The sequence below is a fragment of the Pleomorphomonas sp. T1.2MG-36 genome (assembly GCF_950100655.1).
In the GTDB taxonomy this organism is placed as follows: domain Bacteria; phylum Pseudomonadota; class Alphaproteobacteria; order Rhizobiales; family Pleomorphomonadaceae; genus Pleomorphomonas.
In genome coordinates this window covers 226484-284154 of record NZ_CATNLY010000045.1, presented here as the reverse complement: position 1 = coordinate 284154, position 57671 = coordinate 226484, and the positions used below count along the sequence as shown (strand labels likewise).

Below are 57671 nucleotides of genomic sequence, written 5' to 3'. Positions count from 1 at the left end.
CATTTTCGGAAAGCCGCCGGTTGCCATGGCCGCGCCGCTGCCGCACACCCTTGGTCGATGTTGGAGAGACGGAACATGGCTGATTCGTTACCTCAGAGAGACGCCGGAGGCGACCGTTCGCGGCGCCTGCCGCTGATCGACGCCCTACGCGGCGTTCTGCTCCTCGCCATGGCCTCCTATCATTTTTCCTGGGATCTCGCCAACGTCCGGCTGGTCAGCTGGGGCGTCGCCAGCGATCCGCTGTGGCGCGGCTACGCCGCCGCGATCGCCGGCAGTTTCTTGCTGCTGTCCGGCATTTCCTTTCGCCTTTCCGAGCGACGCGGATTCGATCCGGTCCGCTACGGCACCCGTCTCCTCCGCCTCCTGCTCGCCGCCGCGATCGTATCGATCGGGACCTACATCGTTTTTCCCGATGCCTGGGTCTTCTTCGGCATCCTGCACATGATGCTGCTGGCCAGCCTCCTCGCGCCGCTGCTCGTTCGCCTGCCCAATGGACTGTTGGTCCTTCTTGCGGTGGCGGCGCTCATCCTGCCCCAAGTCTGGCGATCGCCCGCCTTCGACGGCATTGGCTGGGGGGTTCTCGGCCTCGCAGAAACGCCGCCGGTCGCCAACGATCTTGTACCTCTGTTCCCGTGGATCGCTCCCTACATCGTTGGCCTCGTTGTCGGCGGTCCGCTGGCGCGCATCGACAAGGAACAGGCATGGCCGCTGCCGCGCCGGGCGTACTGGCTTGCCTCACTCGGTCGGCATTCCCTCCTTTTCTATCTTCTGCACCAGCCGTTGCTCTACGGTTTGGCCGTAGGCCTCGCCTCCGTCATCCCCGTCGATCCGGCGGTCCAGCGGGCCGGCTTCGTCGCCGACTGTCGCATGGAATACGAGCGCCATGGAGCAACCGGAGAGATGTCGGAGCGCTTCTGCGGATGCGTCGCGACCTCGGTCGACGACACCGGCATCTGGCAGAGTCGCGATGGCGACCCCACATTCGAGCCCCTGCTCGCCACTGCCGTCCAGGCCTGTCAGTCGCCGCCACCCGGCGACCTTCCCGGCCCGGCGGCATCCGACGAAAACGACTGACGGTATCTCACCAATGGAAAAGCCGGCGGGCATGGCTCGCCGGCTTACATTCGTCCCGAAGGATCCGACGCTCAGCCCGTGGGGCCTTCGGCGGACTCGCGACGATCCTGTTCCTTCAGTTCGTCAATGCGCGGCATCGACATGATCGAATAGCCGGAGTCGACGAAGTGGACCTCTCCGGTCACGCCCGACGACAGATCCGACAACAGGTACAAGGCCGAGCGGCCGACCTCGTCGATCGTAACGGTGCGCTTCAGCGGCGCGTTCTTCTTCTGGAAATTGAACATCAGCCGGGCGTCGGTGACGCCCGAGCCGGCCAGCGTGCGCACCGGTCCGGCCGAGATGGCGTTGACGCGGATGCCTTCGCTGCCGAAATCGGCCGCAAGATACCGCACCGAACTCTCAAGCGCCGCCTTGGCGACGCCCATGACATTATAGTTCGGCATGACGCGCGTCGAGCCGCCGTAGGTCAGCGTGAGCAAGGCGCCGCCCGCCGTCATCATCGCGGCCGCCTTGCGGGCGACTTCGGTGAAGGAAAACACCGAGATGACCATGGTCCGCGAGAAGTTGGCGCGCGTGGTGTCGGCGTAACGACCCTTGAGCTCGTTCTTGTCGGAAAAGCCGATGGCGTGCACCAGGAAGTCGATCTGTCCCCACTCGGCTTTCAGTGCGTCGAATACGGCATCGACCGACGCCTCGTCCTCGACGTCGCACGGCAGCAACAGCTTCGCCCCCACCTCCTCGGCCAGAGGCCTGACGCGCCGCCCGAAGGCCTCGCCCTGATAGGTGAAGGCCAGTTCGGCGCCGGCGGCGGAGAGGGCCTTGGCGATACCCCAGGCGATGGAATGGTCGTTGGCGACGCCCATAACGAGGCCGCGCTTGCCGGCCATGAGTCCATTCATAATCTGACGTCCTGAGAAGAAGAAAACGCCCGGCAAAGCCGGGCGGATGGGTCAGGCGGCGTAACGCTGGAAGACCAGCGTGGCGTTTGTGCCGCCGAAGCCGAAGCTGTTGGAGAGCACGGTGTCGATCTTGGCATCGTCGATACGGTCGCGCACGATCGGCATGTCGGCGAAAGCCGGATCGATCTCCTCGATATGCGCGCTCTTGACGATGAAACGGTTGTTGATCATCAGGAGCGAATAGATCGCCTCCTGCACGCCGGTGGCGCCAAGCGAGTGGCCAGTCAGAGACTTGGTCGCCGAGATCGGCGGACAGTTGTCGGCGCCGCCGAACACGGTGCGGATCGCCTCGATTTCCGGCGCGTCGCCGGCCGGCGTCGAGGTGGCGTGCGGGTTGATGTAGTCGATCTTCCCTTTCACCGTGGACAGCGCCTGGCGCATGCAGCGCACCGCGCCCTCGCCCGACGGCGCGACCATGTCATAGCCGTCGGAAGTGGCGCCGTAGCCGACGATCTCACCGTAAATCTTGGCGCCACGCGCCTTGGCATGCTCCAGCTCCTCGAGAACCAGCACACCGGCGCCGCCGGCGATGACGAAGCCGTCGCGGTTCTTGTCGTAGGCACGGGAGGCGGTGGCCGGCGTGTCGTTATACTTGGAGGCCATGGCGCCCATGGCGTCGAACAGCACGGACAGCGTCCAGTCGAGCTCTTCGCAGCCACCGGCGAACATCACGTCCTGCTTGCCATACTGGATCATCTCGTAGGCGTTGCCGATGCAGTGGTTCGACGTGGCGCAGGCCGAGGAGATCGAATAGTTGACGCCCTTGATCTTGAACCAGGTGGCAAGCGTCGCCGAGGCGGTGGAACTCATCGCCTTGGGGACCGCGAAGGGACCGACCTTCTTGGACGAACCGCTTTCGATGGTCTTCAGCGCCGATTCGACGATGGCGCGCGTCGAGGCGCCACCCGAACCCATGATGATGCCAGTGCGTTCGCTGGAGACGTCGGCAGCCTCAAGACCAGAATCGAGAATAGCCTGGTCCATGGCCACGTGATTCCAGGCGGTGCCGCCGCCGTGGAATCTCATCGCCCGGCGGTCGACGATCGTCGCGGGATCGAGGGACGGTGCGCCGTAGACCTGGCAACGGAAACCGTGCTCGGCGAAGGTGGGGGCAAAGGTAATGCCCGACCGGGCGTCATGGAGGGACGCCAGCACCTCCTGAGTATTGTTGCCGATCGAGGACACGATGCCCATGCCGGTGACGACGACGCGTCTCATGGCTGTCTTTCCTTGTTTCTGATGCGGGCGGGCTCAGGCGGTCTGGAACAGGCCGACGCGGAGATCCGTCGCCTTGTAGATGGTCTCGCCGTCGGCCTTCAGCCAGCCGTCGCCAATGCCGAGCACCAGCTTGCCGCGCATGACGCGCTTGAGGTCGACGCCGTACTCCACCAACTTGACGGCAGGGGTGACCATGCCGCTGAACTTCACCTCGCCGACCGACAGAGCGCGCCCCTTGCCGGGCGAACCCGACCAGCCGAGGAAGAAGCCGAGCATCTGCCAGAGGGCATCAAGGCCAAGGCAACCGGGCATGACCGGGTCGCCCTTGAAGTGGCAGGGGAAGAACCAGAGGTCGGGGCGGATCGCAAGAGTGGCACGGATGAGACCCTTGCCAAACTCGCCGCCCACCTCGGCAATCTCAGAGATGCGATCGAACATCAGCATCGGCGGCATCGGCAGTTGGGCATTACCCGGTCCGAACAACTCCCCGCGTCCGCAGGAAAGGAGATCCTCATACTCGTAGCTGTTCTTGCGAAGACTCATGCTGCTGTCCGTACCTTGTCCCTTCAGGCGCGCTCAAGGCAGCGCCAATCGCCGTCCATCAGGACGGTGTTCACGTGGTAGGTCGATCTCTAACACAGGCAAGGCGTCCTCGAAAGCCTTGGTACAAACGCGGCAATGGCCTTTTTGGCGCGTTCTTGCAGTCTCCACCCACTTTGCTAATATGTCGCAATCGAAAAAGACGTCCGGCTCCGCCGATCACCCAGGATAACGCCATCATGGACCGCCCGCTCTCCTCCAGCCCGTCGATCGCCACGACGGACATGGCACGCCGAACTGCCCCTGGCGCTCAATCGGCACCCGGCGCCTCCATGATCGCCAAGATTCCAGTGCGGACCCGCCTGCGCGACGTCGGCCTCAGGCCCACCCGCCAGCGCGTAGCTCTCGCCGAGATCCTGTTTTCGCACGGTCATCGGCATCTGTCGGCCGAGGACCTGCACGCCGAGGCTCTGACGGCCAAGGTGCCGGTATCGCTCGCCACCGTCTACAACACGCTGAACCAGTTCACCGAGGCCGGCTTGCTGCGCGAGGTGGCCGTCGAGGGCACACGCACCTATTTCGACACCAATACCGACGATCATCACCATTTCTACGTCGAGGACGAAAACCGGGTGTTCGACATTCCCGGCCCTCACGTGGAGATCGGCGACCTGCCGCCGGCGCCCGCCGGCATGGAGATCGTCCGCGTCGACGTGGTCGTCCGCCTGCGCAACAAGCGTGAGACCATCTGACAACCGGAAGCCGGATGAACGGCTTCCGTCCTATTCCGCCGACAGGGCCGCCACCACTTCGTAACCGTCGCCCCGGCAGAAGGCGCGGCTGATTTCGACTGCGCGGCCGCCAGACGTGTAGCTGACGCGCTCCACCCGCATGGCTGGCGTTCCTTCGGGCAGCTCCAGAAGGCCAGCCTCCACCGCGCCGAGCGCCACCGCCCGGAAACGTTCGACGCCGCGCATTGCCGGCAGTCCCGCGTCAGCCAGTGCGGCTGCCGGCGATGCCGTGGCGGTCTCCATGTCCACGACCATGGCCGGCAGGGTCGTCAGCTCGAGAATGCGCGGATGCCCGTCCACGCAGTGGAGGCGATAGAGCCGAAGGACGCGCTCGCCGGGACCGAGGCCCAGCGTCATGGCCTCGGGGGCCGATGGCGGCCCGGTCAGGCGGTCGACGAGGCGCGTCTCCACCGCCTCACCCTTTTCCATCAGCTCGTCGGCATGAGACCGCAGTACCGTCTGACGCCTGGGGGCGGACTCCGAAGGTCGCCCGTCTTCCTTGGGTGCCGTTCCCGCGCCGGCAACGGTGGAACCGCCTCCCGGTCGCGTGGTCACGAGCCCCTCGGCGACGAGCGGCGCCATAGCCTGCCGCACCGTGATGCGCGAGATGGAAAGGCCGGCCGCTATCGCCCGTTCGGACGGCAGCGGCACACCGGCCACAAGACGTCCGCTGGAAATGGCAATCCTGAGGGCCGCTTCCAGTCGGCGGCAGAGCGGCGCGTCGCCGCCGCGCGCACGCCAGTCCTGGCCGACCACCCGGGTAAAGGGCTCCATCATCGGCCGGCATCCCTTCTCGCAAGACCGAGCGCGCCGTCGAGGGCGTCGCCGACGGGGTCGACAAGCAGACTGGCGGAGCGCGACGACAATCGCCGCCGATAGCTCGGTGAGAGTCCGCCCATCAGCGCGATCCTGCCAACGCCTTCAACGGCGAGACGCCCGATCAGCGCCTCGATATCCGCCACGGCGGCGGCAACGATGGAGACGGCCACGGGATCGCCGAGGTCGGCATGATCGAAGACCATCGGCGCCAGCGCCGCCCAATCGGACGGGCGCGCCGTCTTGCCAAAAGCCGACAGAGCCATCGCCGATCCTCCGAGACGGTCGAGGATCGCCGCCGTCATGGCAGAGGAAGCCGCAAGTCCTTCATGGGCTTCGAGGGCCCGGCGCGCTGCCATCCGGCCGATCACAACACCCGAACCGCCGTCGGAGAGAGCCGCGCCCCAACCGCCAAACCGGATGCGCCGATCACCCAACCGGCCATAGGCCTGGCTGCCGGTGCCGACGATCAGGATGCCGCCGTCGGCACCGGCAAAGGCACCCTCAAGGGCGATTTCAGCGTCGGTGACCACGCGAAGGCGATGGAAACCGAACGGTGCGCCGGCAAGCCGCGCGGCGACGCCAGGATTCGCCGCGCCGGCGGCACCGATCACCGCCACGATCTCGGCCCGATCGCTTCCGGAAAGCCCTGCGGCGCCAAGCGCCGCCGCCGTCGCGGCCTCGAGCGCCGCCAAGGCGCCCTCTGGATCGTTGCCGACGTTGGCCGGACCGCCACGGCCCTCGCCCAGCCGGCGGCCGGCATCGTCGACAAGGCGGGCACGCGCGTTGCTGCCACCCCCGTCCATGCCGAGAAAAAGCCGCCCCATGATGCTTGCCGCCGCCTTTCCGAGACGCTCCCTAGTCCCCAGGCCAAGCAAAGCCCGTCTCCGATCCGCTGGCAATCGGCCTCATCGCGGTATCAACGACTATCTCGGTGGGCAGCCCTAATAGACCACATCGGATCGGCACATTTCCAACCGTTTGATGCGATCCGGACCGAGGAATTGAGTCCAGATTTTGAGTCCGGATCGGAGTCCGGTTGGGAGTCCAGTGGAGAGTCCGACTTGGTCGTCGGGCTCAGGTAGCGAGTCCGGCCAGCACAACGGCCGGGGCTCGTTCAGCGATCAAGTCCGGCGATTAGGAGATATTTTTTCTCAACATATTCGTCGATGCCGTGGTGCGAGCCTTCCCGGCCGTTCCCACTTTCCTTGACCCCGCCGAACGGCACCAGCTCGGAGGATATGGCGCCCGAGTTGATGCCGACCATGCCGGCCTGCAGACCCTCGGCAACGCGGAAGATGCGGCCGACGTCGCGCGCATAGAAATAGGAGGCGAGGCCAAACTCCGTGTCGTTGGCGAGCCGGATCGCTTCCTCCTCGGTGTCGAAACGGAAGACCGGTGCAAGCGGGCCGAAGGTCTCCTCGCGCGCAACGGCCATGGCGGCGGTGACGCCGGTGAGCACGGTCGGCTCGAAAAAGCTGCCACCGAGCGGCGACCGGGCACCGCCGGTCACCACGCTAGCGCCTTTGGCAAGCGCGTCCGCGACATGCGCCTCGACCTTCTCTACGGCCTTCGCGTTGACAAGCGGCCCTTGCGTCACGCCGGGAACGCGGCCGTCGCCAAGCTTCAGTGCCTTCACAGCCACCGTGAGCTTCTCGACGAAGGCGTCATGGATGCCGGCCTGGGCATAGATGCGGTTGGCGCAGACGCAGGTCTGACCCATGTTGCGGAACTTCGAGGCCATGACGCCTTCGACGGCGGCGTCGAGATCGGCATCGTCAAAGACGATGAAAGGCGCGTTGCCGCCGAGTTCGGTATAGAGCTTCTTCACCGTTCCCGCGCACTGGACGATGAGCTTCTTGCCCACCTCCGTCGAGCCCGTGAAGGAGACGACGCGCACCGCGGGATGGGTGGTCAACACATCGCCGACCACCGAGGACTTGCCGGTGACGACGTTGAGAACGCCCTTCGGCAGGCCGGCGCGAGACGCGAGGCGAGCGAGCGCCAAGGCCGTCAACGGCGTTTCGGAGGCTGGCTTCACCACCGCCGTGCAGCCCGCCGCCAGCGCCGGCGCCACCTTGCGGGTGATCATCGCCGCCGGGAAGTTCCACGGCGTGATGGCGGCGACGACGCCGGCCGCCTCGCGGATCACCAGCACCCGCGCGCCGTCCTTCGGCGAGGGCAACGTTTCGCCAGCGATGCGCTTGGTCTCCTCGGCGTAGAACTCGACATAGCCGGCGGCATAGTCGATTTCGCCCAGGGCCTCGGCCAGCGGCTTACCCTGCTCAGCGGTCATGATGAGAGCGAGATCTTCGCGGTGCTCGATCATCAGATCGTACCAGCGACGCAGGAGGCGCGAGCGCTCCTTGGCGAGCAGCCGCTTCCAGGCCGGCAAGGCGCGATCAGCCGCCTCCACGGCCCGCGTCGTGCCATCGGCGTCGGTCAGCGGCACCCGTCCCACGACGGCGCCGGTCGACGGGTCGGTCACGTCGAGAGCCGGCGTGCCGACGAATTCACCGTCGATTAGGCAGGCTTCCACGAGAAGCGAGGGGTCCTTGAGCTGTAGCGACATGGTAGCGGCCTTTCGTGCTGGATGCCGTGAACGGCTCGTCCTCCTCGGGGCAGCGTCAGACAGCGTCCCCGCCAACCGGGTCCGGCGCGGCGACGGCCGGCAGATGCGACAGCACGCCATCGTCGTCGACGGCGCCAAGGCGGCCGAGCAAACGTAACATATGGGCCGGCACCGGCGCCCGCGCCAGGATGGGCGGCTTCTTGCGATAGTACGGAAGCTCCAGCTCACGAGCGTGGAGATGCAGGTTGCGGTCGACGGCCCGTGCCGGGTCGCCGCCATAGACGCCGTCGCCGACGATGGGACAACCGAGATGGGCCATGTGGACGCGGAGTTGATGGGTCCGACCGGTGCGCGGCATCAGGTCGACCACCGTCAAGCGTTCGCCTCGCGCAATGACCCTGTAATCGGTGACCGACGCCTGACCGGCCGGATCGACCTTCATCCACCAGGAGCGCTTTTCGTGGCTGACCTTGGCAAGCGGAGCATCGATGCGCCCCTCGTCGTCCGGCAGGTGGCCCAGCACAACGGCGAGATAGGTCTTCTGCGCCTTCTGCCCCGCGAAGATCTCGCCGAGCTCGCGGAGCTCGCGGATAGCGCGCCGGTGCCGACCGAGGGCCAGACAGCCGGACGTATCCTTGTCGAGCCGATGGCCGAGCTGCGGCGGATTCGGCAGACCGAATTGCAGTGCCGGAAAATGCTGGTCAAGGGTTTCGCCGCCACCGAAGCCTGCATGCACGGGAAGCCCGGCCGGCTTGTCGACGATGAGCACAGAGCCGTCTCGATAGAGGATGCGGGCGATCAACTCGTCGTCGGTCATGAAAAATTCCGAAATCCCGACGGTCTAGTGCCGTCGGGGCTTCATAACGCGAAGGGCGTTCGAAACGAAGTCAATTCGCCTCGCCGAGCAGCGTTGCCGTGTTGCAGACGGCTCCCGCGGCGACCACGTCCATCTTGCCGGGCACGATGCCGAAGGTGGCAAAGACGCTGGACAAAACGGCATCGACGGGCTTGACGCTGCCGACAATCAGCCGAGCGATCTCGTCGCGGACACCGCCCTCCGACATGACGCCCCGGGCGCTGCCGTCCAGCGACACCAGCACCTGCGTTTCGGCGGCCAGCCGCTCGAGACGGTTGCTGAAGTCGATCGGCGCCCGAAGGCTGGCGACGGTATCGCCTGCACCGGGGCGGAAGACCAGATCGACCGGCGGGTCCTCGGCGAAAGAGGATCGTCCTTTGCCCCAGGCCGTCAGGCCACCGGTGGCGAGAAGCCGAACATAGTCCGATGCGCCAGCCGGCGAGGCCGTGTTCTCGGCGGCGAACGCCACGCTGGCCCGCACAGGGCGGCCGGTGACGGCAACTTCTGGGCCCGCGGGACCGCAGACGATCCGCCGGATGCGGGCATCGCCGGAACTCAGTCTGACCTCGAGCGGCAGCTCCAGGGTGTCGGCACCCGGAATGGCAAGCCCACTGATGATGAAACGCGAGGCGATGCGAATGCTGGGAATACCGACGAGGCCATCCTCGCCGCCGATCAGCACCGCCGCCGAGGCTTTCTCCGATTCCATCGTCAATGTTACGGCATCGATTCCGGTAATCGGCGACCTCAACTCGACATTGATGGCGCCTTGCGCCAGGCGGGCGCGCATGACCGCCTGAATGAACTCCAAGGGCCTGAGCGGCGCCGCAAGCGTCAGATCGGCATCTTCCCCGCCCAGACTGATCACGCCGGAAAACGGCAGGATTGTTTCGTCCGCCGCGCCGGAGCTCGCCAGGCGGCTTATGATATCCCGCACACGCGCGATCTCCGCCGAACCTCTGGCCCCATCGCGATAAAGGGCTGCAAGTGCCGACAAAAGCTCGACGGGCTTGAAGGAGGCCACGGCCACCGTCGCCACGCCTGCCGCATCGGTTCCTCCCTCACGGGTGGCAAGGATGCTTCCAAGCTCCGTCACCAGATCGGCGATGCGGAACGTCGTCCCACCGAGAACGGCCCGCTCGTCGACAGTCAACGCACCGGCTGCTCCGAACAGGCGCGACTCGATGGCCGCCGGTACGGTCGGGAGTTCCGGCACGGCGGACGTCCGTTCGGTCAGGGCGGCGACACCGGCGCGCGATGCCATCGCCGTCGCCACGACGGTCCGGCGTCCCAAACCGATCGGCGTGCCGAGCAGACTGCGTACGGTCGTCGATACGGTGACGCGCGCCACCTCACCCGGGCCGCCAATGAAAGCGAGGCCGGATGGCCCCGGCAGGGCCTTGCCCCGTTCGGCGGTCACGGCGATATCGGCGTCGCTTGCCAAGGCCCGGGCGGCCGCCATCGCAACGGGACCGGGGGTCTCGGTCGCTTTGGCGGCGGCGAGCGCGGCAACGTTGGCCGCCTTATCTGCGAAGCGCCGGGTCTCCGACAGCCTCAACCAGTCGGTGACAGCGAGCACAGATAGGGCGACAAGCACGACGCCACCGGCAACGGCGCCAGCGGCGACCGGCCCCGTCAACGAGCGGAAGGTAGAAAAAGGAGATCGGGACAACAAATCTGCACGAACCAATGTCTGGGTTTCGCGACTATTGCCCGAATTGTCTTCCGAGCGGTTAACTTGCCAGCGAAAGCGATGACAGATCGAAGTTTTTGCCGCACTGCACCCATGCGTACCTGACAAAGCTCAGCCGACGGCATATGGATGGACAGGACGCAGGAGGCGTCCAACCGACCAGTCCCAAGCATCGCCCGCGCTGCTATAGAAGGACCGACATTGCTTTGTTTTCGCACATCCTCCGGCCTGAAGGCTGACGGTCATGGGGAGTGCGTCAGGAGGAATCATGCTCAAGGCCATCGACCCGCTGCTCAACCCCGACCTTCTCTACGTGCTGGCCTCCATGGGCCATGGTGACACGATCGCCATCGTAGACAGCAATTTCCCCATCCACTCGGTGGCCCAGGAGACCGTCTACGGCCATCCGCTGCGCCTTGACGGCGTGTCGGCCCCGCGTGCGGCGCGGGCTGTCCTGTCGGTCCTGCCGCTCGATACCTTCATCCCCACCGCCGCCTTCCGCATGGAAGTCGTCGGAGAGCCGGAAAAGTGGACCGACGTTCAGAATGAGTTCCAGAAGGAGGTCTTCGATGCCGAGGGACCGACCTTCAAGCTGGGTGGCATCGAGCGCTTTGCCTTTTACGAGGCGGCCAAGAAGTCGTTCGCGGTGCTTCAGACCGGCGAGGGTCGTCTTTATGGCTGCTTCCTCCTCACCAAGGGCGTGATTCCGCCGAAGGCCTGACGCGGAAATCGCCCGACCGGCCGTCGGATCGCCTCGTGCCTCTTCATCGATCCGTCCCGGCCGGCAGGGGCGAAGCGCCCGTCGCCAAGGGCGCTGCCATCTTCGCAAGTCGACAAGAGACCAACGACATGACCGATACCAAGAAATCCGGCGTTGCCATCCTCGGCATCTTCGCCGTCGACGTTACCTTCCTTGCTCCCCGCCTGCCGGCCATCGGCGAAACCCTGGCTGGCTCGGGCTTCGTCATGGGCCCCGGCGGCAAGGGCTCCAACCAGGCGGTGGCGGCGGCGCGGGCTGGCGGCAAGGTCAGTTTCATCACCAAGATCGGCCAGGACGCCTTCGGCGACATCGGGCTCAAAACCTGGGCCGAGGCCGGAGCCACCGCCCGTGTGCAGCGCATCGACACGCACCCGACCGGCTCGGCCTTCATCTTCGTCAACGACGCCAATGGCCAGAATGCCATCATCGTCTATGCCGGCGCTTCGGGCACGCTCTCGCCAGCCGACCTCGACCTCGAACAGGAAACGATCGCCGCGGCGAAGGTGTTCGTGACGCAGCTCGAACAGCCGATCGACGCCGCCCTGCGCGGCCTCCAGATCGCCCGCGCCGCCGGCACGATCACCGTTTTCAATCCGGCGCCGGCCACGGCATTTCCGGACGAGATCTATCGGCTCTCCGACTATATCGCCCCCAACGAAACGGAAGCGGCCATGCTGACCGGCATCGCGCCGGGGACGGTGGATGATGCCCGCAAGGCAGGCGACGCGCTTCTCGCCAAGGGCGCCAAGAATGCGCTGATCACGCTCGGGAGCAACGGAGTGCTGCTGCACAGCACCACGCAGTCGGTACATCTGCCGGCGCGGGCCGCCGGCGAGGTGATCGACACCACCGGGGCCGGCGACGCCTTCCTCGGCGGCTTCTCGGCGGCGCTTTCCAAGGGGCTCGATCCGGTCGAGGCAGCGCGCTACGGCTCGGCGACAGCCGGCATCTCGGTGACGCGGCGCGGCGCGGCCGCCTCCATGCCGACGGCGGCCGAGATCGAAGCCTTCCTCAAGAGCTGACCATCACGTTGAGCCGCCCCGATCGGTAGACGCCCTCGGAAACAGCGGCTTCAGCGCGCGGTAAAGATCGCGATAGAGCGGCAGGCGGGCGGCAAGCGCCGCCTGCCGTTCGGCGTTGGGCAGGACGACGTCGCGCAATTCCGGCTTGACGCAGACCTCGGCAACGGACTCGCCGGTCACCGCCAGCCGGGCGAGGCGAGCGACACCGAATGCCGGGCCGCGCTCGCCTCCGGCATAACGGCGGATGGGCCGACCAAGGGCGCTCGCCACCACCTCCATGACGAAACGGCCGCGGCTGCCGCCACCGACGGCGGCCAGCGTCGCCGGCACGGGACCGGCCGTTTCCAGCGCCGCCACCGCGTCGACCAGCGTGAAGGCCATGCCCTCGACGGCCGCCTGCAGAAGATCGAGACCATCCGCACCGCCGTCCATGCCGAAGAACACGCCGCGCGCCGCCGGATCGTCGTGCGGAGTCCGTTCGCCTTGAAGGTATGGCAGGAAGGTCACCGGCGACACGACACGCCTGCGCTCGGCCAAGGCCTCGAGCGCGGCGCCGAGGTCGGGCATTCCCGTGACGCCGGCCGTCCAGGCCATGACCGAGGCTCCGTTGAGCATGGCCGCCATCTGAAACCATCGACCGGGCAGCGCGTGGGCGAAGGCATGCACCAGAGCGGCCGGATTGGGGCGATAATCGGCGGTCGTCAGAAACAACTGGCTCGATGTGCCGAGCGAAATGAAGGCGTCGCCGTCATCGACCGCGCCGATGCCGATGCCGGCGGCGGCCGCGTCGCCGGCCCCGGCCACGACCGGAATGCCTTCGGGAAGGCCGGTTGCAGCGGCGGCGGCGGCAGTGACCCGACCGGAGATTTCCGATCCTTCCAGGAGACGCGGCAACTGATCGAGACGAAGTCCGACGGCCTCGACGACGGTCGCCGCCCATTGCCGCCTCGCCTCGTCGAGCAGAAGACTGCCGGCGGCGTCGCACATGTCGGTGGCGAACTCGCCCGTCAGCTGCAGGCGAACCCAGTCCTTGGGCAACAGTATGTGGCTGGCTGCTGCGAGCGTATCGGGCTCGTGGCGACGCAGCCATGCGATCTTCGGGGCGAGAAAGCCGGCCATGGCCGGCACGCCGACGAGCATTCCGAGATCGGGCATCGCCGCGTTGAGCGCTGTGGCCTCGGCTGCCGCCCGCCCGTCGTTCCAGAGAATGGCAGGGCGGAGGGGCCTGTCGTCACCGCCCAGCAACACCGCGCCGTGCATCTGGCCGGAAAGACCCACGGCAACGACACGCTCCAGCAGCCCGGCCGTTGAGGCGGACATTTCGGCGAGTGCCTGTCGTACGGCCCGCCACCAGATATCCGGATGCTGTTCGGACCAACCCGGCGCCGGTCGACTGGTTGCGAGCGCCACTTCGGCGCCAGCCAGTGGACGCTCGCCGGCGTCGACGATGAGCGCCTTCACCGCCGACGTCCCGATGTCTATCCCCAGGAAACAAGCGTTATCGGCCACGGCCCCCTCCCGTTCCTTCCCGTGTCCGGTCTAGCCCGCTGGGCGGACCGTCGCCAGCCCCATGCTCTTGATCGTTGGTCGAGGTGGGTTTTTTTGCCGGTCCGGCGGCTCGCCGCCGTACTCGGAACATGTTATGAAAAGCTGATTGTATCGTTTCATATTGGGAGGTTTACGTGGCCGAACGGGATATCGAGGCGCTCCTCGATGCGATGACGCTGGAGGAGCAGGTGTCGCTGCTCGCCGGTGCCGACTTCTGGACGACGGTGGCGATACCGCGACTCGGCATTCCCGCCATCAAGGTATCCGACGGGCCAAACGGCGCCCGTGGTGGCGGCTCGCTCGTCGGTGGCGTCAAGGCGGCGAGCTTCCCCGTGGGCATAGCCCTTGGAGCCAGTTGGAATCCCTCGCTTGTCGAGAAAATCGGTGGAGCCCTGGCCGAGGAGGCAAGATCGAAGGGTGCCTCGGTGTTGCTTGCCCCCACGGTCAACATCCAGCGCTCCGCCGTCAACGGCCGCAACTTCGAGTGCTACTCCGAAGATCCCTGCGTCACCGCTACACTTGCAACCGCCTATATAGAAGGCCTGCGGAATGGCGGTGTCGGCGCCACGATCAAGCATTTCGTCGGCAACGAGTCGGAGATACAGCGCACCACCATGAGCTCGGACGTCGACGACCGGGCATTGCGCGAAATCTACCTGCCGCCCTTCGAAGCCGCCGTGAAGACCGCGGGCGTCTTCGCCGTCATGAGTTCCTACAACCGGCTGAACGGGACGTTCACCTCCGAGCACAAGGCGCTTCTCCGCGACCTTCTGAAGGACGAGTGGGGCTTTTCGGGCATCGTCATGTCGGACTGGTTCGGCTCCCATTCGACCGCGCCGACGGTCGAAGCGGGGCTCGACCTCGAAATGCCCGGGCCAACACGCGACCGTGGCGACAAGCTGGTCGCCGCAGTGCGGGCTGGAGAAGTCGCGGCCGATAGGGTGCGCGAGGCCGCCCGGCGCGTGCTGACGTTGATCGAGCGGGTTGGGGGCTTCGATACGCCCGACATTCCCGCCGAGCGGGCCATCGACAAGCCGGAGCATAGGGCGCTGATCCGCCGGGCCGGCGCGGAAGCGATCGTGCTCCTCAAGAACGACGGCATCCTGCCGCTCGATCTGGCGGGCCAGACGATCGCCGCCATCGGCCCCAACGCCGAGGCGGCGCAGATCATGGGCGGTGGCAGCGCCCAGCTCAATCCTCACTACGCGGTTTCGCCAGCCGACGGCCTCCGCGTCCTCACATCGGAAAACCAGCTCCGAACGGCGCCGGGCGTTACCGCCAACCGGCTGATGCCATTGATCTCGGGACCGTTCGAGGTGGACGTCTACGGCCGCCCCGATCTCACCGGCCCCGTGGTCGAACATCAGAGCCATCCGCTCGGCGAAGTGATGTGGTTCAACGAGGTGGCGCCCGGCGTGGCCGACGCCGAGTTCTCGCTGCGGGCCACCACCCGCTTCACACCATCGGAGACGGCCGAGCATGTGTTCGGACTGGTCAGCATCGGGCCGAGCCGCCTGATCGTCGACGGCCGGACGGTGGTCGACATTCGAAAGGATTGGGCACCGGGCGACAATTACTTCGAGTGCGGCAATCGCGAAGTGCGCGGGACGATCGCACTCGAAGCGGGGCGAACCGTCGACGTGGTCGTCGAGTATCGATTCGTGCAGGCCATCACTCTCAATCTCAAGGCCATTCGCGTCGGCGTCGCCGTGCCGCTCGGCGACAAGGCCTTCGCCGATGCCGTCGAGCTCGCCCGCGCCTCGGACATCGCCATCGTCTACGCCGGCCGGTCCGGCGAGTGGGACACCGAGGGCAACGACCTGCCGGGCATCGCCCTACCCGGCCGCCAGGACGAACTGATCGCCGCCATCGCGGCCGTCAACCCTCGTACGGTCGTCGTGCTGCAGACCGGCGGCCCCGTGGCCATGCCCTGGCTCGACAAGGTCGGCGCGGTTGTCGAGGCCTGGTATCCGGGACAGGAAGCGGGCAACGCCATTGCCGACGTGCTGACCGGCGTCGCCGAGCCGGGCGGTCGCCTCGCCCAGACCTTCCCGCGCTCAATCGACCACACCCCCGTCGAGACCGGCGACCCGTCGACCTATCCCGGTCGGGATGGCCACGTCGTCTATCGGGAGGGTGTGTTCGTCGGCTACCGTCACTATGATAAGGCCGGCATCGAGCCATTGTTCCCCTTCGGGCATGGCCTCAGCTACACCAGCTTCGACTGGCAGGCGCCGAGCGTGGATAAGCCGGTCTTCGACGGCGAGGGGACCATCACCGTTCGCGTCCGGGTGACCAACAACGGAGCGCGGTCCGGCTCCGAGGTGGTGCAGCTCTACGTGGCGCCTCCGACATCGCGCGTCGACCGGCCGGTCAAGGAGCTGAGGGCATTTGCCAAGCTTCTCCTCGCACCGGGCGAAACCGTGGAAGCAACGATGCTGCTTTCCCCACGCGCCTTCTCCTACTTCGATGTCGAGCGCAACGCCTTTGTCGCGGAGAAGGGCCGCTACAGGCTGATTGCGGCCGCCTCCGCCGCCGCGGCGAAAGGCAGCGTCGACATCGAGCTGACACGAGAGATCGTAGAGGTCGTGAGCGCTCGCCTCCGGCACTGAGATCGTCACCGAGGCAAAAGAAAACCCGGACGTGGCCTAGCCATGTCCGGGGTGGTAAGTCTGCAACTTGGCGGCTGCAGTGACCGAGAGGCGTGCTTTCGGAAAGTGAGCTGGGTTTCCGTCGGCTCGATGTTGACGTTATGCCCCGGTCATCACGGCCATGCCAGCGGCAAACGCTGCCCTGGCGCCAAGTCTTGCCAAGTCGTGAACGAGATCCGCTCACCCTTGTCATTTATGACGATGCCAGTTAGGAAGCCGAAAGCTTACTGCGGCCAATTTGCCTAAATTTCGGCCTCTTGGGGGGTATAGGCTAAATATTCCCTTTATAGTTTCTATCAAATGAGACAGAGCTAAGTTCACACACCGTTTCTCATGCTCATTTTCTGAAGCTTCACGTTTCCCGGATACGTTATCTTTCAGAAAATCCGCATGGAAACCGTCATGAAGCTCCTTCTGGTCGACGACAACCCAAGTAATCTTTTCATGCTCGGCAAGCTGGCGCAGAGCTCCGGCATCGCCGACGTGCAGTCGTTTCGCGACCCCTTGCAGGCGCTCGACGAGGCCCGCCGAACCCGCTTCGACCTGATCATCGTCGATTACATGATGCCGGGGATCGACGGGCTCACTCTCATCCGCGAGGTGCGCAGCCTTCCCGATTATGTCGACGTGCCCATCGTCATGGTCACCACTGTCGACCAGCGGGAGATCTGCTACGCAGCCCTCGAGGCCGGAGCGACCGACTTTCTCACCAAGCCGGTCGACATGGCCGAGGCCAAGGCGCGGCTTCGCAATCTCGCGATGCTGCGCGAGATGCAGAACAAGCTCAGGGACCGCGCCGACTGGCTGCAGACCGAGGTGCAGAAGGCCACCCACGATCGGTTGGGTCTCGAAGAGGAGATCATCCTGCGTCTCGCCCGCGCCGTGGAGCGCCGCGATCCCGCGATCGGCAGTCACCTGGTACGCGTCGCCCGCACGGCCCGCGAACTCGCAGAGGAGCTCGGCCAGGGCGAGACCTACTGCCAAGACCTCTACATCGCCTCGCTGATGCACGACATCGGCAAACTCGGCCTATCCGACGACCTTCTTCACAAGACCGGTCCCTACACGACCGAGGAGCGCCGCCGAATGCAGGCGCATACCCTGATCGGCGGCGAGATTCTCGAAGGCTCCCGGTCGCGCGTCATTCGCCTCGCCGCCGAGATCGCCGAGACGCACCACGAGTTCTGGAACGGGACCGGCTATCCGCGCGCCCTCAAGGAAACGGCGATACCGCTCGCCGGACGTATCGTCGCCGTCGCCGACGTGTTCGATGCGCTGACCTCCGAGCGCCCCTACAAGGCCGCGTGGACGGCGGAAGAGGCTGCCCGCTACATCGCCGACAACGCCGGCCAGCAGTTCGATCCAGAGGTCGCGAGGGCGTTTTCGTTGCGCTACTTCCGCATCCTGAAGATCCGGGAACAGGCTGGAACACCCTTCGGCTTCGCCGCCTGACCTTTCTTGCCGCTTTCTTGCCGGACCGATCATCGTGACGACCACCACTCCCCTTTCGAACGGACCTGGCATCGGAATGCGTGTCGGAAAGTCCACGGCACAAGATCATCCGCTCAGGGGCGCACTGCTCTATGTCGTCGTCGGCTTCCTGTTCCTGGTTTCCGCCGTCGCCGTCTTTACCATCCTGATCCGCCAACAGGCGGACGTGAGCGATCTTGAAGAGACGCGGACCCTTGCCACCGCCTATCGGCTCGACAGGGCAGCCGAAAAGCTGTTGCGCTCAGTAGAAACGGCCAGGCGGGATCCTACGGAAGCCAGCGCGCAGACGGTCACCGCGCGCTTTGTGCTGTTCGGTGCCGCCGCGCGCGATTTTGCGGTGACGGCGCCCGAAGGTACCGACGTCGGCGCGGTGACGAAAGCCGTGGCGGACGCGAGGACACTCATCGACCGTCTGGCCAGCACGCCGAAGATCGACGAAGAGACCCTCGACGCGCTCGGCAACCGCCTGAGCGATCTCCCGGCCATCACGTCCCGAGTGGCGACCTTCGCGGAGACGGCGGAAATCGTTGCCCGATCCGAGGAGCGGATGCTGCGCGAGAAGCTCTATCGCGTGCTTGTCGTCCTGGTCGGCGCGCTGACGCTTTCCATGTGCATCTTCATCTTCAGCCTGATCCGGCAGATCCGCGAGATCTGGAGTTCGAGACTGCGCCTTGAGGCCATGGCCGCCGAACTCAAGCAGGCCGTCGCCGCAGCCGAGGCGGCCAACCAGGCGAAGTCGGCCTTTCTCGCCACCATGAGCCACGAGATTCGCACCCCGATCAACGGCGTGCTGGGTATGGCGCATCTTCTCAAGGACACGCAGCTCGATGCCGAACAGCGCGGCTTTGCCACCAACATCGAAACCTGTGGCCGCAGCCTGATCGCCCTCGTCAACGACATCCTCGATTTTTCCAAGCTGGAGGCCGGCTCTTTCGACGTCGACCGCATCGTCTTCGATCCGGTGGGCACGGCCGAGGCGGCGATGTCCATGGTGGAGGCATCCGTTCGCGAGAAGGGCCTTGTCGCCGTTCTGGCGCCTGAGATCGCCATGAACGCCCGTTATTCAGGCGACCCGACGCGCGTTCGTCAGGTGCTGATCAACTTCCTGTCCAACGCGGTCAAGTTCACCGAGAGCGGCATGATCGCCGTACGAATCCGCGAAGTGAACGGCGGCGAGCGCCCGGTTCTCCGCTTTGAGGTGGAAGATACCGGCACCGGCATTTCCGAAGAGGGTCAGAAGCGCCTGTTCAAGGAGTTCTCGCAAGTCGATGCGTCGATTACCCGCCGGTTCGGCGGAACCGGTCTCGGGCTCGCCATCAGCCGGCGCATCGTCGAGGGACTGGGTGGCGCGATCGGCGTCAAGAGCCGCGAAGGGCGAGGCTCCACCTTCTTCTTCGAGCTACCGCTTGAACGAGCCGATGCGGCCGACGTCGATCCGGCTCCGCTCCACGGCGCCAGCGTTTGGGTGAAGGGGCGGACCTCCACCGAGACCGCCGCGATCGTCGCGACCTTCGCCTACTTCGGCGCCGGAGCCGCGGAGCGCGAGCAAGGTGCCGACATCGCGATCGTCGTCACGGCCCTGCCGCCGGACCATCAGCGCGCGCGCCTCGACATCGCCTTCTCGCAGACGGCCCCCCGTGTCGCCGGCAAACCCGGCCGCCCTGCCAATACCTTGACGCCGGCCATCGTCGCCGCTTCGATCGCCGGAAGTCTCGCGACGGAAGACAAGCGCCGTAGCCCGGGCGAAGAGGCCGCCGTGCCGAAGGGACTGAGGGTGCTGGTGGTCGAGGACAATCGCATCAACCAGCAAGTGGCGCTCCGCCTGCTCGCCCGCCTCGGCATCGAGGCCGCATTGGCCGAAAACGGCGCCGAAGCGCTGGCCATGGTCAACGCCCGCGAGTTCGATATCGTGTTCATGGACATGCAGATGCCGGTGATGGACGGCCTGGAGGCGACGCGCGCCATCCGCCGGTCGAGCGGGCATGGCCGTAACGTGCCGATCGTCGCCATGACCGCCAACGCCTTCGCCGCCGACCGCGAAGCGTGCCGCAAGGCCGGCATGAACGGCTTCCTGCCCAAGCCCGTCGAACGTGACGATCTGCTGTCGGTTCTCGCCGCACTATCCGAGGGCAAGGTACCGGCGACGCGGCGAACCGTCACACGCGAAGCGGCGCGTGCAGAAACGGTCAATCGCCGCCGGGTCGACGCGCTCCTGCGCGAGCTCGGTCCGGAGGATACCGCCTTCCTGCTCGACTCCTTCGCCACCGACGTCGCGGGTCTCCTCTCCGACCTTTCGGCGGCGCTCGAACGCGGCGACGCGGAACTCGCCAAGCGCAGCCTGCACACGCTGAAGGGCGCATCGGCCAACGTCGGCTTCGACGACCTGTCGCGGCAGGCGGCGGCGTTGATGGCCGAACTGCCGGACCCAGACGTCGGCGCCCTCGGCAAGCTCATGATGACCATCGCCGGCGCCGGCAGCGTCGTTGCCGGCCTCAAGGCGGAGTTCGCCAAGACATCCGCGGCCAGTGAGGCGGAAGCCGTTCAGTAGGCCTCGGTGAGTGCCCGCCCCTTGGCGACGGCGTCGAGCGCCTTGAGATCGGAAAGAAGCGGCGCGATCCAGGGCAGCGGCAGCATGTTCGGCCCGTCCGAAGGCGCCCGGTCCGGATCGTCGTGCGCCTCGATGAACACGGCCGAGCAACCGACCGCTACAGCCGCCCTGGCCAGTGCCGGAGCGAATACGCGCTTGCCGCCCGATGACGAGCCACGACCGCCGGGCTCCTGCACCGAATGGGTGGCATCGAAGACAATCGGATAACCGGTTTCGGCCATGGTCGGCAGCCCCCGGAAATCGGTGACCAGGGCGCCGTAGCCGAAGGACGTGCCGCGATCGGTGAGGAGAATGCGCTCGTTGCCCGTCGAGGCCACCTTGTCGGCGACGTTCTGCATGTCCCAGGGCGCCAGGAACTGCCCTTTTTTGACATTGACGACCTTGCCGGTCTCGCCAGCGGCGATCAGGAGGTCGGTCTGACGGCAAAGAAATGCCGGAATTTGCAGGACATCGACCACATCGCCCGCCCGACGGGTCTGCTCGATGTCATGGACGTCGGTGAGCACGGGGCAGCCCAGGCGATCGCGGATTTCGGCGAGAATAGACAAGCCGGCCTCGATGCCTACGCCACGTGTCCCCTTCAGCGAGGTCCGGTTGGCCTTGTCATAGGAGGCCTTGAATACGAAGGGCACGCCGGCCGCCTTGGCCGTGTCCGCCAGGAAGGTGGCGATCTTCAGCGCGTGTTCGCGGCTCTCGATCTGGCAGGGACCGGCGATGAGCACGAAGGGGGCGGTGTTGTCGAAGGTGACGGAGCCGACGGTGACGGCTTTTTGCGGCGTGGCGACGGCCATGGGCGGGGAACCTTTCCAAAGGGGTGACGCCCGGCCTTGGCGCGGCCGGGCGCGGCACTTCTCGTCAGCGCTGGATGTTGCGGCCGGCCAGCGATTTCTCCCACGCCAGGGCGTGGCCGACGATGGTATCGAGATCGTCGAGCTTGGGCTGCCAGCCGGTGATGGAACGCAGCCGGCTCGAATCGGCAACCAGCGACGGCGGATCGCCAGCGCGACGCGGCGCCATACGAACGGGGAAGTTCACGCCGGACACGCGCTTCACCGCATCGATCACCTCAAGCACGGAGAAGCCGTGACCATAGCCGGCATTGGCGACGAAGGTGTCGCCGCCGTTCATCAGGTGCTTCAGCGCCAGCACATGCGCCTCGATGAGGTCGCTGACGTGAATGTAGTCCCTGAGGCAGGTGCCGTCGGGGGTGGGATAGTCGGTGCCAAACACGTCCATGCCATCGCGCTGTCCGAGGGCGGCCTGAGCGGCGATTTTGATGAGATGGGTGGCGCGCTTGGTCGACTGGCCCGTGCGCCCCTTCGGATCGGCGCCGGCGACGTTGAAATAGCGCAGCGCCGCGTAGCGGAAGCCGTAGGCGAAGGCGCTGTCGCGCAGCATGATCTCGGTCATCCATTTGGACGAGCCGTAGGGCGAGACCGGTCCGAGCGGCACCGCTTCGTCGATCAGATCGACGCCGGGCTCGCCATAGACGGCGGCCGTCGAGGAGAACAGGAAGGCCTTGACCTTGCCGCGCACCGCCGCCGCGATCAGCGAGCGCGATTTCACCGTGTTGTTCTCGTAGTAGGATAGCGGATCGGTCACCGAATCCGGCACCACGATCGAACCGGCGAAATGGGCGACGGCAGTGATGCCGTGATCGGCGATCAGCTTGTCGACCAGATCGCCATCTCCGATGTCGCCGACGACCAGCGTCGCCGAACCGGGAATGACGGCATCGTAGCCGGTCGAAAGGTTGTCGAGCACGACAACGCTCTCGCCACGGTCGACGAGAGCATGCACCATGTGGCTGCCAATATAGCCGGCGCCACCGGTCACCAGAATGGACATGGAAAACTCCTCGGATCCTATCGGCGTCTCAGATCAGGGCGCCAGAAGCGAGACCCCTCTATCGCCCGTTTGGCTTTGCTTTTCCAGTGGGAGGATGCCGGGGGGACGCAATTGTTCGCCAAGGGCGGGGCGATCGAAAATCATGTGCACATTCTCAGCCAACAGGGGAAATTAACGGCTCGTTAACTACTTTTTTCGCAGTTTCCTGCATATTTTTCAATGTCCGCGGTGAAGATGCGATTCGATAGCCGGGGCCGGAGAGGGAAGAGGATCGTTCATGGCTCGACTGTCGGGGCCGTTCATTCCAGCCATCGAAGACGCGGCCGCGCGGCGCCTTCGTCTCGTCGACGCGTCGGATACCGGCGTTGAGCGGCGGGCGATCACCGTTCTTCATATTGGCGACGCGCCGGAGGACACCTTCCTGATCGGCCGTCTCGTCGGCGCGCTGCCCAGCTTCGCCGCCACCTTCGTTGCGGCCGGCACGCGCGAAGCGGCGCTTTCGGCATTGTCGCGCCAGCCTTGCGATGTCGTGCTCTGCGAGTTCTGGATGGCCGGGCGCACCACCATGGCGCTGATCGACGAGATCAAGAGGGTCGCCGACGTGCCGGTGATCCTGACCTCGGCGCTCGACAATGACGACATCGAGCTGATCGGTCGCCGGGCCGGCGCCGACGGACTGCTCACCAAGAGCGATCTCGCAGTGGCAACGCTCGACAGGGTTTTCTCGACGCTGCTTCCACGGCGGCAGGCCGCGCGTCGCGATGCGGCCACGATGCTGAGAGCGCTGATGTCCAACCTTTATGCGGCCGGACTTGCGCTTCGCCCCGAACGGAGCGCCGATCGTTCGGCGAACCAGGAGATCAAGCGCGCCGCCCTCGCCCGTTCGATCGCCGACCTCGAAGCCGCCAGCCGGTTCGGTGCCGGCGTTCAGCGCTTCGATGCCATACCGTTCTTCACCGATGCGGTGAAGAAGCAGGACCTCAGAGCGGACGCCGGGGGCACCGTCACCTTCCTTGCCCCCTCGCTGCCGCTACCGATCGAAACCAGTCCGACGCTTTATGCCGATCTCGTCGAAGGCTTCCTAGCGGAAGCCGGCGATGCGGCGGCGGCAGGCGGCGTGGCAACCGTTTCGCTCAGGGCTGCGTCCGGCCGCCTCATCGCCACGGTTCGCCAGTCGGGCGGGAAACCCATAGCGGCCGACACCGAGGCCCGCGCGGCAGCTGCCGAGCGGCGTTTGCTGATCGAAGGGCTGGCGCGAGCTTGCGGCGGTGTCGTGGCGTTCTCGACCAGAAGCGGGCACGCTCTCGAGGTACCACTCCGCCTTTCCGGCGGCTAAGCCGTTAAGTATAAATACCATACAGTTCTACCCGGCGGCATTGTATCCGGCTGCCGGATATGGCGGTCGCTGCTTGATGTTGCAGCGACCATTCGCCGCGAGCAGTAACTTTTTTGGGCTAATGCTCCTGAAACGGCCAGTTACTGGCTTGCATCCTGATTTCTCCTTCATCAAAGTGCCCTCGGATTGGGCATTTTCCCGTTCTTGGAGAAGTGAAGCAAATCGTCAGCCTGACAGGGGACGCCGCCGCGCCTCTAGTCAAAACGTGCCTTGGTTGTGATTTCTGTTTTCTACGAGAGCGACATTTTCCTTTGCAACGGCGGCGCAGGCCGTCGGGCAGAAGCAGCCCGATCGCAGCGTCATCATGACCAGTTCCCTAGGGGGCTGGAGCGGAACAAGGAAAGTCGCACGTGGTTTCTATCGATGAAAAGCTAGCCCCAATCCTGTCGGAAGTGCTTTGCCGCAATCCGGCGGAAGCCGAGTTCCATCAGGCTGTGCGCGAAGTGCTGGAAAGCCTTGGCCACGTGGTGGCCAAACACCCGGACTATTTGGCCGACGCCCTGATCGAACGCATCTGCGAGCCCGAGCGCCAGATCATTTTCCGTGTTCCCTGGACCGACGATCATGGTCAGGTTCACATCAACCGCGGCTTCCGCGTCCAGTTCAACTCCGCCCTCGGCCCCTACAAGGGCGGCCTGCGGTTCCACCCCTCGGTCAACCTCGGCATCATCAAGTTCCTGGGCTTTGAGCAGATCTTCAAGAATGCCCTGACCGGCCTGCCGATCGGCGGCGGCAAGGGCGGTTCCGACTTCGACCCCAAGGGCCGGTCGGATGGCGAAATCATGCGCTTCTGCCAGTCCTTCATGATCGAACTCAACCGGCATCTCGGCGAGCACACCGACGTTCCGGCCGGTGACATCGGCGTCGGCGGCCGTGAGATCGGCTGGATGTTCGGTCAGTACAAGCGCCTGACCAACCGTTTCGAGGCCGGCGTGTTCACCGGAAAGGGGCTCAGCTACGGCGGTTCCCTGGTACGGCGCGAAGCGACCGGCTACGGCACCGTCTATTTCACCAGCGCCATGCTGGCGACCAAGGGCGCCGATCTCGAAGGTCGTCGGATCGTGGTCTCCGGCTCGGGCAACGTGGCCGTTTACGCCATGGAGAAGGCCATCCGGCGCGGCGGCAAGGTGGTGGCCTGCTCCGATAGCTCCGGCTACATCGTCGACGACGAGGGCATCGATCTCGACCTGATAAAGGAAATCAAGGAAGTGCGGCGGGCTCGTATCTCGGACTACGTCGAGCTGAAGCACAAGGGGACCCACTTCGTTCCGACCGGCAAGGGCAGCATCTGGGATGTGCCCTGCGAGGTCGCGCTGCCCTGTGCAACGCAGAACGAGCTCTCCGGCCGCGATGCCGCGACGCTGATCGGCAATGGCGTCATCGCTGTCGCAGAAGGCGCCAACATGCCCTCAACCCCGGAAGCAGTGCATGCCTTCCAGGCAGCCGGCGTCCTGTTCGGCCCGGGCAAGGCCGCCAACGCCGGTGGCGTCGCCACGTCGGCCTTGGAGATGCAGCAGAATGCCAGCCGTGACAGCTGGACTTTCGAGGCGACGCGCGAGCGGCTGGCTGGGATCATGAGCGGTATCCACGATCGCTGCGCCGAAACAGCCAGCGAATATGGCGTTGCCGGCAACTATGTGCTGGGTGCCAATATCGCCGGCTTCATTCGTGTTGCCGAGGCCATGCGCGCCCAGGGCATCATCTGACATCCGGACCGCGTGAGGGCGGACCCCGCCCTCACGACACCATGGCCAGATCCTCCACCCCAACTTCCAGCACACTCAGGCGGCGGGACTTGCCGTCGCGATCCGTCCACTCGATGCTCTGACCAGCGGTCAGGCCGATCAGCGCCGCCCCAACCGGCGTCAGCACGGAAATGCGCCCCTGCTCGATGTCCGCCTCGCCCGGGTAAACCAGGCGAACGGTCCGAGGCTCGGCTCCGTCCAGGCTGAAGCGCACGGCCGCGCCCATGCGCACGGTTCCCTGCGCCAGACGATCGTCGGCGACGACGCGCGCGCGTTCGAGCTCGGCGGCCAACTGGTCGGCGGCGGCAGGGTCACGATCGGCAAGCGCGTCGGCGAGATTGGCAAGGCGCTCGTGATCGGAGCGGGCGAGGGTGATGGCCGGCAAGCGTCGCCGGCGTGTGGCGGTGGTCATGTTCGTTCCTCCAAAAGGAAACGGTCCGCTTTCAGGCGGACCTGATGTTAGAAAGCTGAGAGTAGGTGTCGCGCAGCGATGGCGGCGGAAAAACCGGCGGCAGAGCCTCACGGCCTGCGCGCGACATGCGGGACCGTGAGATCAGTATCCCGCGACGGGATAGATCCTGCAAAGCACTCGAAGATGGCTGGTCCGCGGTTCCATGTTCGGAAAGATCGGCATTCGCTCGGCTAAAGTCAAGACGGCCTTGTTGGCCCAACACCAATTGCTGGCAGTCGCCAGCCTCGGTTTTCGGTCCGCTCTCGCCTCGTTTGGCGCCCCAATCAGAATGGCGTGCGCGAGCGTATGGCCGCCGTCAGCGTACCCTCGTCCAGATAGTCGAGCTCTCCGCCCACCGGCACGCCGTGGGCGAGGCGCGTCACCTTGACGCCGAGACCGTCGAGTCGATCCGTCACGTAGTGGGCGGTCGTCTGGCCGTCGACGGTGGCATTGACGGCGAGAATCACTTCCTTGACCGCCGGATCGGACGCCCGGTCGACGAGGCCGGCGATATCGAGATCGTCAGGCCCGATGCCAGACAGCGGCGACAGCACGCCCCCAAGCACGTGATAGCGGGCGTTGACGGCACCGGCGCGTTCCAGAGCCCAGAGATCGGCAACGTCCTCCACCACGACGATCACCGACCCGTCGCGCGTCGGATCGGTACAGACCGTGCAGGGATCGGCGGTATCCACGTTGCCGCACACCGAACAGACCCGCACACGGTCATGGACGATCCGCATGGCATCGGTCAGCGGAGAGAGCAGCTGGTCGCGCTTCTTGACCAACTGCAACGCCGCACGACGGGCCGAACGCGGTCCGAGACCGGGCAGACGGGCAAGAAGCTGAATCAGCCGCTCGATTTCCGGACCTGTCACGCGTCGGGCCAAGGCGATCTCCGCTCCAAGCACGGCCACCGAAACACTCGGATCGTTCGGAAAGCCCGTGCGTCACAAATCCTGTCAGAACGGCAGCTTGAAACCCGGGGGCAGCGGCAGCTTGCCGGTGACCGCCTGCATGCGCTCGGCAACAACGGAGTCGACATGCGCCTTTGCATCGGCAAAGGCGGCAACGATCAAGTCTTCGACGATCTCGGCATCTTCCGGCTTCAGAAGGGAAGGATCGATCCGAAGTCCCTTCATCTCGCCCTTGCCGGTGACGGTGACAGAAACGAGGCCGCCGCCGGAGGTACCGGTTGCCTCGGTCCTTGCGATTTCCTCCTGCGCTTCGGCCATGCGGGCCTGAAGCGCCTGAGCTTCCTTCATCATCTTGCCGATGTCGCCGAACATGTCTCTTCTCCCGGTGGATCAGTCTTGTCGCCAGATGGCTGCTCCGGCCACCCTTGTCAACGGCACGGGGTCAATCGTCGAAATCACCGAAGCCGGGATCGGGCATTTCGTCGATAAGGCCCTCGGTCCAGTCGCCGGTATCCTCGAAGGTCGCGCCGCCGCCTTGAGCCGGCCCCGCCGGCAACGGCTCCGGTTCGTCGCCGAACTTGACGTCGACGATCTCGGCTCCCGGGAACAGGCGGAAGATGGCGGCGACCACGGGATCGGCCAGCGCGTCGTCGACGGCTTCGCGCCGACGCGCCTCGCGCGTTTCGGCAAGCGTCGGACGCCCTTCCTCACGGGAGATGGCAACGATCCAGCGGCGGCCGGTCCAACCGGTCAGCTTGCGGCCGATCTCGCCGGCGAGACCGGGATTGGCGCCCTCGACGGGCGAGAACTCGATGCGCCCGTCCTCGAAACGGACGAGCCGGACGTGCCGCTCCAGCGCAAACTTGAGGCCAATGTCACGGTTGCTTTCGGCCAGCGCCACCACCGCCTCGAAACTGTCGAGGCGCGGACCGGCCTCCGCCTCCGGTTCGGCACGCCGGGCAACCGCGCCGGCAAAGCCGCCACCGGCACGCGCACGCGCGCCATCGCCCCCGCCCGGAAGACCGCCGGTCGGCGGATTCATTCCCGGAAAACTGCCGTCCCGAAGCATTCTCAGCGCCTCATCGGGCGTCGGCAGGTCGGACGCATAGGCGAGACGAACCAGCACCATCTCGGCGGCCGGCAGCGGTCTTGGCGCCGTCTGCACTTCCTGGATGCCCTTGAGCAGCAACTGCCAAGCGCGGGACAGGATGCGCACCGACAGCTTCTCGGCAAAATCGCGACCACGCGTACGCTCGGCCTCGGTGAGCGACAGGTCGGTCGCCCCCTCGGGCAGGTGCTTGAGGCGTGTCACCAGATGCACGAAGGCGGCGAGATCGGACAGCACGGCGGCCGGATCGGCGCCGGTGTCGTACTGGTCGGCGAGGATGGCCAACGCACCGGCGACGTCGCCCTTCATCACCGCCTCGAAGAGGTCGACGACGCGCACCCGATCGGCAAGCCCCAGCATGCTTCGCACGGCGTCGGCCGACACGTGGCCGCCGCCATGGGCGATCGCCTGATCGAGAATGGTGAGGCTGTCGCGCACCGACCCCTCGGCGGCGCGGGCGATCAATGCCACTGCCTCCGGATCGGCGGTGACCTTCTCGGACGCAATGATGCGCTCGATATGGGCGGCGAGCTCGCCAGTCGGCACGCGACGCAGGTCGAACCGCTGGCAGCGCGACAGCACCGTGATCGGAACCTTGCGGATCTCGGTGGTGGCGAAGACGAACTTCACGTGCTCGGGCGGCTCTTCCAACGTCTTCAGGAGCGCGTTGAAGGCCTGCGTCGACAGCATGTGCACTTCGTCGATGATGTAGACCTTGTAACGGGCCGACACCGGCTTGTAGCGAGCCGCCTCGATGATGTCGCGCACATCGTCGACGCCGGTATGCGAGGCGGCGTCCATCTCGATGACGTCGACGTGCCGACCTTCCATGATGGCGCGGCAATGGGTGCCCTCGCGATCCATGTGCACGGTGGGCCGGTCGATCTCGCCGGGAATCTCATAATTGAGGGCGCGGGCCAGAATGCGGGCCGTGGTGGTCTTGCCGACACCACGAACGCCGGTCAGCATCCACCCCTGCGCGATGCGGCCGGTATCGAAGGCGTTTTCGAGCGTGCGCACCATGGCGCCGTGGCCGATCAGGTCGGCAAAGCTCTGCGGACGATACTTGCGGGCAAGAACCCTGTAGGGCGAGGCGGCCGTCTGATCGGCAGGCGTCAGAGTGTCCGGCATGCTCGCAACCTGGGAAATGAAGGGTGGGAGGCCGACGAGTGACCCGAGCCGAGGCTCGTTGGGGCTGCTTCCTTCCGGACCTGACCCGGTTGGCGAGTGGTTCGTCCACTGCCAACCTCCCGAGCCACATATCGCGGTGTTGCCGGCAAAATGCAAGAGGCGCTTTCACGGATGCCTCCGCACGGGCGAACGGCCCCGACCTTCGTTCGGCCAAATGCCGTTCCCGGAGAGGCCGGCAACCTCGCGATGCGCGCCTCGAAAAAGATGCGATGTCGCGAAACCATTGCCTTCGAGTCGCAATGATGAAAATTTCGAGAAGAAAACCAACACGCGGGGACGTCCGATGATTCGACCTTTCGCCCAGAGCCTTCCCGGCCGGCTCCTCATCGGCGCCCTCTTCATTCTCCAGCCGCTGCTGGCCGGTACGCCGGCACGGGCCGAAGAGCAGGAATGGCGAACGGCGACGACGCTGGGCGGCGAGCCGCGCTATGCACCCGGGTTTGCCCATTTCGACTATGTCAACCCGGAGGCGCCCAAGGGCGGCGAAGCCCGTTTCGGCGTCGAAGGCAGTTTCGACAGCACAAACCTCTTCCTCGGCACCAAGGGAACGCCAGCCGCCTCGGTGGCTTCCGCCTACGAATCGCTGTTCACGGCGTCGCTGGACGAGCTGGACATCTCCGCAAGCTATCCGCAACTGGCCGAGGCGATGCGGTATCCCGCCGACTTCGCCTGGGCGGAGTATCGACTCGACCCAAAAGCGCGCTGGCAGGACGGCGAACCCGTGACGGTCGACGACGTCATCTGGTCCTTCGACACGCTGAAGGAAATCTATCCGCTCTTTGGCAGCTACTACAGCCACGTCACGAAGGCCGAAGCGGCGGGCGAGCGGATCGTCCGCTTTTCGTTCGATGCACCGGGCAACCGTGAACTGCCCCACATTCTTGGGCAGCTCTATGTGCTTCCGAAGCATTGGTGGCAGGGCAAGGACGCCTCGGGAAAGCAGCGCAACATTCGCGAGACGACGCTGGAGCCGCCGCTTGGCTCCGGGCCCTACAAGGTGACGGCGGTCGACCCCGGCCGGCGTGTCACGCTTGTTCGAGATCCCGATTACTGGGGAGCAAAACTGCCGACCTCCGTCGGTTCCAACAACTTCGACCGCCTGATCTACGACTATTACGCCGACCCCACCGTGCTGATGGAAGCCTTCAAGGCCGACAAGTACGATTTCCGCGCCGAACGCTCGGCCAAGATGTGGGCGACCGGCTACGATTTCCCGGCGAAGAACGAAGGCAAGGTCGTGACCATGACCTTCCCGCGCAACGCGTCCGGCGTCATGCAGGCGCTGGTGCCCAACCTTCGCCTAGCGAAGTATCAGGATGCGCGCGTCCGTCGGGCGCTCAATCTCGCCTTCGACTACGAGACGCTGAAACGGACTGTCTTCTTCGATCTCTACGACCGCATCGACAGTTTCTACTTCGGCACCGAACTGGCCGCCAAGAACCTGCCGAGCCCGGACGAGCTGGCGCTCCTGGAGCCACTGCGCGACAAGTTGCCGTCCGCGGTGTTCACCACCCCGTACGCCAACCCGGTTGGCGGCAAGCCCGAAGCGGTGCGCGACAATCTTCGGCAGGCGGTCGCGCTGTTCGCCGAAGCCGGCTGGACCATCCGGGACGGCAAGATGCGCAATGCCAAGGGCGAGCCCTTCCGTATCGAGTATCTCACCTTCAGCTCGCTCGACGAGCGCTACGTCGCTCCCTTCGCCAAGACGCTCGGCCGCATCGGCGTCGACCTCGACTATCGCCTCGTCGACGACGCGCAGTATCTGAACCGCACCCGGAGCTTCGACTTCGACATGACGGTCGACGTTTGGGGGCAATCGCTGTCGCCGGGCAACGAGCAGCGCGAGATGTGGGGGTCGAAGGCGGCCGATCTGCCCGGCTCGCGCAATACGGCCGGCATCAAGGACGCCGCCGTCGACGCGCTGATCGAGAAGGTGATCTACGCCGGAAACCGGGAAGCGCTCGTCACCGCGACGCGTGCACTCGACCGGGCGCTCCTGGCGGGCAACTACGTCATCCCGCTCTTCTATTCGAAGAACAGCTTCTACGCCTACTGGAAGCGCTTCGGCCATCCGGAGGCGCTGCCGAAATACTCCGTCGGCTTCCCCGACGTCTGGTGGTACGACCCAGCCGTCGCTTCGGCGGCCGGTCTTTCCCGCTGACGACGTCGAGACGAGGTTTCCGCTTCATGGCAGGCTACATTCTCAGACGCCTCCTCCTGATGATTCCGACGCTGATCGGCATCATGGCCATCAATTTCGCCGTGGTGCAGTTTGCCCCCGGCGGGCCGGTGGAGAAGGTGATCGCCAAGCTGCAGGGCACCGACATCGGCGCCACCGATCGCTTCACGGGCGCAGGCGCCGATCTCGGAGGCCAGTCGCCCGACCAGATGTCCGGCGAGGCGATCACCTCGAAATATCGTGGTGCGCAGGGGCTCGATCCCGAGTTCATCAAGAAGCTGGAAAAGGAGTTCGGCTTCGACAAGCCGCCGCTTGAGCGCTTCGGACTGATGCTGTGGAACTATGCCCGCTTCGATTTCGGAGAGAGCTATTTCCGCTCCATTTCAGTGATCGACCTCATCAAGGAGAAGCTGCCGGTGTCGATTTCGCTCGGCATCTGGATGACGCTTCTCTCCTACGGCATCTCCATTCCGCTCGGCATCGCCAAGGCCGTGCGCGACGGCTCGCGCTTCGACGTCTGGACGTCCTTCGTCATCGCCGTGGGATATGCCGTTCCGAGCTTCCTGTTCGGCATCCTGCTCATCGTGCTGTTTGCCGGCGGGTCGTTCTGGTCGATCTTTCCGCTGCGCGGGCTGACATCCGAGGGCTGGGGCGCCATGGGCTGGCCCGAACGTATCCTGGACTATTTTTGGCACATGGCCCTGCCGCTCCTCGCTATGGCGACGCACGCCTTCGCCACCACGACGCTGCTGGTCAAGAACTCCTTCCTCGACGAGATCCGCAAGCAGTATGTGCTGACGGCGCGCATGAAGGGGCTTTCGGAGCGAAAGGTGCTCTACGGCCATGTGTTCCGCAACGCCATGCTGATCGTCATCGCCGGCTTTCCGGGCGCCTTCATCGCCTCCTTCTTTGCCGGATCGCTGCTGATCGAGACGATCTTCTCCCTCGACGGTCTCGGACTTCTCTCCTTCGAATCGGTGATCAACCGCGACTATGCCGTCGTGTTCGCCACGCTTTACGTCTTCTCGCTGATGGGTCTCGTCATCAACATCCTCTCCGACCTCACCTACATGTGGATCGATCCGCGCATCGATTTCGAGAGCCGGGAGGTATGACGTCGATGAACGCCCTCCCCGCAGCAAGGCGCCCCTGGCTTTCGCCCGTCAATCGCCGCCGGTGGCAGAATTTCAAGGCCAACCGTCGTGGCTGGTGGTCGTTCTGGATCTTCCTTGTGCTGTTCGTGGCGACGCTGCTGTCCAACGTCATCGCCAATGACCGGCCCATCATCGTCTCCTACAAGGGCGAGATCCTGTTCCCGGTGCTGGTCGACTACCCGGAAGAGAAGTTCGGCGGCTTCCTCGCCATCACCAACTATCGCGATCCCTACAATCGCGACGAGATCGAGAGCAACGGCTGGATGATCTGGCCGCCCATCCGCTATTCCTTCGACACGCCCAACACCGACGCTCCGACGCCGGCGCCCTCGCCGCCGGCCTTCCTTCTTTCGCCCGCCGAGCGCTGTGCCGCCTACGCCGAGGGCGTGAACGACAGGGACTGCGTCTTCGGCAACATGAACTGGCTCGGGACGGACGATCAGGGGCGCGACGTCGTCGCGCGCGCGCTCTACGGTTTCCGCATCTCCGTCCTGTTCGGCCTGACGCTGGCCGTCGTCTCCTCGCTCGTCGGCATCGCCATCGGCGCCGTGCAGGGCTATTACGGCGGCCTCACCGACCTCCTGATGCAACGCTTCATCGAAATCTGGAACGCGGTGCCGACGCTCTATCTCCTCATCATCGTCTCCTCGGTGATCGCGCCATCCTTCCTGGTGCTGCTGTTGATCCTGCTCGCCTTCTCATGGACGCATCTCGTCGGCGTCGTGCGCGCCGAGTTCCTGAGAGCCCGCAACTTCGAATTCGTGCGGGCGGCGCGGGCCCTCGGCGTCGGCAACCTCACCATCATGTGGCGGCACCTGCTGCCCAACGCCATGGTGGCGACGCTGACGTTCCTGCCCTTCATCCTCAACGGATCGATCACCACGCTGACGTCGCTCGACTATCTCGGCTTCGGCCTGCCGGCCGGCTATCCCTCGCTCGGCGAGCTTCTCCGGCAGGGCAAGACCAACGTCTTCGCGCCCTGGCTCGGGATCACGGGCTTCTGCGTGGTCGCCGTCATGCTGAGCCTCTTGATCTTCATCGGCGAGGCGGTGCGCGACGCCTTCGATCCACGCAAGACCTTCCAGTGAGGCCCGCCATGACTGACACCACAGGCGGCGCGCTCCTCTCCGTCCGCAACCTCTCCGTCGCCTTCCGCCACGAACACGGCGAAACGCTCGCCGCTTCCGGCGTGTCCTTCGACCTCAACAAAGGCCGCACCCTCGCCGTGGTGGGCGAGAGCGGCTCGGGCAAGTCGGTGACGGCGCTGTCGGTCGTCCGCCTGCTGCCCTACCCCGCAGCCCGACATCCATCCGGCGAGATCCTCTACAAGGGGCACGACCTCCTCAAGGCGGACGAAGCGGAGCTCAGGAAAATCCGTGGCGCCGACATCACCATGGTGTTCCAGGAGCCGATGACGTCGCTCAATCCGCTGCAATCGATCGAGCGGCAGATCGGCGAGATCCTGAAGCTGCACGGCGCCAGCGGCGACGCCAACGTGCGCCGGCGGGTGATCGAACTGTTGAACGAGGTGGGCATTCCCGATCCGGAGAGCCGGCTTTCGGCCTACCCGCACCAGCTTTCCGGCGGCCAGCGCCAGCGCGTGATGATCGCCATGGCGCTCGCCAACGCACCCGACCTCCTGATCGCCGACGAGCCGACCACCGCGCTCGACGTGACCGTGCAAGCGCAGATCCTGACGCTCCTGAAGACGCTTCAGGCACGGCATGGCATGGCCATCCTGTTCATCACCCACGATCTCGGCATCGTCGAGCGCTTCGCCGACGACGTGGTGGTGATGACAAAGGGCGAAGTCGTCGAAGCCGGCCCCACCGCCGAGGTATTCGCCGCACCGAAACACGCCTACACCCGCCACCTGATGGCGGCGGCGCCCAAGGGTGAGCCGCCCTCGGGCGCGCCGGAGGCGCCGGTCGTCGTCGAGGCCGAGCGCCTGCGAATCTGGTTCCCGATCAAGGCCGGCTTCTTTCGGCGGACCATCGGCCATGTCAAGGCGGTCGACGGTGTCGATGTCAAGCTCAGGGCCGGGCAAACGCTGGGCGTGGTTGGTGAGAGCGGTTCGGGAAAGACGACGCTCGGCCTCGCCCTTCTTCGCCTGATTTCCTCCGAGGGACCGATCGCCGTGCTCGGCCGACGCATCGACGGCTTGGATTCTCGCGCCATGCGGCCGCTGCGACGCGACGTGCAGGCCGTCTTCCAGGACCCCTATGGCTCGCTCTCTCCGCGCATGACGGTGGCCGACATCGTCGGCGAGGGGCTGGCGGTTCACGAGCCGGGCCTCACGGCGAACGTTCGTGACGCCCGCGTCGTCGAAGCGCTTGTCGAGGTCGGCCTCGACCCGGAAACGCGCCACCGCTACCCGCATGAGTTTTCCGGCGGGCAGCGTCAGCGCATCGCGATCGCCCGCGCCATGGTGCTGAAGCCCAAGTTCGTCATGCTCGACGAGCCGACCTCGGCTCTCGACATGAGCGTACAGGCCCAGGTGGTCGACCTTCTGCGCGACCTGCAAGCGCGGCATGGGTTGGCCTACATGTTCATTTCCCACGACCTCAAGGTCGTGAGGGCGCTGGCCAACGACCTGATTGTCATGAAAGATGGCAAGGTCGTGGAGGCCGGGCCGGCGGCCGAAGTCTTCGCAGCGCCGAAAGAGCCCTACACGCGAGCGCTGATGGCGGCGGCCTTCCGTTTGGAGGCTGTGGGCGTCACCGCGGAAACCTAAACGGGGTCGTGGGCCGACCTGAACAGTGTCCCCCTGTAGCCGTCGGCGGCGATGTCGCGGCACAGAGGCTGCCATTCGCAGAGGGCGCAGGCAGCTTCGAACGCGCCGTCCCGATAGGCCGATCGCAGGCGCCCCCGGAGCTCTTCTTCGATAGCGAGGCGGTCGCCCGACTTGAGCGGCCTGCCGAGAAGACTGGAAACGAGAGAAAGTGCGCGCCGGTCACGCTCGGGGACCGTTGCCTCATGGCAATGTGGGTGCTCCTCGGCGCGGCAAAGGGGCTCGCAGATGTCGTCCGGCCCCTCGACGATCTCGGCCGTTGCGCCCGCCACGAGCCGGGCGGCGGTCGCCGTCATTCCGGCGACGAACTCCGGCGAATAACCCAGCCCCTTGTAGGTGAGGAGGCAGAGGAGGTGGTGCCCCCTCAGCCTCACAGCGTCCTTTTCAGCCACGGCGGAAGATCAGCCGGCCGCCTTGCGATCGCGCTCGCGGCGACGCTCGGCCGACGGCTGATAGGCGATGCGGGCGTGGAAGGCGCAATAGGGGATGCCAACCTCGGACTTCCGGCCACAGAAGAAGAAGTCCGGCTTGCCGGGGTCGCCGACGGGCCACTTGCAGGTGCTCTCGGTCAGAGACAGGATGGTGACCTTCTCGAACACGGGCGGCTCGATCTCGGTGACAGGCGCCAGAGCCATTGCCTCTTCGGCCTGCGAGTCCGCCTTGAGAGCCGTGGCGCCGATGGTGATCGGCCGTACGGGCGCCGTCGGCCGGCTCGCCGGCTGAACCTGAGCAACCGGGCGGCTGGCAGCGGACTTGACGCGCGGCGGCGCGGCAACCGTCGGCCGTGCCGGCTGTACCTGAGGCTTCGACCGGCCCGACAATCCAAGCCGGTGCACTTTGCCGATCACCGCGTTTCGGGTCACGGCGCCGAGTTCAGCCGCGATCTGGCTGGCGCTCAACCCTTCAGACCAGAGCGTCTTGAGGCGCTCGACGCGTTCGTCGGTCCAGGACATCTTGTCATCCTCTCTTCGCCGCATCATCCGGGGAATCCCTAGGGAGACGCCCGGTCCATCAATAGGTCCGGCAACGCAAAACACATGCGATTGTATCGCTGGAGCGTCCCGCCACGATATCTCGTGGCGACGACTTCTAGGCTACAATGGGCGTTCTCTTCGGCGCAATGACCACTGAGTCACGCCTTGTGGCGCTTTACGACTTTTCAACAAATATCGTGGCTACGCCGCATCTGTTCAACCGCCACTGCATGATCTGATTCGTTTTGACGGGAAGTGCTTGTCCCGCTGCTGCAATTTCGGGCGCTCCAGGCTCAAAAACCTTGACAGATCCGGCTTTTCCCGTGGTATAGACCCGCCTTGCGAGAGGCCGCGCCGCCGATAAGCCGGGGGCGCGGCCTGCTTTTTTCATCCCGCCGGCCTCGCGACAACCGGCACCGGCTCCGCAGGAAAACCCTATCACTGAAAAGGAAACTGTCATGACCGCCCCCGGTTCCACCTCTCCGCTCTATGCGACATTCTCGCGCGCGGACGTGGCCTTCGAACGAGGCGAGGGGGCCTGGCTCATCGACAGCCGAGGGGAGCGCTGGCTCGACTTCGGGTCCGGTATCGCCGTCAACGCCCTTGGGCATGCCCATCCGCATCTCGTCGCGACCCTGAAGGCGCAGGCTGAGAAGGTCTGGCATGTCTCCAACGCCTTCCGCATTCCCGATCAGGAGCGGCTGGCCGAGCGTCTCGTCGCCAACACCTTCGCCGACCGTTGCTTCTTCACCAATTCGGGTGCCGAGGCGCTAGAATGTGCCTTCAAGACGGTGCGCCGCTATCACTGGGCGAACGGCCATCCCGAGCGCTTCCGCATCATCACCATGGAAGGCGCCTTCCATGGCCGGACATTGGCGACCATCGCCGCCGGCGGTCAGGAAAAGTATCTCGAGGGCTTCGGACCGAAGGTCGACGGCTTCGACCAGGTCCCCTTCAACGACATCGCGGCGGTCAAGGCGGCGGTGACGGCGGAGACCGCCGGCATCCTGGTGGAGCCGATCCAGGGCGAAGGCGGCGTGCGCGTCATTCCCCCCGAGAGCCTCAGGGCGCTCCGGCAGATCTGCGACGACAACGGCCTGCTGTTGATCTTCGACGAGGTTCAGTGCGGCTACGGGCGCAGCGGCCGGTTCTTTGCCCATGAATGGGCCAGCGTGACGCCGGACGTGATGGCCGTGGCCAAAGGCATCGGCGGCGGCTTCCCGCTCGGCGCCTGCCTTGCCACGGAAGCCGCGGCCGCAGCGATGAAGCCGGGCGTGCATGGCACGACCTATGGCGGCAATCCGCTGGCCATGGCCGTCGCTAATGCCGTTCTGGACGTCGTGCTGGCCGATGGTTTTCTCGAGCGGGTGCGTGCCGCCAGCCTGCGGTTCAAGCAGGCGCTGGCCGGCATCGTCGATCGTCATCCGGACCTCTTCGAAGAGGTGCGCGGAGAAGGCCTGCTCATCGGCCTCAAGTGCAAGCGCCCGGTGGCCGAGATGAACGCCGCCTTCCGCGACCAGCACTTGCTGACCATCGCAGCCGGCGATGGCGTCGTGCGCCTGCTGCCGCCGCTGATCGTCAGCGACGAGGAGATCCTCGAGGCAGTGAAGCGCGTCGACGACGCCGCGATCGCCCTCTCCACCGCATCTTCCGCTGCCCACGGGGCGGCCGCCGCCAAGTCGGCCTGAACGAGACCACAGACATGACCGAGCCCAAGCACTTTCTCGATCTCACCGAACTCTCCGGCGAGGACCTACGCGCCATTCTCGATCGCGCCCGCGACCTGAAGTCGAAGATAAACGGCTGCCGTCCGGGCGTCGGCCCGCTGGCCGGCAAGGTTCTGGCGATGATTTTCGAGCGCCCATCGACGCGCACCCGCGTTTCCTTCGACGTCGGCATGCGTCAACTGGGTGGCGAGACGGTGATGCTGACCGGCGCCGAGATGCAGATCGGCCGCGGCGAGACGATCGCCGACACCGCCCGCGTGATGTCGCGCTACGTCGACGCCATGATGATCCGCATTCTTGACGTCAACGCCCTGCACGAGCTGGCCGAATACGCCTCCGTTCCGGTGATCAACGGCCTGACCAAGGTCAGCCATCCGACGCAGGTGATGGCCGACATCATGACCTACGAGGAGCATCGCGGTTCGGTGGCAGGCAAGACCTTCGCCTGGACCGGCGATGGCAACAACGTGCTGAACTCGCTCGTTCACGCCGCCGCCCGCTTCGGCTACACGATGCGCATCGCGACGCCCAAGGAACTCGCGCCCGCACAAGGACCGATCGACTGGGCGCGCGCCAATGGTGGCCGCATCGAGGTGACCAACGACCCCTTCGAGGCGGTCGACGGCGCCGATGCCATCTTCACCGACACCTGGGTGTCGATGGGCGACGAGGAAGGCGAACGCCGCCGCCACAACCTCCTCACGCCCTATCAGGTCAACGAGCGCCTGATGGCTGCCGCCGACAAGGACGCCGTGTTCATGCACTGCCTGCCGGCCCATCGCGGCGACGAGGTGACCTCGTCGGTGATGGACGGACCGCGGTCGATCGTCTTCGACGAAGCCGAGAACCGCCTGCATGCCCACAAGGGCATCCTGGCCTGGTGCTTTGGAGCCATGGAGGACTGATGAGCGCCGTCGATCGCCCCCTCATGACCGCCGGCATCGACGATGCCGTGCTGCCGTTCGCCGTCGAGGCCCTCGACCTGCGCGGCCGCGTCGTGCGGCTTGGGCCGGCGATCGACGCCCTGCTCGGACGCCACGACTATCCGCCGGCCGTCTCGCGCCTCCTGGCCGAGGCGGTGGCACTTACCGCCCTGATCGGCACCTCGATGAAGTTCCAGGGGCGGTTCATCCTGCAAACGCAGTCGGACGGGCCGGTCGGCATGCTGGTCGTCGACTTCAAGGCACCGGATGCCCTGCGCGCCTGCGCCCGCTTCGATACCGACGCGGTGGCTGAGGCCGTCGCCGCAGGGCGTGACCGCCCTGAGGATCTCCTCGGTCGCGGGCATCTGGCAATGACCGTCGATCAGGGCGCCCACATGAGCCGCTACCAGGGCATCGTCGAGCTCGACGGCCGATCGCTGGAAGAGGCCGCCCACGGTTACTTCCTGCAGTCCGAGCAGATCCCGACCCGCGTACGCCTGGCCGTGGCGGAGGTCCTGACGCGCGACCCCGGCCGTGAACCGAGGCGCGCCTGGCGGGCAGGCGGACTGTTCCTGCAGTTTCTGCCGGAGTCCTCCGAGCGCACCGGGCACCGCGACCTGCATCCGGGCGATGCGCCGGAAGGAACGCCGGCAACCGTCGAAGAGGATGACGCCTGGGTCGAAGCGCAGAGCCTTGCCGGCACGGTGGAGGATGTCGAGCTGACCGACCCCGGCGTCAGTGCTGAGACGCTGCTCTACCGCTTGTTCCACGAGCGTGGCGCCCGCGTGTTCGAGCCGCAACCGCTCATCGAGCGGTGCCGCTGCTCGCGCGACAGCGTCAAGGCGATGATCGCCTCGTTTTCACCCGCCGAACGCGTGGACATGGTGGAAAACGGCCGGATCGGCGTGACATGCGAGTTCTGCTCGACGCGTTACGACTTCGACCCGAAAGAGTTTGAAGCGAACGAGCAGTGAGACGGAATGCGTCTGCCGCGCTTCAGCGCTGCGAATGTCCATAGAGCGGCAGGTCGAACGGCTGGCGGCGGTAGGCGCTGAATAGCTCCAGGCTTTCGAAATGATCGAAGGCGATCTCGGACGCCTGCGGCAGGGCAGCGAGCGAAAACCAGCGCTGCTCGTCGCTCTCGTCATCGGCCATGCCGACCTTTTCGCCGGCAACGCACATGTGCACGAAGCTGATGTTCTGGCGATCTTCGCCCGGACGATCCGGCCGATCGATGATCCGCAGCAGAGCGATGTCACGAATCCGATAGCCGGTCTCTTCCAGGATTTCCCGCGCGGCGGCTTGCGGCAGTGTCTCGTCGCGCTCGACAAAACCTCCGACGAGCGCCCATTTGCCGCCTTCGAGCAAATGCTGGCTCCGCTTGACCAGCAATACCTCGTTGCCGCGCAAGACGATGTTGTCCGTTACGACATGCCGCAATGCCGCGCCGTGGCCGCTTTCAAACCTGCAGGTGATCACGGAGTTCACTCCCGGGGATCCATAGCGCCAAGGCTGGCATCCCATCCGCCAGATCAGGCGGCCTTCGGGCCGCCGATGCTGAGCGTGTCGGAGCCATCGCCGCCGCGATGGCGCTCGACCTCAGCCTTGAGACGAGCGGCCTCTCGGCGGCTCTGCCGAGCGGCACGCCGGACGTGGCCCTGGCCGAACCAGGAGCCGACGCCGCCGATCAGCACGCCAAGCGCCAGCGTGGCGAAGAACACCACGTAGAGGGGCACCGTGAGCGAGAAGAAGGGTGCCGACGGGTTGAACGGGTCGAGCACCAGCGTCACCGGCTGATTGTTGACGACGGCGAGCGCCACTACCACGATGGCCAGCGGGCCAAGGACGACGATCCGGAGAAAGGTCTTCACGGGGGCGTCACTCCTGCGCCGACCGAGGTCAGCTTACCTTGCCGTCGTTGAGGCGTTCGCGCATTTCCTTGCCCGTTTTGAAGAAAGGCACGAACTTCTCGGACACCGGCACCTTCTCGCCCGTGCGCGGGTTGCGTCCGGTGCGGGCTGGCCGGCTCTTCACCGAAAAGGCGCCGAAGCCCCGGAGCTCGACGCGATCGCCGCTTTTCATGGCATCGACGACGGTGCCGAGGATGGTGTTGACGATGTTCTCGATGTCGCGCTGGTAGAGGTGCGGATTCTGGGCCGCGATACGCGCAACCAGTTCAGACTTGATCATGGGCGAAAAGCTCCCTGCCGGCTGAGCGAATGAAAAAAGTCATTGAAGGTCCGAGCTTTGAGGGTGCCAAACCGACACGAGCCCGTCAAGCCGACCTTCGCCGTTCCATGCGGAAAGGTCAATGCCGACCATGCGACCGACCGCCGCCATCGCGCGGTCGGCCAGACCCAGGCCCGCATAGGGCCGCTCTGGCGACCAGTCGACGACCTTGAGATCCTTGTCGATCCCCTTGGTGCCTTCCAGCCAGGCGATGGCCTCGTCCTCGCCGCCGATCTCGTCGACGAGGCGGAGGTCGAGCGCCTGCCGTCCTGAATAGATGGAACCATCGGCGGCCTTCAGGACGTCGGCTCTCTGAAGACCGCGCCGCTCGGCGACGATATCGACGAACCAGGCGTAGGTGTCGTCGACGAGCCGCTGGATCATGGCGGCGGCGCCCGGTTGCTCGGGATAGGTGAATGGCGAAGGCTCGGCCTTGAGCGGCGCCGATTTGATTGTCTTCACCTCGACGCCGATATTCTGCATCAGCGCACCGACGTTGCCGTACTGAAACAGCACACCGATCGAGCCGGTAATGGAAGTGCGCTCGGCGAAGATGCGATCGGTGGCGATCGCGGTCATGTAGCCGGCCGAGGTGGCGAGCGTACCCATGGTGGCGACCACCGGCTTCTTCGCGGCAATCTCGCGCAAGCCGTCGTAGAGTTCCTCGCCTCCGACGGTGGTTCCGCCGGGACTGTCGATGAAAACCACCACCGCCTTGACCGCGTCGGAAGACGCTATTTCTTTCAGCATCTTGCGCTGGCCGGCATCGGCGAGGATCATGCCGGAGACGGTAACGCGAGCGATGTGTGGGCTCCCCTTGCCGGACACCCCTCCGCCGGCAAACACTCCGAGGGCCACCGCGAGTCCTATGGCAAGCACCAGGGTGATGCCACGCCACAGGTACAGCCGCCGTCGCAGACGCCGCCGCTCCACGATCGCATCCGCATCAAGGGTCATCAGGCGCCTCTCCGCTTGCCGGTTCAGATTACCCTGAGGTAGCAGCCCGCCGATCAACGAGCAAGGCAAACCGACGGCCGGCTCAGGAGCGCAAGGCAGCGCTACCGGAAGTTGACTACAAGTCTAGTCAAACACTGCTATACTGGTAAAAAGAAAAAGGGCGTCGTGTTCAGCGACGCCCTCGTTTATGACCTTGCGATGCCAAGCATCGTTTGAGGTCGGCAAGCCTCGAAGGTTGAGGCCCGTCTTGACGTCCGGACTCTTATCGAGTGGACAGTTACTAATATTGCCCCGATGCTTGCGTTCGTCAAGGATACCTTGGGAGCACTGGTAATAATTCGTAGAAAGAAAAAAGGCCCGCGCGGGGCGGGCCTTCTCTTTGTCCGAAAGCTGCAGGCTTGCGCCGGCTTATTCGCCTTCCTGGCGGGCCTTGAGGGCGGCACCGAGGATGTCGCCGAGCGAGGCGCCCGAGTCGGAAGAGCCGAACTGAGCGACGGCTTCCTTCTCCTCGAAGATCTCCAGGGCCTTGATCGACAGACCGACCTTGCGGGTCTTCTTGTCGAACTGGGTCACGCGGGCGTCGAACTTCTCGCCGACAGCGAAGCGCTCGGCGCGCTGGTCGTTGCGGTCGCGAGCGAGGTCGCCACGACGGATGAAGGCGGTGATGTCGGTGTCGACGATCCGCACTTCCAGACCGGCTTCCTTGACCTCGACCACCTCACAGGTGACCACGGAGTTGCGGCGGATCTCGCCAGCCGACTCCATCGGGTCGCCGCCGAGCTGCTTCATGCCGAGGCTGATGCGCTCCTTCTCGACGTCGACGTCGAGAACCTGCGCCTTGACGACGTCACCCTTGCCGAACTCTTCGATGACCTGCTCGCCCGGACGGTTCCAGTCGAGGTCGGAGAGATGGACCATGCCGTCCACATCGCCGTCGAGGCCGATGAACAGACCGAACTCGGTCTTGTTCTTGACTTCGCCTTCGACCACCGAACCGACGGGATACTTCTCGAGGAAGGCTTCCCAGGGGTTCTGCAGCGTCTGCTTGAGGCCGAGGGAGATGCGGCGCTTGACCGAATCCACCTCGAGAACCATGACTTCCACTTCCTGGCTGGTCGAAACGATCTTGCCGGGATGGACGTTCTTCTTGGTCCAGCTCATCTCGGAGACGTGGATCAGGCCCTCGATGCCCGGCTCCAGCTCCACGAAGGCGCCGTAGTCGGTGATGTTGGTGACGCGGCCCGAGAACTTGGCGCCGACCGGATACTTGGCCTCGATGGCATCCCAAGGATCGTTCTCAAGCTGCTTCATGCCGAGGCTGATGCGGTGCGTCTCCTGGTTGACGCGGACGATCTGAACCTTGACCTGCTGACCGATCGACAGCACCTCGGACGGGTGGTTGATGCGGCGCCAGGCGATGTCGGTGACATGCAGCAGACCATCGATACCGCCGAGGTCGACGAACGCACCGTAATCGGTGATGTTCTTGACGACGCCGTCGACGATCTGGCCTTCTTCGAGGCTCGACACCAGCTCGGAGCGCTGCTCGGCGCGGGTCTCTTCGAGGACGACGCGGCGCGACACGACGATATTGCCGCGGCGCTTGTCCATCTTCAGGATCTGGAAGGGCTGCGGCGTGTGCATCAGCGGGGCGACATCGCGCACCGGGCGGATATCAACCTGCGAACGCGGCAGGAAGGCCATGGCGCCATCGAGGTCGACGGTGAAGCCGCCCTTGACCTGGTTGGAGATCTGGCCGACCACCTTCTCGTTCTTCTCGAAGGCAACCTCGAGACGGACCCAGCTCTCTTCGCGGCGAGCCTTGTCGCGCGACAGAACAGCTTCACCGAGCGCGTTCTCGACGCGCTCAAGGTAGACTTCCACCGTATCGCCGACCTTCATCTCGCCGTCGCGAGCCCGGGCGCCAAACTCCTTGAGCGGCACGCGCCCCTCGACCTTCAGGCCGACGTCGATGACGGCGAGGTCCTTCTCGATGGCGACGATGGTGCCCTTGACGACGGTGCCTTCAGCTACGTCCGAAGCGGTGAGGCTCTCGGCGAGCAGGGCGGCGAAGTCCTCGCGGGTGGGATTGAGTTGAGACATTGAAACTCCTGGGGTGCCGGGCTCGCCCGGCGGCGTCGGCTGGTAAGAGTTGCCCCGTCCCTCCGATCCGGTGAAACACCTGACCCGGCCATAGGCAGGGTGCCGACGCGACTTCGACCGGATGGACGAGGATAAACAGCTTCACGGGCGGGGCCTGGGGCACCTCCCGAAAGTCGGGCTTCTATAGCGGAGGTTGCCGACGGCATCAAGGCATAAAAAGGCGGAATTTAGCGCCTTTTACCCTCTTCGGAGAAGGTCTACCGCGCTTGTTGCCAATTTTCGACGACGGACAGCGCCTTTGCCAGCACCTCGTCCGGTCCCAGGGCGGAGGTGTCGATGACGACTGCATCGTCGGCCGGCCTGAGAGGTGCCTCGGCGCGGCCGCTGTCGCGCTCGTCGCGGGCCTTCACCTCGGTAAGGATCGCCTCGTAGTCGACCGCCCTGCCCTTGGCGAGAAGCTCGTCGGTACGGCGCCGCGCACGCACCTCGGGACTTGCGGTGACGTAGAGTTTCACGTCGGCGTCGGGGCAGATCACCGTACCGATGTCGCGGCCGTCAAGGACGGCGCCGCGTGGCCCGTGAGCGAAATCCCGCTGGAAGGCGACGAGGGCGGCGCGAACGCCGGGATGGATGGCGACACGCGACGCGAGCTCGCCGGCCTCACGCCCCCTGAGGTCGGTCCGCCGCAGGTCATCCGGCGTCAATCTCTGGGCAACGACGGTGGCCGCCCGGGCATCGTCGAGATCGAGTCCGGCGATCTGCATCAGCTTGCCGATGGCTCGATAGAGAAGTCCGGTGTCGAGATAGGGCAGGTCGAGTCCGGCCGCGAGGCTTTGGGCCAGGGTGCCCTTGCCGGCCGCCGCCGGCCCGTCGATGGCGATCAGCAACGGTTTTTTCGGCAAGAGGCCGGATATCTCAGGCATCGGCCGCATCCTCCGCCTCGAAACAGGCGCCGAGGCCGAGCATCAACGCTTCGAACGTCGGGAAGGAGGTGGCGATCATCGCGGCATCATCGACGCTTACCGGGTTGCCGGCCACCATGCCGAGCACCAGGAAACTCATGGCGATACGATGGTCGAGATGGGTAACGACCCGCCCTCCGCCGTTTATCCGGCCACCACGAACCGCAAGCCAGTCAGGGCCTTCCGAACAGGTGACGCCGTTGGCCTTCAGGCCGGCGGCGACAGCGGCGAGACGGTCGGACTCCTTCACCCGCATTTCGCCGATGCCGGGCATGCGGGTTTCGCCGCTGGCCGCCGCCGCCGCGATGGCGAGGATGGGATATTCGTCGATCATCGACGGCGCCCGCTCGGCCGGCACCGTGATGCCCTTGAGTTCGGCATGACGGACCCGGAGGTCGGCGAGGCGCTCGCCGCCGGTCGTCCGTTCGGCCGTCACCTCGATATCGGCGCCCATTTCAAGAAGCGTGTCGATAAGACCGATGCGGGCCGGGTTCATCAGCACGCCCTCGACCGTAACGTCGGACCCTTCCACGAGAGTCGCCGCCACGATCGGAAAGGCTGCCGACGACGGATCGGACGGTACGTCGATCACCTGCGGCTTCAGCTCGGGCCGGCCGGCAAGGGCGATTCGCCGACCACCATCCGGCTCGCTGACGATCTCGATGTCGGCGCCAAACCCCTTCAGCATGCGTTCGGTATGATCGCGGGTGAACACGGGCTCGATGACCGTGGTGACACCCGGCGTGCCGAGGCCGGCAAGCAGGACCGCCGATTTCACCTGCGCCGACGGCACCGGGAGCCGATAAGTGATCGGCAACGGCAGACGCGGGCCGCGCATGGTGAGCGGCAAGCGGCCGCCGGAGCGGGCGATGACCTCGACGCCCATTTCGGACAGTGGCTCCAGCACCCTGCCCATCGGCCGCTTGATGAGGGAAGCGTCGCCCGTAAAGGTAACGGCGATCGGCTGGGCGGCGGCGAGCCCCATGGTGAGACGCACGCCCGTGCCGGCGTTGCCGAAATCGACGATGCCGGACGGCTCCAGCAAGCCGCCGACGCCGAGACCGCGCACCCTCCAGGTGCCATCGTCGTCCCGGATGACCGTAGCGCCGAAGGCGCGCATGGCCGCCGCGGTGTTCATCACGTCCTCGGCCTCCAGGAGGCCAGTAATCACCGTCTCGCCAACGGCAAGAGCGCCGAGCATCAGCGCGCGGTGCGAGATCGATTTGTCGCCTGGAACGCGGACGCGACCCTTGAGCGGGCCGGATTTCCGAGCGATCAGCGGGCGGGCGGTCGCGTGGGAAGCCATGGGCGGACACCTGATACCAGCGCGCGAGATGCTCGCGCACGCGCTCATAGAAACTGACGGACCTCTCCTTGCCTGAGGCAGAAGCAATCCGCAAACGGAATGTCGGGGGTCATTGTCCCAACGACTCCCGGCATGACATCTTCTCCGCGACGGTTTGCCACGGATGACGGGCCGGCTCTAGCATAGCCGGAGGGGCGCGTCACTTGCTTGCCACGGCCGCCAACTCGGGGTCGGCCGCCCGGACCGCCTGCCATCGCCACCAATTCACCTTTGACAGAGCCCCCGGTTTGCCTATATGTGCCTGCCCGATTCCCTGACAAACGCGAGGCCGACCGTGGCGAAACCTGAACTTGGGCTGAAGCGTCTTTGCCCCAGCTGTGGCGCGAAGTATTACGATCTGAACCGTTCCCCCATTCTCTGCCCGAAATGCGGCACCCAGTTCGACGCCGGACTGGCGGCGCGGGCACGGCCAGCGACCGCCGTTGACGACGAAGAAGACAATGAGGAGGAGGTCACCGAGGTGGGCACTCTCACGCCAGAGTTCGTCAGCCTCGAAGATGCCGAGGATGCCGACGGTGACGACGTGCCCGACATCGAGGATCCCGATATCGAGGACGAGACGCCGGAAGACGACGTGTTCCTCGAAGAAGAGGACGAGGACGGCGGCGACATGTCCGACCTGATCGGCGACGTCGGCGACGAGGAAGAGCACTGAGCTCCTCCTCTTGTTGAGAGACAGACAAGGCCGGCTGGCGCTCCCAGTCGGCCTTTGTTTTTGGCGACGAACGCCCCGAGACACGGCAACCTATTAGAAAAGCTCGGAAATCCGCCTCTTTTCCAAAAAGATGACGGAAAAATCGCGAGAGCCTGAAAAACCTCTTGATCGGCGACGGAATGCTGAGTATATCCCGCCTCGTTGAGCCGGCACCCACACCGGCGGCGCCCGAAAGCGAAAGCCGGACGGCCCTTCCGAAACCGGAAACGACACCTGATGGGGCTATAGCTCAGCTGGGAGAGCGCCTGCATGGCATGCAGGAGGTCAGCGGTTCGATCCCGCTTAGCTCCACCAATTTTCTTTTCTTCGATAATATAGAAGCTAAATCAAGGCCTTAGGCTGAAGGTTAGATTGCGTGCGTACCCCGCCGCGTACCCTAATTGCGTACCCCGTGGTCCACACATTCGAGGCGCCGTTTCGGCAGCCGAAAAGACCGCCGAGCCCCGCCCTTACGCGGAAGCCCAAAGTCTCATCGCTAGGGTACCAGAGGCAGGCAACAAGCCGACCCTCTCGGCAGTCGTAGACCCTAAGGACAGTCGGAAGAGCTTGGCGGTGGCATTGGGTTGGCACCATGCGCTTTGGGGATATGTCCTATTCGATGCTCTTGCATCTCCCTCCCCATCAAGGGCGGCGCTTCATGGGGCATGCTGGACACTTGAAGCATAGACTTGAAGTCATCGGCTTCATGCTCACTTGGTGCTCTTCCTCAGCTCACCTCATGCCTCTCCTCGGTCTTGCTGGGGCAGGGCGCCAGGGCATACCTCAAGGCATTCTCCCGGACACCTCCATGTCAGACCCTTAGGTCTTGGGACCATAGGAGAGGTTGCCCTCATTCCTCCTCACTCCCCCTAAGTCCACAGCCATGCACCATGCCGATCTTAGTGCCACCCGATGTCCGGCATGGTGGCCCTCCTTGGTAGTGAGCAAAGGTGCATGAAGGAGACTTCAAGTCGACCATGTGGTTCATAAGGCCATGCCGCTCTCTTGATGGCAGGCTCGATGTTGGCATGGGATGCGCTTGATGTGACCATCCGGGGTGTCTCTCAGCGGGAGGGGATGGATAGAGATGGTCTATTCTCCTTTCACCACCTCCTCCCTCAGAACGGTGCACGGGGGCCTCTAGCAGGGCTCGAAATGATCCGTGCGGGCGGCCTGAGGACGGCCTTGAATAGCCCTTAACGCGTTGATGTTGAGAGGATAACTGGCAAAGACTTCTCTATATACCGAGAGGGAAACCCCTTTAGAAGCCAGATAAGCGCACCCCTCGGAGTTCACATTTTGCGGACGACTGGCAACTCAACACCAATCTCTTCGCGAGCGGCTTCCTGAAGCGCCGCCTTGGCTAGCTCGGCCCTTGACGCGGCGACCATGATGCCGTCGTGCATGCCTAGCCCGGTGATATTCAGTGCCGTCAGCTTCAACAGAGCGCGGACCAAAATGTTGCTCTCCGTCCGGAACAGGCTGTAGCAAAGGCCACGCTCAACGGCGGCTTCAAGGCCGGGGATGCTGTTGAGAATGGCCGACCGGACGGCTACGGCGGAACGCAGCTGAGGCGGCAGGCCGGGACCAACACCCGCCGGCAACTTCGCCAACGGACTTGAGCGACCGAGGAGGTTGAGAACGACGGTCTTTACCGCCTGTCGATGTTCTTCCGTCTCAACTCCCGGAATGGCGCCGTAGAGGTCTCCATCTGGCAACGGGGCGCCGACGGAATGCAGCGCTAAGCGGACGAACATTGAGGAAAAATCGAGGTCGGAAATCTGGTCCTCGCCGTCGATCCTGATAAACCGCCGTTCGGCCTTTGGCAGCGACATCCACCAGCCACCGCCAAGCCGGCCACCGTAATCGAAGATGGCTCGGTCGGTCTCTATGAATGGCGGGAGGATGAAAGAGCGGTGCAGGGTCTTTCGCGTAAGGTCTACTGCGACATTACCGAAGAAACCGATGTCGGCGTTCCTGAGCCACCGGTTGATCATGACCAGTTCCTCACGGAATTTTCGGGTCTCGGCGGTGTCCACATAATCGAGATTCTGGCCGAACTTGACGCCACCTGGCCGCAGTCTCACGTTGCGGCGGAGGATAACTAACTCCCACCCGTCAAGCCTCTGAAGGTCCCTATCCGTGGCTGCTATCGACGCCTGATCCAGCAGGGAACAGAACTTCCCGGTTACAACAACATGGCTGGCAACGCCGATCTTTCTAGACGCACGGACCTCGACGTAGCCCAAGGTTTCTAGGGTGAGGAGCCACTCCCTCAGCTTTCGGAAGCCCGGCCGGTCGTATCGGCTTTGCTTGTCTGTCGGTCGCGCCAGGAGGACGAGGAGCTTTCCCTCTGGCTGGTAGAGCGCGGCCCGAACGAGATTCGCCGTGACGCTCTCGATGCCAAGCCGCAAGCCGTCCTCCATGCTGCTGGAGCGACTGCGCTTCCGCCGTTCCATAGAGGTTATTTCAGCAATGAGATGTCCAACAAGCGGATGGAGGTGGCCATCGCTGGCCTCGGGACTGCGCAAAGCCAGCCACGGGTCAAACATGCTCGCCCACTCGGAGATATCCTCCAAGCTAGCGACATCGGAGTTATCGGCGGTGCGGTGATGAGGCATGGTGGAAAGTGCGGCTCATGGGAAGAGGGCAACCGAGAGGTCGACCACCAACGGCAGCCAACCTCTCGGAGAGTCAACATACGTGAGGAGCCCCTGCAAAACCACGCAAGGCGATCTGCCACGGAAAACGGTATCGCTCAGGCCATGACGGCAGAGCGGAATAGCGGCATTCAAAGGGCTAGACCCCAACAGGGCGCGAGTACGCAGCGAGTTTGAAATGCCTCACGGAAGACTGCATTCGATCATGCCGTCATCCGGATCACCCTGCTCGGTCACTGACTAACAGGGGCGTCACATCAACGATGTGGGTTAGCGGTACAAATGCCACAACCGCAGTCATGGGCTTAGGCGGCATCTTTCCCGTTGAAGCCGTTGAAGCCGATTTGAGGGGCTTGAAGAGCTTTCAGACGTTTCAAGTCTGGCGAGCCTTTTTCGGCTTTGCTCCGGCCTACGGTGATGTGGTTCTCGTTCAAGCAACGAGACACTTCACGCCAGATAGGGCGTCCCTTGAAATTCTCTCTCTCCCACTTGATGAGGAAGTCCTTTGAGAATGCGCCGTGGAACGCTTCATAGTCGTTAAAGAGCCTTACATCCGAATTTGGAGGAACAAAACTCAACGCGTCCAGAAGCGCGGCAGCATACAGTTCGTCTGGGGCGTCGGTGAGAGGCATCTCTGAGGTAATCTTGGATCTGTTTAACCCAGAAACCACGCCATCAATCTCTAGTTCCCACCACACAACTCCATAATGAGGACCTTTGTTGGCCTGCATGTAAAGAATGGCTTGGTGACGACATGACGCAACTATGTTGTCGGTAGGCGAACTACTCAATATTGATACCTATTGTTCGGCCTAGGGGTGAAGCCACGAGTCCAGGCCGATTGGACACGCGGTTTAGCTTGTTGGGCTCACTTGCCAAAGATCGCAGCGCGACGGGTCAATCCTTTTGGACTGTGCCAGCTGCTCGCTCGTGGTCATAGCTACAAGCGACACCGTGAAGTATAGCATATTTGCGCTTCATTTTCTCCGACGGAGTAAGGCCAACAACCATAGGGAGCGCAGATTTGCTTTTGCATGTGCCATAGGCGCACGAACAGCACCCCAATCTGTACGGACCGCTCGGCCTCGCCTTATCTCTCGGGAAAGTGGCACCATCTGCTTGAATGGCGTCGCCCTAACACCGATCAACGATCAGCCGGTCCCTGCGGCTTCCTCGGATGCGTCCCGTAGCGCTCGACCTTCAGTGCCATCACATCGGCCATATGGTCCGCCGCCAACATCTCGCAAGCCCTATCGATTTCCTCGCCGATGAGCCGCAAGACTCTTCCAGTCGACCTTGCGTAGCCGTGCAGTTCGGTCGCCCTCGTCTTGCCGTCCGCTCCCTCGAATTCCCATTTCCTGTGATAGCCCGAAGCCAGCCGGTGGACTGCCTTCGCCACCTGCACGACGCGGAACTCACGGACCCGATGCGAGCCGGGGTCTTCCTCGATCAAAGCGGACATGGCTAGGTGGATTGCGAGGATGGTTTCCGGTTTGATTTCTGCCCTTGCGAGCCGCACGAAGGCGATGCGTGCCCTGTCGCGAACTGGGAGGCCCCGGAGCGAGGTGGAGGGCGTGAAGGGGCCGGAGCCGTCGAGAAGGCCACGGAGAGCGCCGACTGCCGAAACCACCGCGCTGTCAGCGGCGTTGGCCTTGAGCCACCTATCGGCAGCCTTGCGGTAAGGCGCAATGTCGGCCGCCCTGTAGGTGCCGTGCCAGTGGCTACCATGGCGAGCCTTATGGTCGACATGACGTTTGCAATGGAAGGCGGCGAGCCCAGTGCCTTCGGCTCGCATGGTCGGCTGTCCGCAACCCGGAATGACGCAACGGGCCTCGAATCCTTCGGGGTCGGCTGCACGGCGCCGGATGTCCTCGCCGCGCTTCTTGCTTTTGATAAAGGTCTGATAGGGATCGGTCATAAGACTTCAGAAGCAGAGAGCTTCAAACTGGCGCTACCGGTTTTGCCACGGCGCTTCCTCAGCTTCCACCCTAATTCGGCAGCCACCAGAAGTTCGAAGCTCAAAAAGATTAATCACTTCAGTGGAGGTGACAAGTCCCGACCTCCCCCTCTATGATGGTTTTGGAGCGCAGACGCAGCGCTCTGGGGCGTGGAAACCCCTACCGAGTGGTAAGGGCGGCAACCGGAAATGCCGCCAATCCTCGACCTATGGTCGGGGAGCCTGTGGCGTATGTCCAGGTTCTCCGAACTAAAGGCCACGGGGACCGCCCTCGGTCGGTTTTCCAACTCCCCGATCACCAGAGTCATGGAGCACGCTTGCGGGGGCGCACCGCAGGCACCTGACTTCGGGGAATGCTAAAATGCAGCCGCTTTGGACCCATTGGGCAGTTGCCGGCGCCGTTGTCATTGTCCTCGGCTTTGCCTTCTTGCAGCTTCAGCGGATCACATCCGCAGCCGTGGCATTTTGTATACTGGCGTTGTTTGTCAGCACGGTGCGTGGCGTTTTGGCTCCCGACCCACTGGGCACCGCTAATCAAATTGGCCAGCTCTTGGGCTATGGTATCGGCATTACGATATTGGCGCTGATGCCGACATGGCTGTTCTTGAAGGTCAAAGCTCATTTGGGAAACCGGGCTGCGGGGAAATAGATTGCTATCGACGGTCTTTTGCTCTGGCGCGAATAGGGGCATTCCAAAATGTCTGAGGACCAGCCTGAAGCACTACTTTGGCGGAAATTGTATGCCTCGGAGGCCAAGCGCAATCAAAACCTAACCGATCCCGGTACTGAGGCGATGCGAGGCCTGTTTGAACAGATCGCCTTCTATGCGATCATCTGGGGCTTGGCGCTTATTTTGGTCATTGGCGTGACGCGCTGCATTGCTTGGCTCTCACCAGAGCTTCCCTGGTGGTTCGGTTGGTTTGGCCTTGCCGCAACCGTAATGAGTGGCAGCTTGATGCTTATCCTCATGGATAGCCCTTATGGTAAGCTGTGGGAGGGTCGCGCCAGGCTGTGGGCTAGGCAATACGGATATCCCGTCATTTTGCTGCTTGGCATCGGGTTGGCCTTGATCTGGGAAAGCACGGAAGCACAGCAGACGGTTGAGGCGCAGGCCCAACGGGCGGCAATGACGGCTTGCGGTCAGATTCCTACCTGCATCCGGATGGCAGAGCGGATGAACCAAGGGAACGACGTACTATCTTATCTTCCGCGATAGGTAGTTGCCGCGCTTGCTCCTTAGCTATTCCGCCGCCGAGTTGGCGTCCTTCACCAGCGCCCGATAGACACTTCCACGGCCGATCCCTAAGGCCTTGGCGATCTCAGTGGGGGTCTTTCCGGCCGCCGACATGGACCGGACCTCACCGGCCTTAAGGCGGGCGCTCGGCTTTCGTCCTTTGTATTTGCCCTCAGCCTTGGCCTTGGCGATGCCCTCGCGCTGCCGCTCCAGCATCATCTCGCGTTCAAACTGAGCGAAGCCGGCGAAGACATTGAGGAGGAGCTTGCCCGTTGCCGACTTGGTGTCAACCAGTTCGCCACCGAGATTGAGGATGCGGAGGCCGACGCCCTTTCGCTCCAACTCCTCAACGATGGTCCATAAGCGGAGCGTCGAGCGCACGAGGCGGTCCAGCTTTGTCACCACCAACGTGTCACCTTTGCGAGTGAATTTGATGGCGGCTTCAAGCTCCGGCCGCGTGGCTTCGATGGATGAGACCTGTTCTGAATAGACCTCTTCACATCCCGCTACTTTGAGGTCCCTAAGCTGGGCTTCAAGGCCGGCTTCTTGTTCGGTGGTTGAGGTTCTGGCGTATCCAATCAGCATGGCGGATGCTCCGAGACGTCCAATAGGGTCAAGACCATCGGACTCCTATATGTCCAAAATGTCAATGCCATTCTTTTGGACACACTTCGGCTGCGGTCGGACACGTCCATTGAGGCAGGGTCTATTGGGCGACTGGGCGCTTACTACCAGCTCTCTTCAGGACGGTGGCGTTCCTGGTGGCGGCGCTTGCAAATAGAACTCATAGGCCTCTGAGACTCGGGCTTTCTTGTGAATATCCTGCCGCATCGCCCGGAGAAGAACATTGAGAAGACGATCATGCTCGGATTGGGAACGAGATGGGTTCCGCACAGAATTTTCTCTCAAGAATGCATCTCTGGCTAGGAGGACATCCTCGGGGGCAACAAGTATCAGGCCGTTAACCGCGTTGGCGAATCGGCGCTGAGCCTCCACCGTCGAGCGTCCTTCGACGATCTCCGACATGGCTGAGATGTACTCCTGATAACAGGCGTGCTTCAGCTTCCTCCACTCGGCCTCGTGCTCTCTTCGGCGGGTCAGTATGGAGGTAACTCCTGCGGCGATCAGCGCAGCCAAGATGGATGTCAGGGACGTGAGAAGGATGGTTTCCATTTGCCTCGCTTCTCCTTAATCCGCCATCCCGGACAAATGCCGCAGGATGGGCGAGGATAGCAGGGAATTCCTAGAATGCGGCCGGGGGGAAATCCCGATCCGCTGTCACGTATATGGCTTTTCGGATGAGCGACCCTTGGCTTAGTCGGGATTCAATGACTGGTGGCCGAACCAGCCACGGTGGCCAGCTCGTTCCCTTCCGGCAATCTGACAGCCTCGACACATACCCTTGCCTGCTCAATGGCCGGCCCACTCGAATATCGTCCGAGCGTCATTCCCTGCCGCTTGTGGCCGACCACGGCGGCAATGATATGTTCCGGTTGACCCGCCCGCTCGGCTTCCGTGATGAACCAGCGACGGAATGAATGGAAGTTCACCAAAGACCGCCGCTTGCCTGCCACGCAGTCATCAACCCCTATGCTGCGACGGTAAGCTGTAAACGCGTTTGACGCCTTGAAGGACCTTTCGCGCAGGGACATAGACGACTTCGGCGGTGGCCACTCGGGGAAAAGATCATCGCCCTCCGATTTGCCGGCGACACGAGCCGCTACGATCCCGAGAAGGCTGGAATGGATGGGAACGACTCTCGGTGCTGGCTCCTTCTTTTGAGGTTTGAACAGGAACAGGCCATCCCGACAGTCCTTTACCGTCAGGGAGACAACGGCGTCGAGCCGAGCACCTGTCAGCGCTCCGATGCGCATCAAATCGTGCATTGCCGCCGAGGCGGGACCGTTGAGAAGAGCCATCATCTCCTCGCGAGTGAACGGACGCTCCTTCTCATCATGTGGGCTTGTGTCAGTTGGCCGTTTGATGCCCTGCCAAGGATTAAGCTCGACATGTTCGCGCTGAAGCAGCCATTGCCAATAAATCGAAAGCCGGCTGAAGTACTTCTTCATGGTGACCGGATTCCGGCCATTTCCGGCGTTGGTCATGGCATCAACGAAGCGCATAGCGACCTTCCTAGTGATAGCCTGAAGCGTTGCGGGAATGCTGTTGGTCCTACACCAGTCGGCGAGGAGAACGACAGCACGCTTATCGTCGGCGCGGGTCCTGGGCTTGACTTTGAGCTGCGACAGATAGTCGGGCCGATAAAGGTCGATCGGCACCGCCCTACCGCTCGCCACGTCAAAGAAGCTGTTCGCCATAGCTTCCCGAGAGGGATCGAAGACCTCTTGAAGTTCCCCGTCCGGTCCCGCTTCGGTCCCGATCGGATCGCCAAGCAGCTCGGCGGCAACATGCGCCGTCTCGTCAGCAATCTCGTTCAACTCCAAGGGGTCTATTATAGCGCGGCGACGCTTCAGGATGTTGAGGGCCGCCCGCGTCCGGGCCTCGCGAAGATCAGATTTCTCGCCCTGCGCTTCCGCAATAATTGCTTTCAACTCTGCGACAACTCGCCACTTAAGTGCGTTGGCGATGGCAAGACTGTCGGTGTCAAGGGAGCGCTTGAGCTTGGTTCCGAGCTTGGGCTGAAGGCTGCGGGGAACTGAGACAACTACTCGCCACTTCCCAGAGTGCATTTCGAGAAAGCGCGTTTCAGTAGATGCCGATTGGGCCATTTGGAGCCTCTGCGTACCCCGCTGCGTACCCCTAGTGCGTACCCTAAACCATTGGGTTTGTCCACAAATTCCGGAACTCCGCCATTCGACGGTCTGCAAACAGAGTTCCCGCTTAGCTCCACCATTTATTTCTCATGACGGGTTTGACGGTAGTGTTCGCTTGAGCGAGTGATCGCGCCGATTGTCTTTATGCCTTGCAGGCCGGAAAAATCCGCAGACGCAGCCACGGCAACACGGCCCTTCCACCCGTGAGGATGGCAGGATCCGTGAGCTGTTGCGACTTCGGTCAGCTACGTCCGCGTCGGACGCCAGCTGCGAGATCGGCGACCAGATCGGCAACCGCCTTCACCGTCGCGGCAGTCGCCTTGCCGTCATCCAGCGAATCGCGCACCGCGTTCACCAGGGCCGAACCGACCACCACGCCGTCGGCATGGGATGCGATGGCCGCCGCCTGCTCTCCGGTCTTGACGCCGAACCCGACCATCACCGGCAGAGACGTGTGCGCCTTGATGCGGTCAACGGCCGAGGCCACGTCGCCCGCCGCCGCCGACTTGACGCCGGTGACGCCGAGCACCGACACGTAATAGACAAAGCCCGAGGAGTTCCTGAGGAGCACCGGCAGACGCTTGTCGTCCGACGTCGGCGTCGCCAGTCGGATGAAGCTGATGCCCGCCCTGATCGCCGGCAGACACAGCTCCTCGTCCTCTTCCGGTGGCAGGTCGACGACGATCAGGCCGTCGACGCCGGCTGCCTTGGCGTCGGCAACGAAACGCTCGACGCCGTAGATGTAGATGGGGTTGTAATAGCCCATCAGCACGATGGGCGTCTCGTTATCGCCGGCACGGAAGGCGCGGATCTGCTCCAGCGTCTTCACCATGGTCTGACCGGCCGTAAGCGCCCGGATGTCAGCGGCCTGGATCGGCGGCCCCTCGGCCATCGGATCGGAAAAGGGCATGCCGAACTCGATGATATCGGCGCCGGCGCCCGGCAACGCCTTCAGGATGGACAGCGAGGTTTCGGCATCCGGATCACCGGCCGTGACGAAGGTGACCAAGGCCGCCCGTCCCTCGGCTTTCAGCTTTGCAAGACGGGTATCGATGCGGGTGACGGGAAGGGAACTCACAGGTCGACTCCCAGGATCTTGCCGACGGTAAAGACGTCCTTGTCGCCGCGACCGGACAGGTTGACGACGATGATCTCATCCTTGGCCATTTCGGGCGCACGCTTGATCGCCTCGGCGACGGCATGGGCGCTCTCAAGGGCAGGGATGATGCCCTCGACCTTGGTGAGCATCTGGAAGGCGTCGAGCGCCTCCTGATCGGTGGCGGGCACGTAGCTGACGCGTCCGCTATCGCTCAGCCAGGAATGCTCCGGGCCGATGCCGGGATAGTCGAGGCCGGCGGAAATGGAGTGCCCCTCGAGGATCTGACCGTCATCGTCTTGCAGCAGATAAGTTCTGTTGCCGTGCAGCACGCCCGGCTTGCCGCCATTCAACGAGGCGGCATGGCCGTTGTAGACGTGCATGCCGTGACCGCCGGCCTCGACGCCGATGATGCGGACATCCGGATCGTCGAGGAAGGGATGGAAGATGCCGATGGCATTGGAGCCACCGCCGACGGCCGCGATGACGAGGTCGGGCAGCCTGCCCTCGGCAGCGACGATCTGCTCGCGCGTCTCGTTGCCGATCACCGACTGGAAGTCGCGCACCATGGTCGGATAGGGATGCGGACCGGCGGCCGTGCCGATCATGTAGTAGGTCGTCTCGACGTTGGTC

Annotated in this window: 51 protein-coding genes, 1 tRNA gene and 1 other RNA gene (1 of these 53 cut by a window edge); 20 read left to right on the top strand and 33 right to left on the bottom strand. The window is 64.3% G+C overall.

All coding sequences use genetic code 11. The features are described from left to right. The first annotated feature begins 75 nt into the window (after positions 1–75). The gene (locus tag QQZ18_RS18910) at positions 76–1074 is read left to right on the top strand and encodes a heparan-alpha-glucosaminide N-acetyltransferase (RefSeq protein ID WP_284542506.1); all 999 of its coding nucleotides are present in this window, start codon (positions 76–78) and stop codon (positions 1072–1074) included. A gap of 71 nt (positions 1075–1145) precedes the next feature. Here QQZ18_RS18910 and fabI read toward each other — a convergent pair whose 3' ends face one another. Genes fabI through fabA form a run of 3 tightly spaced genes read right to left on the bottom strand, consistent with a single transcriptional unit; the run spans position 1146 to position 3797 of the window. Then, on the bottom strand, positions 1146–1976 hold the full coding sequence (gene fabI, locus QQZ18_RS18905; RefSeq protein ID WP_284542505.1) for an enoyl-ACP reductase FabI: 831 nt from the start codon (positions 1974–1976) through the stop codon (positions 1146–1148). 51 nt (positions 1977–2027) lie between these two features. Then, a complete protein-coding gene (gene fabB, locus QQZ18_RS18900; protein WP_284542504.1) occupies positions 2028–3254 on the bottom strand; it encodes a beta-ketoacyl-ACP synthase I in 1227 nt (408 codons plus the stop codon). 33 nt (positions 3255–3287) lie between these two features. Next, a complete protein-coding gene (gene fabA, locus QQZ18_RS18895) occupies positions 3288–3797 on the bottom strand; it encodes a 3-hydroxyacyl-[acyl-carrier-protein] dehydratase FabA (protein WP_284542503.1) in 510 nt (169 codons plus the stop codon). A 329-nt stretch (positions 3798–4126) separates the two neighbouring features. On the opposite strand from fabA, the gene irrA reads away from it, so the two are divergent. Beyond that, positions 4127–4546 carry an iron response transcriptional regulator IrrA gene (gene irrA, locus QQZ18_RS18890; protein WP_284542581.1) on the top strand — a complete coding sequence of 140 codons (420 nt, stop codon included), beginning with the start codon at positions 4127–4129 and terminating at the stop codon, positions 4544–4546. 30 nt (positions 4547–4576) lie between these two features. Here irrA and QQZ18_RS18885 read toward each other — a convergent pair whose 3' ends face one another. The 5 genes from QQZ18_RS18885 to QQZ18_RS18865 form a co-directional block, all read right to left on the bottom strand. Continuing rightward, positions 4577–5362, bottom strand: a complete 786-nt coding sequence (locus QQZ18_RS18885) for a GntR family transcriptional regulator (protein ID WP_284542502.1) — start codon at positions 5360–5362, stop codon at positions 4577–4579. Further along, positions 5359–6228, bottom strand: a complete 870-nt coding sequence (locus QQZ18_RS18880) for a BadF/BadG/BcrA/BcrD ATPase family protein (protein WP_284542501.1) — start codon at positions 6226–6228, stop codon at positions 5359–5361. Before QQZ18_RS18880 ends, QQZ18_RS18885 begins: the two co-directional genes overlap by 4 nt. Before the next feature lie 290 nt (positions 6229–6518). Then, positions 6519–7973, bottom strand: coding sequence for an NAD-dependent succinate-semialdehyde dehydrogenase (locus QQZ18_RS18875; protein WP_284542500.1), 1455 nt, complete (start codon positions 7971–7973; stop codon positions 6519–6521). Between the two features lie 55 nt (positions 7974–8028). After that, complete coding sequence (locus QQZ18_RS18870; protein WP_284542499.1) at positions 8029–8790, bottom strand: RluA family pseudouridine synthase; 762 nt, start codon at positions 8788–8790, stop codon at positions 8029–8031. 70 nt (positions 8791–8860) lie between these two features. Next, a complete protein-coding gene (locus QQZ18_RS18865; protein ID WP_284542498.1) occupies positions 8861–10501 on the bottom strand; it encodes a hypothetical protein in 1641 nt (546 codons plus the stop codon). A gap of 289 nt (positions 10502–10790) precedes the next feature. Here QQZ18_RS18865 and QQZ18_RS18860 point away from each other — a divergent pair, with 289 nt between their 5' ends. Then, complete coding sequence (locus QQZ18_RS18860) at positions 10791–11243, top strand: RbsD/FucU family protein (RefSeq protein WP_284542497.1); 453 nt, start codon at positions 10791–10793, stop codon at positions 11241–11243. 128 nt (positions 11244–11371) lie between these two features. Further along, complete coding sequence (rbsK, locus tag QQZ18_RS18855; RefSeq protein WP_284542496.1) at positions 11372–12304, top strand: ribokinase; 933 nt, start codon at positions 11372–11374, stop codon at positions 12302–12304. 3 nt (positions 12305–12307) lie between these two features. On the opposite strand, the gene xylB is transcribed toward rbsK, so the two are convergent. Continuing rightward, positions 12308–13813, bottom strand: coding sequence for a xylulokinase (gene xylB / locus QQZ18_RS18850; RefSeq protein ID WP_284542495.1), 1506 nt, complete (start codon positions 13811–13813; stop codon positions 12308–12310). 209 nt (positions 13814–14022) lie between these two features. Here xylB and QQZ18_RS18845 point away from each other — a divergent pair, with 209 nt between their 5' ends. The 3 genes from QQZ18_RS18845 to QQZ18_RS18835 all read left to right on the top strand — a co-directional run bounded on the left by QQZ18_RS18845 (position 14023) and on the right by QQZ18_RS18835 (position 20542). Then, positions 14023–16464: a beta-glucosidase H gene (locus tag QQZ18_RS18845; RefSeq protein WP_284542580.1), complete on the top strand. Its 2442-nt coding sequence runs from the start codon at positions 14023–14025 to the stop codon at positions 16462–16464. A 441-nt stretch (positions 16465–16905) separates the two neighbouring features. Then, on the top strand, positions 16906–17955 hold the full coding sequence (locus QQZ18_RS18840) for an HD domain-containing phosphohydrolase (protein WP_284542494.1): 1050 nt from the start codon (positions 16906–16908) through the stop codon (positions 17953–17955). Between the two features lie 76 nt (positions 17956–18031). Beyond that, positions 18032–20542: an ATP-binding protein gene (locus QQZ18_RS18835; protein ID WP_284542493.1), complete on the top strand. Its 2511-nt coding sequence runs from the start codon at positions 18032–18034 to the stop codon at positions 20540–20542. Here QQZ18_RS18835 and kdsA read toward each other — a convergent pair. Together kdsA and galE are read right to left on the bottom strand one after the other, a co-directional pair. After that, positions 20536–21393, bottom strand: coding sequence for a 3-deoxy-8-phosphooctulonate synthase (gene kdsA, locus QQZ18_RS18830; RefSeq protein ID WP_284542492.1), 858 nt, complete (start codon positions 21391–21393; stop codon positions 20536–20538). The two genes, QQZ18_RS18835 and kdsA, sit on opposite strands and share 7 nt — an antisense overlap. 64 nt (positions 21394–21457) lie before the next feature. Further along, on the bottom strand, positions 21458–22450 hold the full coding sequence (gene galE, locus QQZ18_RS18825) for a UDP-glucose 4-epimerase GalE (protein WP_284542491.1): 993 nt from the start codon (positions 22448–22450) through the stop codon (positions 21458–21460). Positions 22451–22727: 277 nt separating this feature from the next. Here galE and QQZ18_RS18820 point away from each other — a divergent pair, with 277 nt between their 5' ends. Then, positions 22728–23786 (top strand): response regulator, encoded by a 1059-nt coding sequence (locus tag QQZ18_RS18820; RefSeq protein WP_284542490.1) that lies wholly within the window; start codon positions 22728–22730, stop codon positions 23784–23786. 410 nt (positions 23787–24196) lie between these two features. Next, on the top strand, positions 24197–25552 hold the full coding sequence (gene gdhA / locus QQZ18_RS18815; RefSeq protein WP_284542489.1) for an NADP-specific glutamate dehydrogenase: 1356 nt from the start codon (positions 24197–24199) through the stop codon (positions 25550–25552). Positions 25553–25583: 31 nt separating this feature from the next. On the opposite strand, the gene rnk is transcribed toward gdhA, so the two are convergent. The 5 genes from rnk to ffs form a co-directional block, all read right to left on the bottom strand. Then, positions 25584–26003 (bottom strand): nucleoside diphosphate kinase regulator, encoded by a 420-nt coding sequence (gene rnk / locus QQZ18_RS18810; RefSeq protein ID WP_284542488.1) that lies wholly within the window; start codon positions 26001–26003, stop codon positions 25584–25586. A gap of 323 nt (positions 26004–26326) precedes the next feature. Next, positions 26327–26932 (bottom strand): recombination mediator RecR, encoded by a 606-nt coding sequence (gene recR / locus QQZ18_RS18805; RefSeq protein WP_284542487.1) that lies wholly within the window; start codon positions 26930–26932, stop codon positions 26327–26329. 72 nt (positions 26933–27004) lie between these two features. Then, on the bottom strand, positions 27005–27331 hold the full coding sequence (locus QQZ18_RS18800) for a YbaB/EbfC family nucleoid-associated protein (RefSeq protein ID WP_284542486.1): 327 nt from the start codon (positions 27329–27331) through the stop codon (positions 27005–27007). 70 nt (positions 27332–27401) lie between these two features. After that, positions 27402–29198: a DNA polymerase III subunit gamma/tau gene (locus tag QQZ18_RS18795; protein WP_284542485.1), complete on the bottom strand. Its 1797-nt coding sequence runs from the start codon at positions 29196–29198 to the stop codon at positions 27402–27404. A gap of 23 nt (positions 29199–29221) precedes the next feature. Beyond that, an RNA gene (ffs, locus tag QQZ18_RS18790) (signal recognition particle sRNA small type) lies at positions 29222–29318 on the bottom strand. Between the two features lie 223 nt (positions 29319–29541). On the opposite strand from ffs, the gene QQZ18_RS18785 reads away from it, so the two are divergent. From QQZ18_RS18785 to QQZ18_RS18770, 4 genes are read left to right on the top strand one after another with little or no spacing between them, the layout of a single operon-like run. Next, on the top strand, positions 29542–31419 hold the full coding sequence (locus QQZ18_RS18785; RefSeq protein WP_284542484.1) for an extracellular solute-binding protein: 1878 nt from the start codon (positions 29542–29544) through the stop codon (positions 31417–31419). A gap of 26 nt (positions 31420–31445) precedes the next feature. Next, positions 31446–32552, top strand: coding sequence for a microcin C ABC transporter permease YejB (locus QQZ18_RS18780; protein WP_284542483.1), 1107 nt, complete (start codon positions 31446–31448; stop codon positions 32550–32552). Beyond that, positions 32549–33679 carry an ABC transporter permease gene (locus tag QQZ18_RS18775; protein WP_284542482.1) on the top strand — a complete coding sequence of 377 codons (1131 nt, stop codon included), beginning with the start codon at positions 32549–32551 and terminating at the stop codon, positions 33677–33679. The genes QQZ18_RS18780 and QQZ18_RS18775 overlap by 4 nt, the downstream gene beginning before the upstream one ends. 8 nt (positions 33680–33687) lie before the next feature. Further along, the gene (locus QQZ18_RS18770) at positions 33688–35325 is read left to right on the top strand and encodes an ABC transporter ATP-binding protein (RefSeq protein WP_284542481.1); all 1638 of its coding nucleotides are present in this window, start codon (positions 33688–33690) and stop codon (positions 35323–35325) included. Here QQZ18_RS18770 and QQZ18_RS18765 read toward each other — a convergent pair. Further along, complete coding sequence (locus QQZ18_RS18765; RefSeq protein WP_284542480.1) at positions 35322–35774, bottom strand: DUF1284 domain-containing protein; 453 nt, start codon at positions 35772–35774, stop codon at positions 35322–35324. The two genes, QQZ18_RS18770 and QQZ18_RS18765, sit on opposite strands and share 4 nt — an antisense overlap. Before the next feature lie 9 nt (positions 35775–35783). Continuing rightward, positions 35784–36335 carry a GcrA family cell cycle regulator gene (locus tag QQZ18_RS18760; protein WP_284542479.1) on the bottom strand — a complete coding sequence of 184 codons (552 nt, stop codon included), beginning with the start codon at positions 36333–36335 and terminating at the stop codon, positions 35784–35786. Positions 36336–36814: 479 nt separating this feature from the next. Between QQZ18_RS18760 and QQZ18_RS18755 the strand changes: the two genes are divergently transcribed. From QQZ18_RS18755 to QQZ18_RS18745, 3 genes are read left to right on the top strand one after another with little or no spacing between them, the layout of a single operon-like run. Beyond that, positions 36815–38044: an aspartate aminotransferase family protein gene (locus QQZ18_RS18755; RefSeq protein WP_284542478.1), complete on the top strand. Its 1230-nt coding sequence runs from the start codon at positions 36815–36817 to the stop codon at positions 38042–38044. Positions 38045–38058: 14 nt separating this feature from the next. Beyond that, entirely contained in the window at positions 38059–38988 is a 930-nt protein-coding gene (gene argF / locus QQZ18_RS18750; protein WP_284542477.1) for an ornithine carbamoyltransferase, read from the top strand. Next, a complete protein-coding gene (locus tag QQZ18_RS18745) occupies positions 38988–39980 on the top strand; it encodes an Hsp33 family molecular chaperone (protein WP_284542476.1) in 993 nt (330 codons plus the stop codon). Before argF ends, QQZ18_RS18745 begins: the two co-directional genes overlap by 1 nt. A 22-nt stretch (positions 39981–40002) precedes the next feature. Here the strand turns inward: QQZ18_RS18745 and QQZ18_RS18740 are convergent, their stop codons facing one another. From QQZ18_RS18740 to aroA, 7 genes are all read right to left on the bottom strand, one after another. After that, positions 40003–40530, bottom strand: a complete 528-nt coding sequence (locus tag QQZ18_RS18740) for an NUDIX hydrolase (protein ID WP_284542475.1) — start codon at positions 40528–40530, stop codon at positions 40003–40005. Positions 40531–40538: 8 nt separating this feature from the next. Continuing rightward, positions 40539–40877 (bottom strand): LapA family protein, encoded by a 339-nt coding sequence (locus QQZ18_RS18735; RefSeq protein WP_284542474.1) that lies wholly within the window; start codon positions 40875–40877, stop codon positions 40539–40541. 28 nt (positions 40878–40905) lie between these two features. Further along, positions 40906–41196, bottom strand: coding sequence for an integration host factor subunit beta (gene ihfB / locus QQZ18_RS18730; RefSeq protein ID WP_100081969.1), 291 nt, complete (start codon positions 41194–41196; stop codon positions 40906–40908). 39 nt (positions 41197–41235) lie between these two features. Further along, on the bottom strand, positions 41236–42192 hold the full coding sequence (gene sppA, locus QQZ18_RS18725) for a signal peptide peptidase SppA (RefSeq protein ID WP_284542473.1): 957 nt from the start codon (positions 42190–42192) through the stop codon (positions 41236–41238). Positions 42193–42600: 408 nt separating this feature from the next. Continuing rightward, positions 42601–44295 (bottom strand): 30S ribosomal protein S1, encoded by a 1695-nt coding sequence (gene rpsA / locus QQZ18_RS18720; RefSeq protein WP_284542472.1) that lies wholly within the window; start codon positions 44293–44295, stop codon positions 42601–42603. 257 nt (positions 44296–44552) lie between these two features. After that, on the bottom strand, positions 44553–45218 hold the full coding sequence (gene cmk / locus QQZ18_RS18715) for a (d)CMP kinase (RefSeq protein ID WP_284542471.1): 666 nt from the start codon (positions 45216–45218) through the stop codon (positions 44553–44555). Beyond that, positions 45211–46563: a 3-phosphoshikimate 1-carboxyvinyltransferase gene (gene aroA, locus QQZ18_RS18710; RefSeq protein ID WP_284542470.1), complete on the bottom strand. Its 1353-nt coding sequence runs from the start codon at positions 46561–46563 to the stop codon at positions 45211–45213. The genes cmk and aroA overlap by 8 nt, the downstream gene beginning before the upstream one ends. Positions 46564–46897: 334 nt before the next feature. Here aroA and QQZ18_RS18705 point away from each other — a divergent pair, with 334 nt between their 5' ends. Both QQZ18_RS18705 and QQZ18_RS18700 read left to right on the top strand, forming a co-directional pair. Continuing rightward, positions 46898–47278 (top strand): TIGR02300 family protein, encoded by a 381-nt coding sequence (locus QQZ18_RS18705; RefSeq protein ID WP_284542469.1) that lies wholly within the window; start codon positions 46898–46900, stop codon positions 47276–47278. Between the two features lie 278 nt (positions 47279–47556). After that, positions 47557–47632 (top strand) — tRNA-Ala (locus QQZ18_RS18700). 977 nt (positions 47633–48609) lie between these two features. Here the strand turns inward: QQZ18_RS18700 and QQZ18_RS18695 are convergent. The 3 genes from QQZ18_RS18695 to QQZ18_RS18685 all read right to left on the bottom strand — a co-directional run bounded on the left by QQZ18_RS18695 (position 48610) and on the right by QQZ18_RS18685 (position 51895). Next, complete coding sequence (locus QQZ18_RS18695) at positions 48610–49731, bottom strand: hypothetical protein (RefSeq protein WP_284542468.1); 1122 nt, start codon at positions 49729–49731, stop codon at positions 48610–48612. A gap of 551 nt (positions 49732–50282) precedes the next feature. Beyond that, positions 50283–50708, bottom strand: a complete 426-nt coding sequence (locus QQZ18_RS18690) for a hypothetical protein (RefSeq protein ID WP_284542467.1) — start codon at positions 50706–50708, stop codon at positions 50283–50285. 413 nt (positions 50709–51121) lie between these two features. Then, entirely contained in the window at positions 51122–51895 is a 774-nt protein-coding gene (locus QQZ18_RS18685) for a hypothetical protein (protein ID WP_284542466.1), read from the bottom strand. Between the two features lie 400 nt (positions 51896–52295). Between QQZ18_RS18685 and QQZ18_RS18680 the strand changes: the two genes are divergently transcribed. Together QQZ18_RS18680 and QQZ18_RS18675 are read left to right on the top strand one after the other, a co-directional pair. Continuing rightward, on the top strand, positions 52296–52583 hold the full coding sequence (locus QQZ18_RS18680; RefSeq protein ID WP_284542465.1) for a hypothetical protein: 288 nt from the start codon (positions 52296–52298) through the stop codon (positions 52581–52583). Positions 52584–52631: 48 nt separating this feature from the next. Further along, positions 52632–53150, top strand: coding sequence for a hypothetical protein (locus QQZ18_RS18675; protein WP_284542464.1), 519 nt, complete (start codon positions 52632–52634; stop codon positions 53148–53150). Between the two features lie 24 nt (positions 53151–53174). Here the strand turns inward: QQZ18_RS18675 and QQZ18_RS18670 are convergent, their stop codons facing one another. The 5 genes from QQZ18_RS18670 to trpB form a co-directional block, all read right to left on the bottom strand. Continuing rightward, the gene (locus QQZ18_RS18670; RefSeq protein WP_284542463.1) at positions 53175–53753 is read right to left on the bottom strand and encodes a recombinase family protein; all 579 of its coding nucleotides are present in this window, start codon (positions 53751–53753) and stop codon (positions 53175–53177) included. Positions 53754–53909: 156 nt separating this feature from the next. Next, positions 53910–54341, bottom strand: a complete 432-nt coding sequence (locus tag QQZ18_RS18665; RefSeq protein ID WP_284542462.1) for a hypothetical protein — start codon at positions 54339–54341, stop codon at positions 53910–53912. A gap of 152 nt (positions 54342–54493) precedes the next feature. Continuing rightward, complete coding sequence (locus tag QQZ18_RS18660; protein WP_284542461.1) at positions 54494–55897, bottom strand: tyrosine-type recombinase/integrase; 1404 nt, start codon at positions 55895–55897, stop codon at positions 54494–54496. Between the two features lie 286 nt (positions 55898–56183). Continuing rightward, entirely contained in the window at positions 56184–57020 is an 837-nt protein-coding gene (gene trpA, locus QQZ18_RS18655; protein ID WP_284542459.1) for a tryptophan synthase subunit alpha, read from the bottom strand. After that, positions 57017–57671, bottom strand: partial view of a tryptophan synthase subunit beta gene (gene trpB, locus QQZ18_RS18650; protein ID WP_284542458.1) — the 3' portion only. 569 nt of this gene lie beyond the right edge of the window; the window shows 655 of its 1224 coding nt (coding positions 570–1224); the start codon falls outside the window, past its right edge — the gene reads right to left on this strand; it ends in the stop codon at positions 57017–57019. Before trpB ends, trpA begins: the two co-directional genes overlap by 4 nt.

Coding starts and splice junctions, on each gene's coding strand:
- QQZ18_RS18665 (WP_284542462.1), bottom strand. CDS start 54,341: ATGGAAACCATCCTTCTCACGTCCCTGACATCCATCTTGGCTGCGCTG.
- QQZ18_RS18745 (WP_284542476.1), top strand. CDS start 38,988: ATGAGCGCCGTCGATCGCCCCCTCATGACCGCCGGCATCGACGATGCC.
- QQZ18_RS18780 (WP_284542483.1), top strand. CDS start 31,446: ATGGCAGGCTACATTCTCAGACGCCTCCTCCTGATGATTCCGACGCTG.
- QQZ18_RS18760 (WP_284542479.1), bottom strand. CDS start 36,335: ATGTCCTGGACCGACGAACGCGTCGAGCGCCTCAAGACGCTCTGGTCT.
- argF (WP_284542477.1), top strand. CDS start 38,059: ATGACCGAGCCCAAGCACTTTCTCGATCTCACCGAACTCTCCGGCGAG.
- rbsK (WP_284542496.1), top strand. CDS start 11,372: ATGACCGATACCAAGAAATCCGGCGTTGCCATCCTCGGCATCTTCGCC.
- rpsA (WP_284542472.1), bottom strand. CDS start 44,295: ATGTCTCAACTCAATCCCACCCGCGAGGACTTCGCCGCCCTGCTCGCC.
- galE (WP_284542491.1), bottom strand. CDS start 22,450: ATGTCCATTCTGGTGACCGGTGGCGCCGGCTATATTGGCAGCCACATG.
- sppA (WP_284542473.1), bottom strand. CDS start 42,192: ATGACCCTTGATGCGGATGCGATCGTGGAGCGGCGGCGTCTGCGACGG.
- QQZ18_RS18685 (WP_284542466.1), bottom strand. CDS start 51,895: ATGACCGATCCCTATCAGACCTTTATCAAAAGCAAGAAGCGCGGCGAG.
- QQZ18_RS18755 (WP_284542478.1), top strand. CDS start 36,815: ATGACCGCCCCCGGTTCCACCTCTCCGCTCTATGCGACATTCTCGCGC.
- ihfB (WP_100081969.1), bottom strand. CDS start 41,196: ATGATCAAGTCTGAACTGGTTGCGCGTATCGCGGCCCAGAATCCGCAC.
- QQZ18_RS18800 (WP_284542486.1), bottom strand. CDS start 27,331: ATGTTCGGCGACATCGGCAAGATGATGAAGGAAGCTCAGGCGCTTCAG.
- QQZ18_RS18845 (WP_284542580.1), top strand. CDS start 14,023: ATGACGCTGGAGGAGCAGGTGTCGCTGCTCGCCGGTGCCGACTTCTGG.
- cmk (WP_284542471.1), bottom strand. CDS start 45,218: ATGCCTGAGATATCCGGCCTCTTGCCGAAAAAACCGTTGCTGATCGCC.
- QQZ18_RS18840 (WP_284542494.1), top strand. CDS start 16,906: ATGAAGCTCCTTCTGGTCGACGACAACCCAAGTAATCTTTTCATGCTC.
- kdsA (WP_284542492.1), bottom strand. CDS start 21,393: ATGGCCGTCGCCACGCCGCAAAAAGCCGTCACCGTCGGCTCCGTCACC.
- QQZ18_RS18875 (WP_284542500.1), bottom strand. CDS start 7,973: ATGTCGCTACAGCTCAAGGACCCCTCGCTTCTCGTGGAAGCCTGCCTA.
- QQZ18_RS18770 (WP_284542481.1), top strand. CDS start 33,688: ATGACTGACACCACAGGCGGCGCGCTCCTCTCCGTCCGCAACCTCTCC.
- QQZ18_RS18885 (WP_284542502.1), bottom strand. CDS start 5,362: ATGATGGAGCCCTTTACCCGGGTGGTCGGCCAGGACTGGCGTGCGCGC.
- QQZ18_RS18880 (WP_284542501.1), bottom strand. CDS start 6,228: ATGGGGCGGCTTTTTCTCGGCATGGACGGGGGTGGCAGCAACGCGCGT.
- QQZ18_RS18660 (WP_284542461.1), bottom strand. CDS start 55,897: ATGGCCCAATCGGCATCTACTGAAACGCGCTTTCTCGAAATGCACTCT.
- QQZ18_RS18740 (WP_284542475.1), bottom strand. CDS start 40,530: ATGGGATGCCAGCCTTGGCGCTATGGATCCCCGGGAGTGAACTCCGTG.
- QQZ18_RS18675 (WP_284542464.1), top strand. CDS start 52,632: ATGTCTGAGGACCAGCCTGAAGCACTACTTTGGCGGAAATTGTATGCC.
- QQZ18_RS18820 (WP_284542490.1), top strand. CDS start 22,728: ATGGCTCGACTGTCGGGGCCGTTCATTCCAGCCATCGAAGACGCGGCC.
- irrA (WP_284542581.1), top strand. CDS start 4,127: ATGATCGCCAAGATTCCAGTGCGGACCCGCCTGCGCGACGTCGGCCTC.
- rnk (WP_284542488.1), bottom strand. CDS start 26,003: ATGACCACCGCCACACGCCGGCGACGCTTGCCGGCCATCACCCTCGCC.
- fabA (WP_284542503.1), bottom strand. CDS start 3,797: ATGAGTCTTCGCAAGAACAGCTACGAGTATGAGGATCTCCTTTCCTGC.
- QQZ18_RS18835 (WP_284542493.1), top strand. CDS start 18,032: ATGCGTGTCGGAAAGTCCACGGCACAAGATCATCCGCTCAGGGGCGCA.
- QQZ18_RS18870 (WP_284542499.1), bottom strand. CDS start 8,790: ATGACCGACGACGAGTTGATCGCCCGCATCCTCTATCGAGACGGCTCT.
- QQZ18_RS18860 (WP_284542497.1), top strand. CDS start 10,791: ATGCTCAAGGCCATCGACCCGCTGCTCAACCCCGACCTTCTCTACGTG.
- QQZ18_RS18910 (WP_284542506.1), top strand. CDS start 76: ATGGCTGATTCGTTACCTCAGAGAGACGCCGGAGGCGACCGTTCGCGG.
- fabI (WP_284542505.1), bottom strand. CDS start 1,976: ATGAATGGACTCATGGCCGGCAAGCGCGGCCTCGTTATGGGCGTCGCC.
- QQZ18_RS18690 (WP_284542467.1), bottom strand. CDS start 50,708: ATGCAGGCCAACAAAGGTCCTCATTATGGAGTTGTGTGGTGGGAACTA.
- fabB (WP_284542504.1), bottom strand. CDS start 3,254: ATGAGACGCGTCGTCGTCACCGGCATGGGCATCGTGTCCTCGATCGGC.
- QQZ18_RS18775 (WP_284542482.1), top strand. CDS start 32,549: ATGACGTCGATGAACGCCCTCCCCGCAGCAAGGCGCCCCTGGCTTTCG.
- QQZ18_RS18670 (WP_284542463.1), bottom strand. CDS start 53,753: ATGCTGATTGGATACGCCAGAACCTCAACCACCGAACAAGAAGCCGGC.
- QQZ18_RS18680 (WP_284542465.1), top strand. CDS start 52,296: ATGCAGCCGCTTTGGACCCATTGGGCAGTTGCCGGCGCCGTTGTCATT.
- QQZ18_RS18795 (WP_284542485.1), bottom strand. CDS start 29,198: ATGCCGGACACTCTGACGCCTGCCGATCAGACGGCCGCCTCGCCCTAC.
- aroA (WP_284542470.1), bottom strand. CDS start 46,563: ATGGCTTCCCACGCGACCGCCCGCCCGCTGATCGCTCGGAAATCCGGC.
- QQZ18_RS18785 (WP_284542484.1), top strand. CDS start 29,542: ATGATTCGACCTTTCGCCCAGAGCCTTCCCGGCCGGCTCCTCATCGGC.